Genomic DNA, 57,671 nt, shown 5'->3' with positions numbered 1-57,671 from the left:
ATCCTTGCCGGCATGCTGGTTATCCTGCGCGGGTACCGGATGGGGCACGCTTCCGTGGATGAGGTGGGGGCGGGTTGATCGCGTCTCCGTCTCGACGGTGCCTTGTTGTCGGGCGGTCGCGGGTGCGGCGAATCCTCCGCGGAGAAGCGATGAACTTCAGGTAGAGCGATGGACTACGTTCGGTACGTGCTGGTGTACGACGCGCGCTCCGAGGCCCTGATCGACTGGGCCGGCACCGGTGGCATGATGGTCGTCGCGTTCGCCTTCCTGGCGTTTCTGGTGGCCGGGCGCCGCGGATGGCTGGCGGAGTGGCCGGCGGGCCGGCTTTCGCGCGGACAGTTGACCGCGGCGTGCGGGGGCGGGTTTCTGTTCATGCTCATTCTCCTCGTGGCGACGAGCGCGAGCCGGTATCGGGACGTGAGCTCGCTGCGGGCCCGGCTGGCGTCCGGGGAATACGAGCGCGTGGAGGGGCGCGTGGAAAACTTCGTTCCCGGCGACCGCGGCGGCCACCGCGAGGAAAGCTGGACGGTGGTGAGCGGCGGGCGGACGTACCGGTACCGATATGCCCACTCGAGGGATGTACCGGGCTTTCACGCGAGCGCCGGTCCCGTTCGCGCGGGCGCCCGCGTGCGGATCGCGGATGTGGACGGCCGCATCGCGCGGCTGGAGGTTGAAGAACGCCCGCTGCACATCTCGGACTTCTGATCCGCGGGATCACCATCCATCACTCCCCCGCGCTGCCCGACCCTCCCTCGAAACCCGCGACACGCTGGCGTTGAATGCGGCGCCTCCGCATGACGAGACGATCGCCCGCGAGCGGCGGGGCTGGTCATCGCAGATCAGAATCTCTGAGGTCGAGCGCGAAGGTGACGTTCCTCCGAGGCAGCGGCGGCGGTTTTCATCCATCCGGCGGCTCCGGGCGCTGGTTGCTGGCGGAGGTGGATGGTGAACGGCAAGTTGCCCGTCCACCTCATCCCGTCCGGCTGATGACGACCCCGAAGCCTCGTCGACCGCGTTTTGGCGGCTTTCCCAACCCGTGGGCGCTGACCAGGAAAAAGCTCGTTGTCGCGATGCTGGGATGTCTGGCCTTCTGGCAGGCGTGCGGCGTGTACCGCGCCGAATACCGCGATTACGCCGACGTGTTCGTCCGGTACGAGGCCGGCGCGCTGGAGGTCTCCATGGTGGGCGAGTGGAGCGAGCTCCAGAACGGCGACAAAGTGCTTGGGAGCCCGTACTTCCTGCTCGTTCGGTACGTTGACGCTGATCGCGTGCAGGAAGCGGAGCTTCTTTCGCTCACCCTGCGCGAACGGAGCACGGGTGCGGCCGTTCCCCTGCCAGCCGCGCAGCCGGAGTTGTTGATCCCGGTTCCCCCGCCCGGCCAGTTCGGGTTCGGGCCCACCGGACAGGATCCCCTGGCCGTTCCGCCCAACCGGTACGTGGCGTTCAGGTATCACGACCTGCGGTTGAAGTACCAGACGTACGACGTTTCCGGCGTGCTCGTGCTGCGTGGGGCTGACGGGGTGTCCCGGAAGATTCCGTTCAAAGGCTCCCTCGTCCCCCAGCCCCGCAAAGAGCTGCGCAGCGCGTTCGCGGACGGGTTTCTCAGCGTATGAGCCACCTCGCTGCGCCTTTCTGCCCTCCGCGGAGTGGAAACAGGGATGAGGTGATCACGCGGGCGTTTTCCGTCATGCAGCCGGCAGGCGTGTCCATCTTGCAGATCTTCGCCGACGTGTAAAAGAGGCCAGCAGCCGGTAAGCCTTTCCGGGTGGGCGGTTTGTCGTGGCTGGTCCGTCCGGTCGCGGAAAGCGCACGATCGGGACAACTTTCGGGGTTGATGGCGTTCCGGCATCTTTGGCGGCGACGTTTTTCCTCCCCGTGTTCCCCGATTCCACATGCTCCGCAGCAGTACTCCGCCGGACAGCCGTGCGCGACGCGCCGGTCCGGCCTCTTTCCCGTACCGTCCGGCCGGGCGTGCACGCTGGTGCGCGGCGCTCGCCGCCGTGCTGGGCGTCGTGCTCCCACCCGCCGCCGCCGCCCAGACCTGTGCGCCTTCGTACCGCGATCTGACGCAGACCATGTATGCGCAGGTGATGGAGTACGGATACGGCACGCCCCGGGTGGCGGGGGCGGCCGGCTCCGAATACTGGGCGGGCCGTGTGCGGGACGGCATGACGGTGAAGGAACTCGTGTCGGTGCACGCCCACAGCGCCGACTTCCACGCCAAGTTCATCACCGGACGTGCTGCCGCCGACGTGCTGGCGCAGCTGTACCGCCACCTGCTGGCGCGCGACCCGGACGACGCGGCGCAGGGCCTGATCGCCGTGGGGCAGTCCAGCGGGTGGGACGCGGTGATCGACCAGATCATGAACAGCACCGAGTACAACACCCGGTTCGGCCTGTACAGCGTTCCCGGAGACCCGGTGACGGCGTGGGACTGCGCGCGGGCCACCCAGCTCACGGTGGCCCACAACCCGTCGTTCCGCGACGAAACGCAGGGCTCGGCCAACGTGTCGTTCACCACGCCCGCGTACGTGAGCCTGGACCAGCCCCGGTCCCTGAGCTTCTCGTATTCCAGCGGAACGGTGCGGCCCAGCGGGCTGGTGCAGATCGACATGCTCGACAACTCGGGTGACCCGCCGAGCCGCGCATCCATCCGGTTGCAGGTGAACGGCGCCTGGGTCACGCCCGAGACCTTCTACACGGTGGGAACGGGCCCCACGCGGCTGTCGGCGCGGTACGACGCGAGCTCGTACCGCAGTTCCGCCTGGCTGGTGACGGCCGTCGTGCGCAAGTACTGGACGGACGGGCGCGTGCAGGAGCAGACGGTGAACACCCGCGCGTCCATCGTGAACGAGCGGACGAGCATGTTCGGCTCCGGGTGGATGCTGAACGGCTTTCAGCGGCTGACGGACCAGGGCGACGGGGTGTTCATCACCGAGGGCGGTGTGGGGCTGTGGTTTGCCCGGACGGGCTGCGACCCGGACGGAAGCTGCCGGTACGCCACTCCCTCCGGCGACTTCACCACCGTCCGGCTGGACGGCCCCGGCAACGTCTTCCGGCGCACGTACCCGGACGGCTCCGTCGTGCGATTCTCGCGCGCCGGCGCCATGGTGGATGCGTCGGACCGCTTCGCCAACAGCACGGGGTACGGCTACGACGGGGCCGGCAGGCTCACCTCCGTCACCGATCCGGTGGGCAAGGTGACGACGCTCGGCTACACGTCGGCCGGCGTTCTGGACTGGGTGCAGGATCCCATGGGGCGCCGCTCCATCACCAACAGCACCCAGGGCACCATCTGGCGCTGGTGGCAGCCGGACGGTTCGCTTGCGCTGGACATCCACTTCGTGGATTACGACGCGCTGGGCTGGATCATCGACAGCTACTGGGCCGGCCGGACGCAGCGGGCCAACGGCGACCTGGACGTGGCGTGGCGGTTCACGTACGACGCCTTTGGACGCGTGGCCTCGGTAACGGCGCCGCGGGTGACGACCACGGACGCGGGAAGCACCCGGCCGGTGGTGGCGGTCCGTTCGCTGGAGGCCGCGGTGCTGGCGGCCCCGGGCACGGGGAGCGCCACCACGCCCGCCGCGCGCGTGCGCCCCGAGGAGGTGCGGGTGCAGACCACCGATCCCCGCGGCAACATCACGCGCGTGGCGGTGGACCCCTTTGGCGCTGCCCTCAAGATCGAGGAGCCGCTGGGGAGAACGAGCTACATCACCCGCGACCGGCACGGGCGCGTAACCCGCACCGATGAGCCGTCCGGCCACTACCTGACGTACACCTACACCGACGGCAACCTGGTGAAGGCCAAGGACAACGAGGCCGCCACCGAGGTCAACTACGAGTACGAGCCGGTGTTCCACCAGCTGACGCACGTTTCCGGATCGGGGACGACGGAGGCGTGGAACACGTACAACCCGGCCGACCCGCAGCGAAAGCTGCTCACCACCCGCTCGGGCACCGTCACGGCGCCGGTGACAAGCTTCGCGTACACCACCCGCGGGCGAGTGGAAGCCGTCACCGATCCCGAGGGCCACGGCACGTTCCTCACGTACGACCCCGTCACGGGCAACCGCGCCACGACGGCCGTCGGCACGGCGACCGGAACCTACCGGCGTACCGCGTACCGGAACTTTGACCGGTTCGGCCGCGACAGCGCCGGGGCCAGCCCCGGGGGGGAGTGGGTGCAGACGCACTACGACGTCCTCAACCGGGTTACCCGCAGCATCAGCGCGGCCGGCGGGGCGGGCACCGACACCACCACCTACAGCTATCCGACCGCGGTCGCGTACGAACTGCGGGATGCCAAGGGCCAGACCTACCGCTTCAACAGCAACGCCCTGGGATGGACCGTGAGCGAGGTGGATCCGCGCAATCAGACTACCTCGTACGGGTACGACCGGGTGGGCAACGCCACCTCGGTCACCAACCGGCGGGGGCAGGTGGTGGCCGTTGCGTACGACTCGCTCAACCGGCCGTGGGCGCGTACGGCGGACGGGGTGCAGACCACGTATTCGTACGGCGCCAACGACGCGTGGGTGCAGTCTTCCAACCCGGTGAGCACGATCCGTACGGAGCGCGACGCATCCGGGCGCCCCGCGCGGACGCTTACCACGCTGGGCGGCATCACCTACACGGCGGTGTCCCTCTTCAACCTCAAGGGCCAGCGCACCGGCATCGACGTCACGGGGCCGTGGAGCGGGGTGCGCAGCGTGCGCTATGCGTACGGCGCGACGGGGATGCTGGACAGCATCGTCGACTTTTCCGGGCGCACCACCCGCTTCTCGCACAACGACGACGGCCAGGAAACGGGCCGCGTGCTCCCGACCGGCGCCGTGGTGGAGAGCGAGTTCGGCAGCACGCACGCGGGGATCATGACGCGGGTGGACCAGCAGATCGGCCTGACCCGGGGCTACTCGCTGGACACCAACGGCCGGATCGGGAGCATTCTGCGGGAGTACCGCGACCAGTACAGCAACGTGGGGCAGATTGAGCGCACGTTCCAGTACAACACCCGCGGCTTCCTGACCGGGTTCCAGGAGTACAAGTACGCGCCCGGCGGCAGCTGCGCGGGAACCGCGCCGAACCCCGACACCGGCGCGTGCCGGCCCGTTCCGGAGAACGGCACAACGCCGGAACTGCTCGTGTCCGGCGGCTACGACTACGACAGGCTGGGCAACCGCCTGGACGGGGGCGCCGTGATCGACACCGGCAACCGTCTTACGTCCTGGAACGGGTACACGCTTACGTACGACGCGGATGGCAACCTGCTGCAGCGCAGCAAGCCGAATACGCGCACCACGACGCTGCAGTGGAACAGCCTGGGGCAGCTCACGTATGCGTCCCGCACGGGAACGGGCGGGGGCAGCGCGACGTACGCCTACGACCCGGCGGGGCGGCGGGTGCAGCGCACGGACGGCGGCGGGGGGGTGATCCGCACGCTGTACGACGGGGACGACATCCTCATGGAACTGAACGGGTCGGGCAGCCCGGTCCTGGAGTACACATACCTGCCGGGGGTGGACAACCCGCTGAGCGTGCGGTCGTGGGCGGCGGGGCAGAACGGCGCGGCGTACTATTACAGCCTGGAGCAGCCGGGGCACGTGGCGGGGCTCATCAGCACCACGGGGCAGCTGGCGAACGAGTACCTCTATGATCCGTACGGCAACCTGACCTACGCGACGGAGGGCGTGGCGCAGCCGCTGAAGTACGGCGCGCGGGAGCTGGATGCGGCGATCGGGCTGTACTATCTGCGCGCCCGGTGGTACGATCCGGACCTGGGACGTTTCGTGAGCGAGGACCCCATCGGGCTGGCCGGCGGCATCAACCCGTACGCCTACATCGGCAGCAGCCCGACGAATGGCACGGATCCCAGCGGATTGTGCCCAGAGTGCGAGGATGGCATAACCGCTACGGTGCGCGGATGCTCCTATTCGGGGTGGTCACGTGCGGATACCGGAATGTGCCAGCCCACAGACGCTCAGCAATCTCCAGAGTGGATCGCGAACTACATGGAAGCTCTTCAGTCCGCAGGGCGGGGGGCAGCAGGGGGGCGAGGCGGCGGAACTCTAGCACTGACTGTGGGCGCTACGGGTGCATTTTTCCCATTCGGGTATTCAGCCCAGGCTGGTGTAGCGTTCAACAGAAATGGAGATATGAAGATCTTCGCGACGGTTGGACCAGCCATGGGGCTCGGCTTTGCAGCAGGACCACAGCTGGCAATCAACCGCGGATCGCTGGACGATCTTACAAAGAATGTCGACGAGAGTGGTACGTTGACGCTGTCTGGATCGAGTGGCCTGCTCAGCGGTGGCGCTAGCTTTGGGGGGGAACAGGTGATTCAAGGTGTCCAACTGGGAACGAGAGGTGGGTTCGGGATTTTCCAGAGCTCTGTCTTTTTAGGAGGCGGAGTCGTGATCCCACGTGTACCGGTCGGAAGCATCGGGTGCACGCGTTCAGGCCATGGATGCTGAGAAGACCTGATGCAGATGGAAAACGTCATCTTGGGAGCTTTTTTCTTCGCGCTGTTCTTGGGGTTCTGGTGCGAGGTCAAGTGCAGGCGTCGTATGGTGCCAGGGGCGAAGAAGCTGAAGGGTGGTTTTTCGCCTAACTATGGACGACGAGAAGATTTTACGGCTGAGGGCTGGCGCTATCGTAATCTGCTGATCATCAGCCAAGTCGCCGCGGTGTGCTTCGCTCTCATGTTCTGGTTCTCGATGTAGGAGGGTTGGTACCGGCTCTCCGGGTTCGCGGTGCCGCTGGGGAGCGAAGTGGGGCGGAGGAGCCAGCGCAATCGACGCATTAGCCGACTTGGCCGGGAATTTATTCCGGCTGACTCTAACCTTGGCTTATGCAGATCATGTGCGGGCACTCCAGTTGAGCATTGTACCGGGCGAGAGAGTCAATACCCGACGCCCCACTGGCCCATTGGTGCCGAGCAAGAACACGGTCACAGTGCGGAGGCGCCCCGGCTCGAAGTAGCCGGGGCGTTCTCTTTACTCCGAGAACGTGTGAATTTCGCGTGCGGTGGACGCCGGATCACGGCTGTACTATCTGCGCGCGCGGTGGTACGATCCGGACCTGGGACGCTTCGTGAGCGAGGACCCGATCGGGCTGGCCGGCGGCATCAACCCCTACGCCTATATCGGCAGCAGCCCGACGAATGGCACGGACCCGAGCGGGTTGTGCACGCCGAGTTCGGTGAGCGGTTGGAGCGGGAATAATCCCGCTGGCGGAGGACTCCTTCCCATCGTCAGTTTCGTGGCGAGCAGGGTGGTGTGTGACTGGCGGGATCAAGAGGTCAGCATGGACGCCGCGATCGACTTCCTCGGCTGGGGAGGCGGGGGAGGACCGTGGGGAGGCGGGGGAGGATGGACTGGCGGCGGAGCCTCAACCCCGCGATCGGACGGACAGAAGGCTGCCGATGCCGTCCAGTGCATCGCGAGCGGGGCAGAAGTGGAGTACCAGATCGGTACGGTCGCGACGGCCGGAGCCAACGCCGCCTTTGCTGGTGCTGAAGCAACCGTAGACGTACTTTCCGTGAAACTCAGCGCCGACGCGGCAGGCCACTGGGACGCGAAGGTCACGTCGGGCGTCTACGGAAATTTCACGTTGCCGTTGGTGACTGTGAATTGGGGCTGGCGTAGTGAGGCGCGGCGCGGGCAGATGGGGCGTTATCGCTGGGTCGGGGGGCTTCGAATGGTTCAAGTTCCCGGTCGGCGCGAAAGCGGGTCTGCTGGGGGGAATGGGCGCGAGTGCAAATCTAGGCAAAGCCGGCGCGTGCTGGCTCAGGGCGGGCCGATAGAAATGTCCAGAGAACGACTGGTCCTCGCGGCGCGAGCAACTGGCATAGTGTCCGCCGTTCTGTACATCGCGCTTTGTGCTTTCGCAGTGTATGTAGGGCTCCACCCGAAACTCGCGGACGTGTATACGGGTCGGTACGGCGAGCCGGGATGGCAGGCGCCCATCGCGGCAATGTTCCTGCTGCTTCCGCTTTGTGCCGCGGTGCTGTGGCTGGCTCTGGATACCACGATTCCTCCCGGTTCGCGCCGACGGTGGATGGTCATGTTGGTTCTGTTCAACGTGGGCACCGCGATTGTGTTCCTGCTGACACGGCGCTCAGGGCGAAGGTAATCGTCCCCGGCCGGGTTTGAGCGCGCCACCACTAGCCCTGCAGATCCGCCGGTTCGCGTTCTACGCTTGTACCGTGAGGCCAACCATGTCCAGCCGGTGCAAGGGCCCGCCGTCTGCGTGAATGTGCTGCGATGCTGAGCAGTTGTCTGCAAGCGCTGCAACGAGAACTGCGGGGCCGTTCTGGTAACCAAGCCGCTCCCGGCCACGTACGGCCGGGAGCGGCTTGTTCTATCCAGTTCGGTACCTGCTTCTGTTTGGAACGGACAGATTACGATCCGGATCACCCGTTCAGATGAGATGGTGATCCACCTGCGAGTGGTTATTTTCATCTGCCTTCCTCCTGTGGGCGTTCTATCGTACCTGCGCCGTTACCACGGTTGGCAAATGTCAGTAGAGGCTATGCATGGAGTGGCGCCGGATGCCGATCGCTGGCGGCGGATGGCGTTGAAGCTGTTCGTGTTCGCGGTCGCCTGGTGCGGCATCGTCGGCCTGCTGACGGTGGACGACTTTCGGGACCGCTGGCTGCTTCAGGAGCAGGGGGTGCCCGCATCTGGCCGGGTGGTCCGCTACCAGCCCGATCAGCATGGATCTCTGTTGTTCGACTACGAGGTCGCGGGACGAAGGTACCGGTCCGCATCCGCGATCTCGGTGGACGGCCTGCGCCCGCTGGAGAGCTACCGTCCCGGGGAGCCGATCCCGGTGACGTACCTTTTCGCAAAGCCGGAGACCGTCATGCTGGGAACCCCGCCGGGAGGTCTGGAAGCGGAATACCTGCGCATCGTCGGCCTGATCACGCTGGTTCTGGCGGTGATCATCGCCGTGGGACCGCGAACACACCGGTTCTGATCCGGTCAGCACACGGCGTGTTTCGGAGCCGCGGAAGCCAGGGTTTTTCGTGGTGCAGGAGCGATTTTCCATTACGGTAGATGACCCGCTGACCGCCCGCCCTGTGCTCGGCGCGGCAATCGCGTTCCACCGAGGAACACCGTCGATCGCGTCTTCCGCGATACGATGGCGGCGAGACTGCACGATGAGCGACGCTGAAGGGGAGGGGCGGATGGCCGAGATCCACGCCCGTCTGCTCGGCCTGTGCGCGCGCGCGCTGGACGCGGCGCTGCCGTACGCGGAGATCTCCGCGGCGTTCCCGCCGCCTTTTCTCGATGGAGTCCCGTTCTACGATGACGTGCTGACGGACCTGCGGTACGCTGTGCAGCACGTGCCCGGCCGGGGATTCTCGCGCGAGATCGACTACGGGGAGTGGTACGCGTCGGAGATGCACCACATGCTGTATCTGGACATCCAGTTGATGCGCTCCGGCCTGAGCGCGGCGGAGATGTCGCGCATCCGCGATCCGCTGATCGAAGATCCGCGCTTCACGCCGGAGATGGCCGACGCACGTGTCGCCAAGGCGGTTGCGGCCGCGTCCTGAACCGCCCATTGTGGGGCGCAAAGGAAGTCCCGCTGTCGCCCCTCTCCATCGAGTGCTCCATCAACAGCCTCGCGATCCAGCACGGGGGATGTTGTCGAATCGTGCCGCAGTGCCGAATTTCAACCATCTGGATCGGACACGGATGAACCGACCTCTCATCTCCATTGCGGCGGCGATGCTGATCGCATCTGCTGCGTGCGCACCTGCTGCCGCTCCCGCGACGGCACCGCAGGCAGAGGCATCGGCTCAGCCGCCGCAGCCGCTGGTGTTCTTTGATTACGACCTCTCGGTCTGCGTCGTGGAGCATGGCGCGTTTCGGCAGGTTCCGATCAAGTACAACATCCGCACGGGCGACAGCACGTACAACGGGCAGTCGTTCGGGCAGGTGTTTCCGGTGAGCGGCGAGTACGCGGCGGCGACGCAATGGTACGTCGACAATGAGGTCGTTCTGTGGATGAGCACGCGGTACGTGAAGTACGGCCGCCCGCGGGAACTGGGCCCCACGGACGTGACCCGCGTGGGTGAGTTCCGCGGCGTGAGCGTGTTCGTGGAGACGGGCGTGACGGGCAGGCCGTACGTGATCTACCTGCCGGTACGGCCTACGTGCGAGTTCCATCCCTACGAGGTGACTGAACACGGCAGCGCCGTACGTGGCGGATAACGATTCCAATCGACACGGGAGAAACGGAAAGGAGAGGGGCGCCGGCACAGCGCCCCTCTCCTTTTTTCTGTCCAACGCGCCTCGCGGCTGGGCGATGGCAGTCGCGTCCCCCGACGGCGGCCGCAGTCCCTCAGCGCGGGCCGTGGCCGCCGCCCGTCACGATGATCGTCAGCCGATGCGTTCGAGGAGCGCGATCGGGAGGTGCGCGAACAGGGCGGGAACGGGCAGGGTGAGCGCGCCGTCCCGCATCTCGCCCGCGATCTCCATCCCCGTCAGCACGTCGCGGTACCGCCCGGCCAGGTGCGCCGGCAGCGGAACGCGCGTTCCCGCGTAGTCGTCCGCCCGCGGGACATCGTAGTCGCGCTCCGCGGTCAGCGTCGCGGGGAGGCGCGGCGCGACGGCGATTACGGACGCGCCGTCGCCCGTGCGCGCGAACGCGATCACGTGCTCCGCCCGCGTGCCGTCCGGCGTCAGCGGCACATAGTCGCCCCCGCCGAACACGCCGGGGAGCGCGGCGCGCAGGAGCAGCGCGCGCTGCGTCAGGTGCATCTTGATGCGCCCGTCGCGCCAGTTCTCCATCAGGTCCGCCGCCATGTCCGCGCCGTCGCCCTCCTCCTGCGCGGCCTTCAGGCGCGCCAGAAGCTCGCGGCGCAGACCGAAATCCACGGGGCGGCGGTTGTCGGGATCCACCAGGGAAAAATCCCAGATTTCCTGGCCCTGGTAAACGTCCGGCACGCCGGGGGACACCAGCTTGATGAGCGTCTGCGCCAGCGCGTTCACCATCCCCAGCCGCTCCACGACGGGCTGCAGCTTCACCAGATCCGCCACGAACGCATTGTCCTCGCCCGGGCGGAGGATGTCGGCCACGAAGTCGCGAATCCCCTGGTCGTACGCCTGGTTGGGATTGATCCAGCTGGTGTGCGTCTTGGCTTCGCGCGTGGCCTTTTCCATGTACGCCTGCACGCGGGCAACCAGATCCTGCCGCTGCTGGTCATCCACCGTGCCGAACGGCCAGGCGCCCACGATGGTCTGGTACAGCAGATATTCGTCGTTGGCGTCGGGAATGGGGCGGCCCTCCGCCCCGCGCTTGAAGCCGGCGTTGAAGCCGCGCCACCGCTCCAGGTGCTCCCCCCACAGCTCCGGGATTTCCGACAGCACGTTGATGCGCGCGCGGACGTCTTCGCTGCGCTTGGTGTCGTGCGTGCTGCTGGCCGACATGGTATGGGGCCAGCGCTCCGCCCGCTCCAGGTTGAAGGCGTGAAATTCGTCCGCCGACACGCCGTAGCGGTCCGGCTCGCCGCCCACCTCGTTGAGCGAGATCAGCCGGTTGAAGACGTAGAACGCCGTATCCTCCACCCCCTTGGCCATCACCGGCCCCGTCAGCTGCTGAAACTTCATCACGAACCGCGCGTGCTGGCGGCGGGCTTTTTCGTTCAGGCTGTCGGGCCACTTCAGCAGCAGCGTGTCGCGCAGAAAGTCGAACAGCGAGTGCGGCATGGTGCGGTTGCGCTCCTCGGCCGCGGCAACCGCCTGCTCCACCACCTTGCGGTCCCTTTCCGTCACCGCGCCGGAAAACGCGTCGATGTAGGTGCGGTACACGGGGAAGCAGGCGACCACCTCGCGCAGGGCGTCGCGCAGGCTGCCCCAGGTAAAGTCGCGGAAGCAGCGGTTGCGCTCGCTCATGCGGTCCAGAAGCGTCGTCAGCACCGTGAGTTCGCTCACCAGCGACGTGCGCAGGATCAGCCGCTTCTTTTCGTAGACCAGGTCCTCGAACGGCGTGTTCTGCCCCGTAAACGCGCGGTAGACGGCATCCATCGCCGCCTCCCTGCCGGACGCCACGAACACGCCGTTCACGCGGTTCATGAACTCGTATCCCACCGTTCCCGCCACCGGCCAGCTTTCCGGAAGCGGCTCGTCGCCGGTGAGGATCTTTTCGATCAGCACATAGAAGCGGTCACGCGCGTCCAGCCCAACCACGTGGCGCTGCAGGTCGCGAAAGTAGCCCGCGGGATCGAACAGGCCGTCCGGGTGGTCGATGCGCAGCCCGGTGACCACGCCTTCGCGAACGAGGCGCAGGATCAGTTCGTGGGTGGCGTTGAAGACGCGCGGGATCTCCGTGCGCAGCCCGGCCAGGTCGTTGATGTCAAAGAAGCGCCGGTAGTTGATCTCCTCCGCCGCGACGCGCCAGTAGGCCAGACGATAGCTCTGGTCGCGGATGAGGACGTCCAGCCGGTCGAAGGTGTGCTGCTGGCCGGGGGTGCCGTTGTACTCGGTGATGGCGGCGTCCAGCGCGGCGCGCACCGCGGACGAGCCCTGCACCAGCGCGTCCAGGCGGCGGCGCGACACCTTGCGTTCGCGCATCCGCTCGTTGATGCTCGCCTCGTCCGTGCGGGTGCGCGAGGGCAGGTTGCGCAGCGCGGTGACGATGCTTTCCAGCTCCATCCGGTCCGCGTCGTCCTCGTCCAGCCGCAGCTTCTGGTGCGCCAGTTCCAGCACGGCCGCGGTGCTGCCGGGGGCCACGGGAAACCAGGTCTCGTAGTACTCCACGCGGAACTGGCCTTCTTCGTAGACCAGCCGCAGGTCGCCGTTTTCCAGCACGCAGCCGTACTGGTCGCCCAGCACGGGCAGGAGCACGCGGCCGCGCAGGGCGGGGTTGCGCGGGTTCCAGTCGATGTCGAAGAAGCGGGCGTACGGCGACGATTCGCCGTTTTCCAGCACGCTCATCCACCAGGGATTGCGGTGGCCGCGCGCGCCCATGGCCACGCCCATGTGGTTGGGCACGATGTCGAGCAGGTGGCCCATGTCGTGCGACTTCAGCGCGGCCGACATGCGGGCAAGGTCGTGCTCGTTGCCGATTTCGCGGTTGAGCGTGGTGTGGTCGACGATGTCGTAGCCGTGCATGCTGCCGGGACGCGCCTGCAGGTACGGCGACGCGTACAGGTCCGAGACGCCCAGTTCCGCGAGGTAGGGGATGATCTCGGTGGCGTCGCGAAAGGTGAAGCCGGCGTTGAACTGAATGCGATATGTGGAGCCCGGGATGCGCGGCGTGCGATCCTGGGCGCTGGAGTCCGTCTGGCTCACGATGGTTCCCGCTGGTTGCTCGTGCGAATGCGCCCGCGAACAGGTGGGCGGAGGCGCGCGGAGCGAGGGCAAGAAGCGGGCGAACCGGGATGCAGGGAGTGGGGGGTACGGACAAGACGGGCGGAGGGCGCGGCGGTCACACCCGGGATACGGCGTCCTCGACGAACGGGGAGCGCGCGTGAGAGAGTGTTGTGCGGGAGGCGGGCGCCAGGGCGGCCCCCACCCGGGCCGGCACCACCGGCCCACCCTCCCCCGAAAAAGACCGGGGGAGGGTTGGGGCGGGCGGAGAGATCGGCGCGGGAAGCGGAGGTTGGCGGTTGGGCGAATGCCGTTGAGCGGATGAATCCGCCGCTCAAACAGCGGGACCCCCCGAACCGGCCGCTGGCGCGTCCGGTTCGGGGCTTCAACGACAAAGACGCGAGACGCACGCCGAACCTTCCGGCCGCGCCGAACGGCTCCCCCTCTCCTGCTTGCGGGAGAGGGGGCTGGGGGGAGAGGGGTGCCCGCGGCCGCACCGAACCGTCCGGGACGAGATGAAGTGCCGTTCTCCCCTCTCCGCGCTTCGATTTCAGCCGGGAGGGGCCGGGGGCATAGGCGCGAACTTAAGCCATATCGAGCCCTCTTAGCCCCGTATTTTTACATTCACGGTGGCGCAAAGCTGGCGAAATCTGGTCGAATTAGCCGTCGCGAATAAGCTTTGCAAAATAAAGTTGACGCCTATGGGGGCCGGGGGAGGGGCCCCGCCGCCGCCCCTGATTGGCCCCATCGACCCGGATTGTCACGGGTCGGCGCCCGGACGCACATTGGCCGGCCGCATCAACCGGCATCGTCTGTATCGCCCGCGCATCCGCCGGTCCTGATCCGCCATCCAGACGTCCACGGAAGAAAGAGCCGAGCCGCATGGATCCGTATCCGCAGCACCTGTCGTTTCAGCCGTTTCAGACGCCGCAGGACTCCGCGCCCGCCACGCCGGTTCCGGGCACGCCGCGCCGCAAGCCGTCGCAGTTCGTTCCCGGCTTTCTGCACGCGGCCGCCACCGCGTGGCCCGGCCAGCCCTGGCCGCTGGGCGCCACGTGGGACGGCGAGGGAATCAACTTCGCGCTGTACAGCGAGCAGGCGCTGGAGGTGGAACTGTGCCTGTTCGACCGGCCGGACGATCCCGAACCCTCGCGCACCTACCGCCTGCGGGAGCGCACGGCGTTCGTGTGGCACGGGTACGTGCCGGGCATCGGACCGGGGACGTTCTACGGCTACAAGGTCAACGGGACGTACGATCCCGGCCGCGCGCTGCGGTGCAACCCGTTCAAGCTGCTCATCGACCCGTACGCCCGTGCGCTGGCGGGAAGGGTGGACTGGAGCGCCCGCGAGCGCGGCGAGGGCATGCCCATCGCCTACCTGCTGGACCAGCCCGGCCAGGACTGGGTGCTGGACGACGAGCCGGACCACCGCGCCGTTCCCAAGGGCGTCGTCATCGACACGGACTTCGACTGGCGCGGCGACCGGCCGCCCGGAGTTCCCTGGCACAAGACGGTGATCTACGAGGCCCACGTCAAAGGCCTCACCATGCTGCACCCGGACATCCCGGAGGAGATCCGCGGCACGTACCGGGCGGTCGCGCATCCGACCATCATCCAGCATCTGAAGAGCCTGGGGATCACCGCGCTGGAACTGCTTCCCGTGCACGAGATCGTCGACGACCTGTTCCTGGTCGAGAAGGGCCTGCGCAACTACTGGGGATACAACACCATCAACTACTTCGCCCCCGCCGGGCGCTACGCCTCCGTGCGCGACTACGGCGACCAGGTGCGCGAGTTCAAGGAGATGGTGCGCACGCTGCACGAGGCGGGAATCGAGGTGATTCTGGACGTGGTGTACAACCACACGGCGGAGGGAAACCACCTGGGGCCCACGCTGTCGTTCAAGGGGATCGACAACCGCACGTACTACCGCGTGGTGCAGGAAAATCCCCGCTTCTACATGGACTACACGGGAACGGGCAACTCGCTCAACATGGTGCATCCGCAGACGCTGCAGCTGGTGATGGACAGCCTGCGCTACTGGATCACCGAGATGCACGTGGACGGATTCCGCTTCGACCTCGCCTCCACCCTCGCGCGCGAGCTTCACGAGGTGGATCGCCTGTCGTCGTTCTTTGACGTCATCCACCAGGATCCGGTGATCAGCAAGGTCAAGCTGATCGCGGAGCCGTGGGACGTGGGCGAGGGCGGCTACCAGGTGGGCAACTTTCCCGTCCTGTGGGCGGAGTGGAACGGCAAGTACCGCGACACGGTTCGCGCCTACTGGCGGGGCGACAGCGGCACGCTGGGCGAGCTCGGCTATCGCCTGACGGGAAGCAGCGACCTGTACGAGAGCGACGGCCGCAAGCCGCACGCGAGCATCAACTTCGTCACCGCGCACGACGGGTTCACGCTGCACGACCTCGTCAGCTACAACCACAAGCACAACGAGGCGAACGGGGAAGGGAACCGGGACGGGGAGAACCACAACCACAGCTACAACTTCGGCGTGGAGGGCCCCACCGACCGGCCGGATATCGTCCGCGCGCGCGAGCGGCAGAAGCGCAACTTCATGGCGACCATGCTGCTGTCCCAGGGCGTGCCCATGATTTGCCATGGGGACGAGATGGGGCGCACGCAGCACGGCAACAACAACGTCTACTGCCAGGACGGCGAAGCCAGCTGGGTGCACTGGGAGCTGGACGATCGCGACCGCGAGATGCTGGAGTTCACCCGGCGCGTGGCGCGGCTGCGGGCGGAGCACCCCACGTTCCGCCGCAGCCGCTTCTTTCGCGGGCGGGAGATCCGGGGCAGCGACGTGCGCGACATCGTCTGGTGGAGCCCGGACGGCACCGAGATGATGGACCAGGAGTGGAACGCCGGCTTCGTGCGCTGCTTCGGGATGGCGCTGGGCGGGGACGCGATGGAGGAGTGGGACGAGCGCGGGCGGCAGATCCGCGACGCCAACTTCCTGCTGCTCTTCAACGCCGACGGGGGAGAGATCGACTTTACCCTGCCGGACTTCGGCCGGTCGCGCGGGTGGTGCGTGGTGCTGGATACCGCGCGGCCGGAAATCAAGGAAAACGAGGTGTGCTTCCGCGATGGCGAAACATTCACCCTCGCGGGGCGCAGCATGGTCGTTCTGATTGAGGATGGAATCGCCAGTGAAGCAATCGAGTGACGAGCGCCTGACCTTTGGCGCCAACGTGGTCGCGGACGGGGTGAAGTTCCGCGTCTGGGCGCCGGCCAGCGAGCGGGTGGACGTGGTTCTGTACGGCCCCGACGCGGAGCGCGTGGAGCCGCTGGCGGCGGAAGAGGGCGGATGGTGGTCCGCCGTGGTCCCCGGCACGGGCGCGGGGACGCGCTACAAGTACCGGCTGGACGGCGGCGACGCCTTTCCCGATCCCGCCAGCCGCTCGCAGCCGGACGGCGTGCACGAGGCGTCGGAGGTGGTCGATCCCACGACGTTCGCGTGGACGGACGATGGCTGGAAGGGCGTGCCGTACGAGGAGCTGGTCATCTACGAGCTGCACGTGGGGACGGCGACGGAGGAGGGGACGTTCGACGCGCTGATCGGGCGGCTGGACGACATCGCCGCGCTGGGCGCCACCGCGGTGGAGCCGCTGCCGATCGCCGAGTTTCCCGGCCACCGCAACTGGGGATACGACGGCGTGTCGCTCTTCGCGCCGGAGTCGTCGTACGGCGGGGCGGACGCGTTCCGGCGCTTCGTGGACGCGGCGCACGCGCGCGGGCTGGCGGTGATTCTGGACGTGGTCTACAATCACCTGGGGCCCGAGGGCAACTACCTGTACGCCGTCACCGGCGGAAAGTACTTCACCGACCGCCACTGCACGCCGTGGGGCGACGCCATCGACTACGCGGCCCGGCCGGTGCGCGAGTTCGCCATCCAGAACGCGCTGCACTGGGCCCGCGAGTACCACGTGGACGGCCTGCGGATGGACGCCACGCACGCCATTCTGGACGATTCGCCGCTGCACGTGATCGCCGAGATGGTGCAGCGGGTGCACGCGTCGCTGCCGGAAGGGCGTCACTTCGCGTTCATGGCGGAAGACGAGCGGAACGAGAGCAGCCTGGTCCTTCCCCCGCCGGCCGGATGGGGGATCGACGGAGTGTGGGCGGACGACTTCCATCACCAGGTGCGGCGCCACACGGCGGGGGACCACGAGGCGTACTTTCAGGACTACACCGGCTCGGCGGAGGACATCGTGCGCACGCTGCTGCGCGGATGGTACTACGAGGGCCAGCGCTCGGTGAACCACGACCGGCCGCGCGGCACGCCCACGGAAGGGATGCGGCCGACCGCGTTCATCCACTGCATTCAGAACCACGACCAGGTGGGCAACCGCGCCTTGGGCGACCGGCTGACGGAAAGCGTGAGCCTGCCCGTCTACCGCGCGCTGTCGGCGCTCCTCCTTCTTTCCCCGTACACGCCGCTGCTGTGGATGGGGCAGGAGTGGGCGGCCAGCACGCCGTTTCAGTACTTCACCGACCACCCGGAAGAGCTGGGGAAGCTGGTGACGGAAGGGCGGCGCAGGGAGTTCGGCAAGTTCAGCGCGTTCGCCGATCCCCGGGTGCGCGAGCGGATTCCGGACCCGCAGGCGCCGTCCACGTTCGCCAACTCGCGGCTGCGGTGGGACGAGGCGGAGCAGATGCCGCACGCCGGCATCCGCGCCCTGTACCGCGAACTGCTGGCGCTGCGCCACACGCTGGCGCCGCTGCGCCGCCGTGATCGCGAGTCGCTGGACGCGCATGCGCTGGGCGCGCGCGCCCTTTCGCTGCGCCGCACGGGGGAAGACGGCTCCGCGGTGCTGCTGGTGGCGTCTTTTGACGAGGGCGGGATGGACGCGGACCTGCTGCACTCGCCCGCCACCTGCCCGCCGCGCGACTCCGCGTGGGTGCCGCTGCTGTCCACGGAGGAAGGCCGGTTCGGCGGGGCTGACGACGGCGAGGTGGTCTCGGTGGGCGCGGACGGGCGCATCCGGATGCGCGGGGCCGGGGCGGTGGTGCTGGTGGCGGAAAAGACGGGGAATAGGGAATAGGGAATAGGGAATAGGAAGGGCAGGGGATGCGATCGGAGGCGCGGGTTCGGGTTCGCCGGGCCGCACCGAGTCGTGTCATCCTGAGTTGGTGTTGCGTATCCGCCGGGAGGCGTCATTCTGAGGAAGAGAGCGGCGAGCGGGATTCTCCCCGGCGCCGCCCTCCTGCGCGATCGAAGAATCCCGCTCCGCAGCATCAGCGCAGCGTGGCCGAGAACGCGCGCCGAAGCCTCGGTCGCGGGACGAACGACAGCGCGGCCCGGAGACTGATCTCCGGGTCGCGCTGCGTTACCTGACTTCCCGGCCGGCCCTGTCTGGTGAACCAGCGGCACCGCCGCCGCCCCGCGCTCCGCCACCGGGTTGCGTACGTCCTTCCCGCCTTCCGCAACAGCGCCCTGACCCGGCCACGACCGCTGAATGTCAACCGCTTGCGTCGGCCTTCGCGTAGTCTATCTTGTAACCTCGAAGTGGACAAAGCGGAATAAGCGGTCGGAAAATAGACACAGGCCAGTTCTTCGCCCGCCGCGATCTGGAGCGGCATCCTCAGCAATGCGTTGCTTCATGCCAAAGCAGTCGCTTACCGAGCAGGAGACCTGCAGCCTCTTCATCATCCCCGCGTTGGAGGCTGCGGGGTGGGACCTGTACTCACAGGTGCGAGCGGAGGTGCGGCTGACTCAGGGTAGAGTTCTGGTGGGGGGTGGGCCGGTGCGCAGGGGAGGCGATCTGCGCGCGGACTACGTGCTCTGCTACCGCCCGAACGTCCCTGTGGCCGTCATTGAAGCCAAGCGGAGCGGCCGGTCGGCGGCGCTGGGAATCCAGCAGGCGCTGCGCTACGCGGAGTTGCTGGAGGTTCCGTTCGTTTTCAGCAGCAGCGGGGAATCCTTCGTTTTCCACGATCGCACCGGGTTGGCCGCGGCCATGGAGACCGAACTGTCCCTGGACGAGTTTCCCTCGCCCGACGAGCTGTGGGCGCGGTACTGCGCGTGGAAGGGCTTGGAGGGGGAAGGCGCGCGGCTGGTGCTGCAGCCGTACCACGCGGAAGCCGGCGGCAAGGCACTGCGCTACTACCAGGTCGCGGCGGTCACCCGGGCACTGCGGGCGATTGGGCGGGGACAGCGGCGCGTGCTTCTGGTGATGGCCACCGGGACGGGAAAGACGTACACGGCCTTTCAGATCATCTGGAAGCTGTGGAAGTCACGGGCTCGGAAACGAATTCTCTTCCTGGTGGACCGCGACGCGCTCGCCACGCAGACCCGGAACAAGGACTTCGCCCCGTTCGGCCGCGCGATGACGCGCATCGAGAATCGCAAGGTGGAGCCGCAGTACGAGATCTTTGTGGCGCTGTACCAATCCGTCACCGGCGCGGGAGGCCGGGCCGACCTGTACCGGGATTTTTCTCCGGATTTCTTCGACCTCGTCGTCATCGACGAGTGCCACCGGGGAAGCGCCGCTGAAGATTCGGCGTGGCGCGAAGTGCTGGACTACTTCGGCTCCGCAACGCACCTGGGGCTCACCGCCACGCCCAAGGAAACCGCGGAGGTATCCAACCACGACTACTTCGGCGAGCCGGTCTACACCTACTCGCTCCGCCAGGGAATCGAAGACGGATTTCTGGCGCCCTACAAGGTAATCCGGATCGATCTGGACAAGGACCTTACCGGTTGGCGCCCGGAAGCCGGTCAGACGGACAAGCACGGAACCGCCATCAGCGACCGCGTCTACGGCCAGACCGATTTTGACCGAACGCTGGTGCTGGAGCAGCGCACGCGGCTGGTCGCCCGAAAGGTGACGGAGTACCTCAAGGCCACAGACCGGTACGCCAAGACCATCGTGTTCTGCGAAAACGTGAACCACGCCGAGCGGATGCGGCAGGCGCTGGTGAACGAGAACGCGGACCTCGTAGCGGAGGACCGCCGCTACGTGATGCGGATAACCGGAGATGAGCGCGAGGGAAAGGCGGAACTGGAGAACTTCGCCAATCCCGAGGAACGCTACCCGGTGATCGCCACCACGTCGGAGCTGATGACGACGGGGATCGACGCGCCCACCTGCAGGGTGCTGGTGCTGGATCAGCGCATTCAGTCCATCACCAAGTTCAAGCAGGTGATCGGGCGGGGAACCCGGATCAGCGAGGAGCACGGCAAGTACTGGTTCACGATTCTCGACTTCAAACGCGTTACGGAGCTGTTCGCCGATCCGGCGTTCGATGGGGACCCCGTCGTGATCTACGAGCCCGGTCCCGGCGACGCGCCCGTGCCTCCAGACACGGATCAGGATCAGGACGCGGAGCAGGAGTACGGCGACGAGGCGTTCACCGGTACGACGGGACGGTACGTGGTGTCCGACGTGGCGGTAACGGTGGTTGCCGAGCGGGTGCAGTACTACGGCCCAGGCGGATCTCTGATCACCGAGTCACTGCGGGAGCACACGCGACGCCGTGTCCGCGAGTCATTTGCTTCAGACGGCCACTTTCAGCGCGTGTGGCTGGATGCGCCCTCCAAGGGCGGCATTCTGCGCGATCTGGAGGCGCGGGGTGTTCTGCTGCACGCGCTCGGCGATGAACTGGGGCACGAGTTCGACCTGTTTGACCTGATCCGCCACGTGACGTTCGACCAGCCCCCACGCACCCGCAGCGCGCGCGCGGAGCGGGTGCGCACATCCGGCGCACTGTCCGGCTTTGGCCCGCGGGAGCGCCTGGTGCTGGAGGCGCTGCTGGACAAGTACGCCGCGGAAGGCGTCGAAAGCCTGGAGCAGATCGACGTGCTGCGCGTGCAGCCGTTTACCGCGCTGGGGACGGTAGTGGAGATCATCCACGTCTTCGGCGGGACCGAGAACTACCTGGCCGCCGTGCGGAAGCTGGAGGAGTTCCTCTACGCGCCCGCAGCCTGAGGGCGGCCCCATGCACGAATCACCAACGTTTTGCCCGTGAGCCTGTCGACCACCATCAAGTCCATCCAGGACGTCATGCGTAAGGACGTGGGCGTCGATGGAGACGCCCAGCGCCTTGGGCAGCTCGGATGGATGCTGTTCCTCAAGATCTTCGATGACCGGGACCAGGAGCGCGAACTGCTGGACGCCGGCTACGTTTCTCCCATCCCGCGCGACCTCCGCTGGTGCACCTGGGCGGCCAACCCTGAGGGAATCACGGGGGACGCGCTGCTCGAGTTCGTCAACGGTGTTCTGTTTCCAACGCTCAAGGCGCTGCCGCCCTCCCCGCGCGCTGGCGATGCATCCGATGTCGTTCGCGGCGTATTCGAAGACGCCTACAACTACATGAAGAGCGGAACGCTGCTCCGGCAGGTGGTGAACCGGATCAACGGCATCGACTTCAACCGCTCGCACGACCGGCACCTCTTCAACGACCTGTACGAACAGATCCTGCGCGACCTGCAGAGCGCAGGCAACGCGGGCGAGTACTACACGCCGCGTGCGGTCACGCAGTTCATGGTGGAGATGGCGGATCCCCGCCTGGGCGAGAAAATCATGGATCCGGCTTGCGGGACGGGTGGATTCCTGGTGAACGCGCTGGAGTACGTCCGTGGCCGGGAGGTCAGGACGGTCGAGCAGGAGGCGCAGCTTCAGCGATCCCTGTTTGGCGTGGAGCCGCTTCCGCACCTGCTCTGCACCACCAACCTCCTCCTGCACGGAATGGACGTGCCGGCGCAGGTCCGCCGCGACAACACGCTCCGCATTCCGCTGAGTGAGCGGACGGCCAGGGACCGGGTGGAGGTCATCGTCACTAACCCTCCCTTCGGCGGTGAGGAGGAGCACGGGATCGAGGACAGCTTTCCGGCAAAGTTCCGCACGCGCGAAACGGCGGACCTGTTCCTGGTCCTGATCATTCACCTGCTCCAGAAGGATACCGGCCGGGCCGCCGTGGTGCTGCCGGACGGGTTTCTTTTCGGCGAAGGGATCAAGACGCGGATCAAGGAAAAGCTGCTGGAAGAGTGCAACCTGCACACGATTGTGCGGCTGCCCAAGGGTGTGTTCGCGCCGTATACCAGCATCCACACAAACCTTCTTTTTTTCGCTAAGGGAAAGAAGACCGAAGAGGTCTGGTTCTACGAGCATCCGTACCCCGCCGGCCAGAAGAGCTACAGCAAGACGCGCCCAATCCGCAGCGAGGAGTTCGACGCGGAACGGGCATGGTGGAATGCACGGCAGGAGAATGAGCACGCATGGCGGGTTCCGGTGGAGGAGATTCGCCGGCGCAATTACAACCTCGACATCAAAAATCCAAACGCCGCTGTTGAGGAGTACCGCGATCCGGAAGAACTCTTGGCCGAATACCGCCAGATTCTCGGAGAGGTGCAGGAAGCCCGGGAAGCTTTGAAGCGCGAACTCGCTACCGCCCTGGAACCGAACGCCGTTACCGAAGCCGCGGCATGAAGCCTGAGACTCTCCTCGAGCATTTCGATGTGATTGCTGATGCGCCTAACGGCGTACAGAGGCTGCGCGAGTTGATTCTGCGACTTGGAATTCGCGGCCTGCTGGTCCCGCAGAACCCCGATGAAGATGCAGCCACTGTGCTTCTGGAAACTCTAAAAGCACAGCATGCAAACGTCTCGCGCAAGGGAGCGTCGCGACAAGCGGCTTCATCGCTACATCCAGAAGAGCAGCCTTACCTACTTCCGCCGGGATGGCTCTGGACGCGCCTCTCCACCGTCGGGGCAATTGTGGGTGGGGGTACTCCACCTACCCACGTTGAGGTGAACTGGGCTGAGCCAGGCGTGCCATGGCTTACACCCGCAGATCTGAATGGGTTACGGGGCAAGTACGTGTACAAGGGGCGGCGGGATATATCGGCAGCAGGGCTCGAGCATAGTTCCGCTCAACTGCTCCCGGCTGGCACGGTCCTGCTCTCGAGTCGCGCCCCGATCGGATATGTGGCCATCGCAGGAAATCCGCTCGCAACCAATCAGGGCTTCAAATCGTGTGTGCCATTCATTCCCGGGATGAGCGAGTATATCTACCGCTTTCTCCAAGCAGTAGCCCCTGATCTGGATCGTAATGCATCCGGCACAACATTCCGTGAAATATCGGGAAAGTCGGTGGGTGGGTTGTTATTCCCACTCCCTCCCCTCGACGAGCAGGCAAGAATCATTGCAAAGATCGACAGACTGATGCTTATGTGTGACGAACTTGATCGTCACAAAAAAGGAGCCTCTGCGAAGCAGAGTCAACTCAATCGGGCGGCGATGCACCAGCTCGGGAGCGTTCGATCAAGCTGCGCAACCGCACCGTCCGTAAAACCGCCCGGAGTCATACAGAGCCTGGATCTTGTGGTCGCTACACCGGAAAGTGTATCAGGGCTGCGAATGGCGATCACCCAACTCGCCATCATGGGAAAGCTGATCCCGCAAAGTGATGAGGATGGAACGGCTGATCAACTCTTGTTGGAAGTCTCAAACGAGAAGAAGAAGCTTTGTGCTGAGAGCGTGATTCGTGCTCCTTCAGCGCCGGCGCCCCTGACCGCTGACATTCCGTTCGCCATTCCTGACACTTGGAAATGGGTGCGATTGCATGAAATCGTGGCTGCAATCACCGATGGCGACCACCAGCCACCTCCGCTAGCACCAAGCGGGGTTCCCTTCCTGGTGATTGGAAACGTACGAACCGGTGCGTTGGACTTTTCACGAACACGGTTCGTGCCTCAGGTCTACTATGACCGCTTGGCGCCCATACGCAAACCCGCGTCAGGCGACTTGCTTTATACTGTCACAGGATCCTACGGAATCCCAATTCTGGTTCAGGATAGTCGTATATTCTGTGTTCAGCGACATATTGCCATCTTGAAAACCCTCAAGTGCATGGATTCTGAGTACCTCCACCTTCTTCTACGCAGTTCCCTTGTAGCGGACCAGGCAAAGAATCGCGCAACCGGTATCGCACAGAAGACCGTTAGCCTGGAAGCCTTGCGGTCGTTCGTCGTACCCGTTCCCCCACGTAAAGAACAGCGCCGAATCGTCGATAGGGTCAGTGATCTGATGCTTCTATGCGACCGTTGTGAAGATAAGCTTGTGAGTGCTGGAGAACACGCGGATGCGGTTGCCCGGGCTGCCCTTCTGCAGTATGCAGTTCCGATCGTAAGCGGCGGGCATAGATGGGGCATCTCCGTTTGATCCGCTCTCGTTCTTCCCTCAGTTCGGCGCCGCCGCGCCCGGGCCGGCGTGCGGCTCCTCCGTGGGCGGCGTGCCCTCGCCGGCGGCCACGCCGTCGTCGGTGGGCGCGGTGATGGGGCGGCGGAGCGCGGCGCGGGCCGAGTAGTATCCGCACATCCCGTGAACCGCCCCGCCCGGCGGCGTGGACGCCGAGCACAGGTACAGCCCGTCCACCGGCGTGGCGTACGGATTCCGCCGCAGCGCGGGGCGGAAGAACACCTGCCGCAGCGTCATGGCCCCCGCGCTGATGTCGCCGCCCACCAGGTTGGGGTTGTGCCGCTCCAGGTCCGCCGGCCGCATTACGCTCCGCGCGGCCACCACGTCGCGGAACCCGGGCGCGAACCGCTCGATCTGGTCCTCGATCGCGCGCGTCATGTCCACGTCGCTGCCGAACGGCACGTGGCAGTACGCCCACGCAATGTGCCCGCCCGCCGGCGCCCTCGTCCGGTCGAACAGCGTCGGCTGCACGACGAGGACGAACGGCTTTTCCGGGACGCGCCCCTTGAGCGGCGCATGCTCCGATGCGGCGACCTCTTCCATCGTCCCGCCCAGGTGGACGGTCGCCGCGCGCCGGCATTCCGGATTGCGCCACGGGATGGGCTCCTTGAGCGCCCAATCCATCTTGAACGATCCCGCGCCGTACTTGTAGCGCTCCAGCGCCGCGCGGTACCTGGATGGCAGCCGGTGCCCGGCGATGCGCAGCACCTGCCGCGGCGTAAGATCCAGCAGAATCAGCGGGGTGCCGCGCAGTTCGTCGATGTTGTCCACCGGCGCGCCGGTGATGATCTCGCCGCCCAGCGAGCGCAGGTACGAGGCGAGCGCCCCCGCGATGTTGCGCGATCCGCCGCGCGCGATGGGCCAGCCGACTGCGTGCCCCGCGGCGGCGAGCGTCAGCCCGAACGCGGCGGTCGGCGACTCCGTCAGCGGCACCATGGAGTGCGCCGCGTTCCCCGCGAACAGGGCGCGCGCCTGGTGTCCGCGAAAGTGCCGCTTCGCCATCCCGTACGCCGACTGCAGCCCGGACAGTCCGAAGCGGGCCAGGAGGAACGGGTGATCGGGAAAGTCGAGCGGACCCAGCACGTCTTCCGCCAGCACCAGCCATCGGTCCACCCACGGCCGGAACAGCTTGCGCCACGCCTTCGCATCAACGCCGAGCGTCGCGCCGGTTTCCTCCATCGATCGCTCCAGCACCGCCACGCTCCCGTCGTCAAACGGATGGGCGAGGCACGCGGGGGAGTGGACCCACTCCAGCCCGTGCTCTTCCAGCGGCAGCGTGCGAAAGAAGGGCGACGACACCCCCAGCGGATGCACGGTGGAGCAGACGTCGTGCATGTAGCCGGGCAGCGTCAGCTCCTCCGTGCGCATCCCCCCGCCGATCACGTCCGCCTGCTCGCGCACGACGACGGACCGCCCCGCCCGCGCGAGCGCGATCGCCGCGGACAGCCCGTTGGGCCCCGATCCCACCACCACGGCGTCCGGTCTGGCCATCCGCTCCCCCTGAAGTTGATCCGTCCGGCTGATCCCGCCACGCGGGCCGGGCACGAGGCATACCACGCGCCGCCACGCGAATCCGTTCCGCCAATCCGCCGCGTATGTGGATAACGGACAACGGCCTGTGACGGACGTTTCGCGCGCGGGCGGGAACCTTGCACGCACGTTGGGCGTTACAGGCATGCCCGCTCCGGAACGCGGCGCGGCACCATCGCAGCGAGGTACCCGATGCTGATCAAGAAGCCCGAGATCCCGTCGTCCGAAATTACGCCCGAGCCGCTGTACCTGAACCGCCGCCAGTTCATTGGCGCGGCGGCGGGCGCGGTGGCGGCGGCGTCCGTGCCCACCGCGCTCATGGCGTGCGCGCCGGGGGAGGACGAGCAGGCCGACAAGCCCAACTCGTACGAAGACATCACCACGTACAACAACTTCTACGAGTTCGGAACGGACAAGAGCGATCCCGCCCGCAACGCGCCGCGCACGCTGCGCACCACGCCGTGGACGGTGGAGATCGGCGGGCTGTGCGACCGCCCCGGCCGCTACGCCTTCAACGACCTGGTGCGCGCCAATCGCGTCATCGACCGCACGTACCGCATGCGCTGCGTGGAAGCGTGGTCGATGGTCATCCCCTGGCGCGGCATTCAGTTGCGCGACGTGATCAACCAGGCGCGGCCGCGTCCCGGCGCGCGCTTCGTGGAGTTCACCACGCTGCACGACCCCGCGCAGATGCCCGGGCAGCGGCGCGAGGTGCTGGACTGGCCCTACCTGGAGGGGCTGCGGATGGACGAGGCGATGCACCCGCTCTCCATGCTGGCCACGGGAATCTACGGCCGCCCGCTTCCCGCCCAGAACGGCGCGCCGCTGCGCCTCGTCGTTCCGTGGAAGTACGGGTTCAAGAACATCAAGTCCATCGTGCGCATCCGCTTTGTGGACCGGCAGCCGCGCAACACGTGGCAGATCTCGGCGCCCGGGGAGTACGGCTTCTACGCCAACGTGAATCCGCAGGTGGACCACCCGCGGTGGTCGCAGGCGCGCGAGCGGCGCATTGGCGAGTGGCGCCGCCGGCCCACGCTGATGTTCAACGGCTACAGCGAAGTGGCCAGCCTGTACAGCGGGCTGGACCTGCGCCGGAACTTCTGACGATGGCGGCTCCCGCACCCTGGCAGCTGCAGGCCGGCCGGTGGATCCGGCCGGCGGCGTGGATCGGCGGACTGGTTCCGCTGGCGCTCATGATCCTGGCCGGCTTCACCACCGGGCTGAGCGCCGACCCCATCCGCGAGGTCACGCACCGCACCGGGTGGGCGGCGCTGCTCATGCTGATGCTGTCGCTGGCCGTCACCCCCGTCCGCACGCTGACGAAATGGAACTGGCTGGTGCCGGCGCGGCGCACGCTGGGGCTGTGCGCGTACCTGTACGCCGTTCTGCACTTTGCCACCTACATGGTGGACCAGGACTTTTCGTGGGGGTACATTGTCGACGACATCGTGGAGCATCCCTATGTGACGGTGGGGTTTGCGGCGCTGGTGATTTTGACGCCGCTGGCGCTCACGAGTACCAGGGGGATGATTCGCCGGCTGGGCAAGAGGTGGCAGAAGCTGCACCGGCTGGTGTATGTTGCGGCGGGGCTGGGGGTGCTTCACTTCCTCTGGCTGGTCAAGAAGGACCTTCGCGAGCCGCTGATCTTTGCGGCCGCCTTTGCCGTGCTGATGCTGTTTCGCGTGCTCCCCATCGGGAAGTCCGGAAAGCAGAAGCGGCCGCCCGCGCGCAAGTCTCCGTCGCCGGAGCGGTCCGTGGCCGGCGGCTGAGAGCGGCGGCGCGGCGGGCGGGTCCGGCACCCTGAGACAGGAGATGGGAGATGGATGGCATGGCCCTGATGATCGTGATGTGCACGCTGATCCTTACCACCGGGGGCGTGCTGGTCCTGCGGCCGATCTCCAAGCGTCTGGGGGTGTTTCTGGACGCCATGACGGAAGCCAAGCTGCGCGCCACGCCCGAGGTGGAGCTCACCCGCATCCGCGAGGTGCTTTCCAGCATCGACGGGCGGCTGGACCAGATCGAGGAGCGGCAGGATTTTGCCGAGGCGCTGATCACCACCGATCCCAAGCTGCTCACCGGCGCCCCCATGCGGCCCGAGCGCAACTGATTGGCGGGTTGAGTGGATGTGGATGGATGACGAAAAAGGCCGCCCCGGACGTGGGGCGGCCTTTTTCGCGGCTCACAGCGCGGGCCCTCACCCCGCGTGCTGCGCACGACGACCCTCTCCCACGAACAGATGTGGGAGAGGGAGCACACGGCAACGGCGGATTGGCGGGGACGACGATGGTCGGCGCGCGGCCCCAGGCCCCTCAGGCCCCTCCCCGTGCAAACTGCCGCACGGAGAGGGGAGAACTGCACGGCGGTGCGTTCTGGATGGTGCCGATGCGCAGATGGGGCCCCCTCCCCCCAGCCTCCTCCACCCGCTCCGCGGGAGAGGGGGAGCCGTTCGGCGCACGGGGAGATTTCGGTTCGCGTCCCTGATCCCCAACGCAGTTGACGCCCCGATCGTGGACGCGTCAGCGGCCACGAGTCGGGGGTTCCCGCTGTTGGAGCGGCGGATTCATTCGCTCCACGTATTCGCTCACACTCGGCGCTGGGCGATCCACACCAAACCATCCGCCCGCCAACAACCCTCCCCCAGTCCGTTTTGGGGGAGGGTGGGCCGGTGGTGCCGGCCCGGGTGGGGGCCGCCCTGACGTCCGCGCTTCACACGACAGTGGAAGCTGGCAACGCACAAACGCCGGCCGGCATCGCTGCCGTCCGGCGTTTTCGTTCATCCACCCCCATGCTGCTGATCAGCGGGTGCGGCGCTCCAGGAGGCGTTTTTCGCGTTCCACCTTGATGCGGCGGCGGGCGTCGCGCGGGCGCTCGCCGGGATACAGGATGCTGATGTCCACGCCGCCCATCAGCGCGAACCCGCCGATGCGCAGGATGGGCGCGCCGGGCGGCGGCGGCACGTCCGACTGGTACCGCTGCCCGAACCCGCCCATGAACGCAAATCCGTTCATGTCGATGTGCACGCCCGGCGGAACGATCAGTTCCACCCCGCCCATCACGGCAAACACGGTGATTTCCGTTACGCCGGGGGCGAAGCGCGCCTCGCGCATATCCAGCTCCACCCCGCCCATGACGGCGACCACGTGCGTGGCGAGGGCAGGCGACCAGGCCCCCCGCCGCTCCGTGCCGCTCATCACGCCGATGATCAGCTGGTGCTCCGGGTTGTATCCACCCGTGGCGGGAAGCGGCGCGGTGGTAGTGACGTACGCCGTGTCCTGCTGCGCGACGGGAAGATCGGCGACCAGCGCCCGCAGTTCCTCCACGCTCGCGGCCGCGTGCGCCCGGTCCAGCCGTTGCTCCAGCCCCTCGTCGGAGAGGTTGTCGACGGAGTAGTGCTGGCAGAGCTCCAGAATGATCTGCTGGCGGGTCCGCTCCAGCGGCACGGGGACGGATTGGGACTGGGCCATCGGCAGCACCACGTGCGGGGGCGTCCGCGCGCCGGGCGCGGCGGCGGACAAGAGTTTGGAACGTAGGCACGGCGCCGCGAGCGAGCAAGCGGAGTGCGCCTGCCCGCCCGCGGACGGTGTGCCGGAACGTGCTTCGGGCGATGGTACGCACCCGCGCGCCTGCGGGATTCATGCAACCCGGCGTGGTGCCGCTCCGCCCGGCGTTCCCCGTGCGGATTGTGCGGGGAAGGGGAGAACAGCGGTCTGGTGTGCTCCGGAGAGTTTGGCGCGGCGGCGGGCACCCCTCTCCCCCCGGCCCCCTCTCCCGCAAGCGGGAGAGGGGGAGACCTCAGCGCCGCGGCGGAGCGCGGCACGGTCGCGAGGCTTCGTGCTGTTGAAGCCCCGAACCGGACGCGCCAGCGGCCGGTGTCGGGGCTTTGCGCCCTTCGAGCGGCGGATTCATCCGCTCCAACGCGATCCGCTCGCGCGCCGGTTTCCGCGTTCCGCGCAAGACCACCCGCCCCGAACAACCCTCCCCAATTTTTGGGGGGGAGGGTTGGCCGGTGGTGCCGGCCCGGGTGGGGGCCGCCCGAAGTCCGCTCACCCCAGGCGGTCGCGCAGCCACTCGCCCGCGTAGTCGATGGCCTGCGGCGGGAGCAGATGCCCCGCGTTCCACCAGCGCAGCTCCTTGGGCTCGCCCGCAGCCGCGAACAGCCGCTCCGCCTGCTCCGGCCGCACCGTGCGGTCCTGGCGCCCGTGCACCATCAGCAGCGGGCGGCCGCTGAGCTTGCGCACCGCGCGCACGGGATCCGCCACCGCCCGCGCGATCCCCGCCAGCGGCGTCCCCCCGGGCAGGTCGCCCCCCGCGGCAAGGACGACGGCGCGGATGGAGGCATCGTCCGCCGCCGTCATCACCGACAGAAAGGAGCCCAGCGAGTACCCGGCGATGGCCAGGCACCCCGCGTCCACCTCCGGCCGCGCGGCCAGGTAGCGCGTCGCCAGCTTCGCCTCCCGCAGCGCCTGCTTCCACAATCCCACCAAAGCGAGCGGATTGCGTGCGGCCTGCGCCTGCAGCGGGTCCGCGCGGGTGCCGTGCAGCGGCAGATCGATGGCCAGCGACGCCAGCCCGTGGCGCAGCAGCGACCCGCCCACGCCCTCGGCCATGTGCTCCTTGCGCGACGAATAGCCGTGCAGCAGCAGCACCCCCGGCGCCGGCCGCGCATCGCGCGGCAGCAGCAGGATGGCGGGGATGGGGTCGCCGCCGGCGTGAAACTCCAGCACCAGGCGCCGCCCGCCCGGCACCTCGCGATCGGAGTGCGTCGTTTGATGGATCTGCTTTCTCATCCCCGCGAGCGGCGGCAAGATCACTGCCGCCGCGGGGCGCAGCGCGGACCCGATTGCCGCTCCGTCGGGTACTCGGCTATTCTGTGCGTCCGAACTCCGGCACTCCCGAACCGCGCAACGCATGCGATCCGTCCTTCGCGCCGCCGTCGTCCCGCTCGCCGTGCTCCTGGGCACCGGCGGCTGCGGCAACAGTCCGCTCGCGCCCGGCCTGTATACGCTGCAGGGCGTGTGGTCCGGCCGCGGCTATCCGTACGAGCTGTCGCTGGATCTGGATCAGGACGCGGACAACGGCGTGCGCGGCGAGGGCGAACTGCGCGGCCTCACCACGCGCCGCTCCGCCGCGGACAGCACGCGGCTGGACACCATCGTCGCCACGCGCGCGCCGGTCAGCATTCGCGGAAAGTGGGATTATCCCAGCTTCACCCTTACGCTGGGCGCGGACGAGTACGCCGACATCCGCATGGCCGGCCGCTTCGCCACCGCCGACAGCGTGGCGGTGACGCTCACCGGTTCCGGATTCAGCAGCACCGCCATCACGCTGGTGCGCACGGACCGCTGACCATCCGCGGGGCCGATCGTTCCGCGCCAGCGGCGGCGCGGGGCGGCGTGTCAGTTTCTGTCCATCGACCGTCGTTCGCCTCACAACTCCCGTCATCCATGCGACTTCGTACCTCTCTGACCGTCGCCGCCGGGTGTGCGGTGCTGGGCGCGGCTCCGGCGCGCGCGCAGGACCCCACGTACGCGGTGCGCACCGCCGCGCCCCCGGGGCTCAACCGCGCCGACGCGCAGGCCACCACGCTGCGGCACCTGCAGAACTTGGTGCGCCTGGACACCCAGAACCCGCCGGCGCGCGAACTGGCCGTGGCCATGTACTTCGACTCCGTCCTGGCCACGGTGCCGGGGGTGGAGCGGCGCGTGCTGCGCATTCCGGAAGACAGCATGCGCGCCAACTTCGTCGCGCGGCTGCGGGCGACGCATCCGCGCGGCAAGCCGGTGCTGGTGATGGGCCACATGGACGTCGTGGGGGCCGACACGACCAAGTGGGACACGGATCCGTTCGTCCCCACCTTTCGCGACGGCTACCTGTACGGCCGCGGCGTCATCGACGACAAGGGGATGCTGGCCGCCACGCTGACGGCGCTGGTGCAGCTTGCGCAGCAGCGCGACCGCCTGGACCGCGACATCATCTTTTTCGCCACCGCGGGTGAAGAGGGCGGGCCGCCGGTGGGGGTGGACTGGGTGATGGAGCACCACCGCGACCTGGTGGGCGACGCGGAGTTCGCGCTCAACGAGGGCGGGCGCGTGCGGGTGGAGAACGGCGCCATCCGCACCGTCAACATCCAGACGACGGAAAAGGTGTACTACAACGTCGTCGCCACCGCCACGGGAACCAGCGGCCACGGCTCCGTGCCGCTGCCGGACAATCCGCTGGCCGCGCTGGCCCGCGCGGTGAACCGCGTGCACGAGTGGCGCGCGCCGGTGCGGCTGATCGAGACGACACGCCTGTACTTTCAGCGCCTCGCCACCATCGAGGCGAACCCGGAGATGCGCCCCGCAATGGAGCAGCTGACGGCGCCGGGCGCGTCACAGACGCAGATCGACGCGGCGGCCGCGGTGCTTTCGCGTGATCCGCTGCACAACGCCATTCTGCGCACCGGCACGTCGCTCACCATCCTGGACGGCGGGTTCCGGGCGAACGTGATTCCGTCGGAGGGCAAGGCGACGTTCAACGTGCGCATCGTGCCGGGCGAGGACATCACCGAGATCGTGCGGATGATGAACCAGGCCGGCGGCGAGCCCAACGTGACCTTCGCGCTCGAGGGCGATCCTACGCCCGCGCCGCCACCGTCGCCCGTCACCACGGAGCTGTACCAGGCGATGGAGTCTGCCGCGCGCACGATGGCGCCGAACGCGACGGTGATCCCGTTCATGTCCACGGGTGCCACGGACGGGGCGGTGCTGCGCGCGGCCAACATCCCCACGTACGGCATTCTCCCCATGCCGCTGCCGCTGGAGGATGAACTGCGGATGCACGGCGACAACGAGCGCGTTCCCGTTCCCGCGCTGGGCTGGGCGACGGAGTACCTGTACCGCGTGCTGCGCCAGGTCGCGACCTGAGCCGCCATCCCGCGTGATCGCTCCACCCTCGAACGCCCGGTGCATCCCGCACCGGGCGTTCGTCGTTTCAGACAAATGCTTCTGTCGATGGCGGACGGGGATTCCTTGCTCCGGCCGCCCGCCGCCGCACGTCTCTGGCGGATGATGAACGGCGATCCCGCCTCGAGTGTTCCGATGATGAACGACCGCCACCCATCCAAGGCGTTCGACAACGCGTGAGATCATCCACGCGGCAGGCCCTCAATCATCCGCTACGAGTCGGCCGCCAACGGATTTGCAGCCCTCGCCGTACTTCGCCCAAAGGCAGAATAGGTGCGATAACAACCATTTAAGGGCGTATTTCTTGCGCATCGTACAAGGAGTCCGGCGTTGCGCCTTCGGTGGATTGCGGAAGGACGCACCGGAAAACGCGTTATGTCCTCACCTCCACTCCCAGAGCCTGGTCATGGGACGGCTTCTGCACGCACGCGCACAGTCTCAATTTGCGCCACGCTGTAGTGAATCCGTGCGGGACTTCTGTCCCGTGCGCCAACCGTCCCCATTTATCTAGCATTGCGGCCGCATCCCATTGGGGATGCGGCCGTTTGTGTCGGCGTGCACAAGGCGTCGCCGGCTCCCTCACCCCCCGTTCGTGGAGGACACCATGCGTACCAAGCTGAAGCTGAACCTCGATCAACTGAACGTCGACACGTTCACCACAGAGATCGAGAAGCGCGCGTCGGGAACGGTGTTCGGCGAGCAGTGCACCTGCTACACCAACTGCAGCTGCCCCGGCTGCCCCACCTGCGATGCATCGTGTAACGGCACCTGCGGCGCCACGTGCAACGCCACGTGCGGTGGATCGTGCGATTACAGCTGCGGCGGCACCTGCGACTTCTACTGCGGCGGAACGGTGAACGACGCCACCTGCAACAACTACGGCACCTGCGACCCCGGGCGCGTCTGCTACATCGTGCCCTGATCGGCGGCCACGAGATCCCGTAGCCTGATGAAGTACGCGAGCCCCGGCCGATGCTGGCCGGGGCTCGTCTGTCGCGGGGTGCTCGTGGCGGAAGCGGTCCGGAGCCATGGCCGGCTGGCAGGTGCAGCGCCGGGGGCGGGGGGGAACCATCCGGGCGGTCGGGTGGTTTCATGCGCGGGTCCCGGCCGCGGCAGCGCGGCGCGTACTCCACTTCCAGTCAGATGGACAACATGAAAAAAACTTTTGCGATCATCGCCGCGGCGGCCGCCCTGGCCGGAGCGCAGCAGGCTTCCGCACAGAGCGTGATTCCGCTTTCGTTCGAGGCGCGCCTGGACGCGGGTGTCCCCACCGGCGACGCGGGCGAGTTCTACAACACCGGCGTGGGCTTCGGGCTGCGGGCCTCGCTGGACCTGGCGCCCAACTTCGCGGTGTACGGCGGCTACTCGCGCTTCACCTTTGACGCGGACGACGAGGGGCTGACGGACGCCGAGGCCGAGCTGGAGGGTTTTGAGGTCGGCGGGCGCGTGGGGCTGGGCACCGGCGGCGCGGTCGCGGCGCCCTACGTGCTGCTCGGCGCGCTCTTTCAGGATGAGCAGACCGGGCTGGAGGCCGGCCTGGGCGCCGACTACCCCGTGAGCTGGAACCTGTCGGTCACGCCCGAGGTGCGGTACCGCACCATCGACGAGTTCAACTACCTCACCCTGGGCATCGGCGCGCGCGTCCACTTCTAGACACCCGCATGCTGAAATGACACCGGGTCCCGCCCTCGACGGCGGGGCCCGGTTCGTTTTCTCCCCGGTGGAAGTTACCGGATCGTTACGCGCGTGGTCCCAGCTTTGCCACGGCGCGTACAAACCACGCGGATGAACATCCCGCATCTTCACGGAACGGTTGGCCCGTGCTCCGCGCGCGGGATGGCGGACAGGCTGCATGCAGAATCTGGATACGAACGCGCGCCCCGGACGGTGCGGCGCGAACCGGTGCGTGCGCTCGCGGGAAGAGCGCCGTCGCGGCGGGAGGACTTCGTGAGCGGAGTGCGCGACGCCGTGCGCGGGCACCGCGGCATCTTTCCGGCGCTGGTGCGGTTCGCGGCGCGACGGTGGCGCATTCTGCTGGCCCTGTTCGCGGGGGTGCTGCTTCCGCTGCTGGGCTTCGGCATGCTGGCCAACGATGTCATGGAGCACGAGGGATTGTTCTGGGACGCGCCGATTCTGCACTTTGTGCACGATCAGTCCACGCCCGCGCTCGACCGCTTCATGCTCTTCATGAGCGCCATCGGGTATGCGTGGGGCGTGGTGCCGGCGGTTCCGGTGCTGTTCATCATTCTCATGGCGTACAGGCGGCGCGGCGATGCGCTCTTCTTTGCCCTGGCCGTTGGCGGCGCGGGGTTGATGAACCGCGGCGCCAAGCTCTTTTTCCGCCGCACACGGCCCGCGCTGTGGACGTCCATCGCGCCGGAAACGTCGTTCAGCTTTCCCAGCGGGCACGCGATGGGGTCGATGGCGCTGGCCGCCGCCGTGGTGGCGCTGCTGTGGCCCACGCGGTGGCGGTGGCCGGCCATCGTCGTCGGCGGGGCGTTCACCTTTCTGGTGGGGCTGTCGCGCGTGTACCTTGGGGTGCACTATCCATCGGACGTGCTGGCGGGGTGGTCGGCGTCGCTGGCGTGGGTGGTGGGGGTGAGTTTCGTGGCGTACGGACGCGCCGCCAAGCCGCGCCCGTCCGCCACGCCCACCGCGGAGCTGCGCAACCAGCAGGTCGCCAGCTGAGGCTCCCAGGGCGGCCCCCACCCGGGCTCGTACTACTCGCCCACCCTCCCCCAAAAAAGACTGGGGGAGGGTTGGGGGCGGGCGGATGGGTCGGTGCGTGGACCGAAAGACCATCGTGTGAGCGGGTTGCGTTGAGGGAGCGCTGTTGAGCGAGTGCCGTTGAGTTGGTTGCGTGAGCGGGGTTGCGTTGAGCGAATGAATCCGCCGCTCCAACAGCGGGAACCCCCGACTCGCGGCCGCTGTCGCGTCCACGATCGGGGCTTCAACTGCGTTATGGAACGGCGTGCACGAGCCGAAGCCCGTCTCCGCGCCGAACGGCTCCCCCTCTCCCGCGGAGCGGGTGGAGGGGGTTGGGGGGAGGGGGCCCTCTCCGGCCGCACAGAAATCCCCGGAGCACACGAATCTATCGTTCTCCCCTCTCCGTGCGGCAGTTTGCACGGGGAGGGGCAGGGGGAGGGGCCCCCGCGGATGCACGCCGCCCGTCCAAAGTCTCGCCCAATCGTCTCCATCCCCATCTCCATCTGCATCCGCTGACGTTTGTCCCCTCCCTCCTCCACGCTGGCGCCTGACGCCGATCCGCGCCGCTGGCGCGCGCTGGTTCTGCTCGCGATGGCGGAACTGCTGGGGATGTCGCTGTGGTTCAGCGCGAGCGCCGTGTCGCCGCGGCTGCAGGCGCTCTGGCAGCTGAGCGATTCGCAGGCGGGGTGGCTCACCGGCGCGGTGCAGCTGGGCTTCGTGGCGGGCACGGCCATCGCCGCGCTGCTGAACCTGGCGGACCTCATCCCCAGCCGCGTCTACTTCGCCGTTTCCGCGCTGCTGGCGGCGGCGGCCAACGCGGCGCTCACCCTTGCCGACGGATACGGGCAGGCGGTGGCGCTCCGCTTCGCCACGGGAATGCTGCTGGCCGGCGTGTATCCCCCGGCGATGAAGATGGTGTCCACCTGGTTCCGCTCGGCCCGCGGGCTGGCCATCGGCACCGTGGTGGGCGCACTGACGGTGGGCAAGGCGACGCCGTACCTGCTGCGCGCCTTTCCGTCGCTGGACTGGCGGCAGGTGGTGCTGGCCGCGTCCGCGGGGGCCGTCGTCTCGGCGCTGCTGGTGGCGGCGACGTACCGCGACGGGCCGTATCCGTTCGCGCGGCGGCGGTTTTCGTGGGGGCTGCTGCGCGACGTGGCGCGCAACCGGCCGGCGCGGCTGGCCATTGCGGGCTATCTGGGCCACATGTGGGAGCTGTACGCCATGTGGACGTTCATCAGCCTGTTCTTTGTGGATGTGTTCGCGGCGCACGGGCACGGCGGGGCGGAGGCGCGGGCGGGGTTGATGGGATTCGCGGTGATCGCGGCGGGCGGGATGGGCTCGGTGCTCGCGGGTGCCTGGGCGGACCGGCTGGGGCGCGCCCGCGTGACCATCTGGGCGATGGCGGCCAGCGGCGCCTGCGCCCTCGCGATCGGGTGGATGATGCGCGCGCCGGTGTGGCTGGTGGTGGCCGTGGCGCTGTTGTGGGGCTTCGCGGTCGTGGCGGATAGTGCGCAGTTCAGCGCCATCGTGACGGAGGTGGCGCCGGAGCACGCCGTGGGCACCGCGCTGACGCTGCAGACCGCGCTGGGTTTTCTTCTGACCTCCGTTTCCATCGCCGCCGTGCCGCACCTGCGCGCGGCGGGGGGATGGCCGCTCGCGTTCGGCCTGCTGGCCGCCGGACCCGCGCTGGGCATCATCGCCATGCGCATGCTGCCCTCCGCCGCACCCCGCTGACGCTGCTCTGAAGACGGATGACCCAGGCAATCGGAGAGCATTCGGGTCCGTACACGACCGGATGGATCGGTGATCGCGCCCACATCGATCCGGACGACGAAAACGTGGACGTCTGGGTGGAGTTCGAATCCGGGGAATCCTACATCGCCACGTTCTTTACGCTGAAGAACCTGGCTACGCTGATGGCCCGATACCGCGAATCGGGTGAGTGCGCGAGCGGGCTTTACGTATGGGGTTCGGACATGATCGTGGTGGAGCGGCTCACGGATGACGTCATCGAGCGGACGATTGCAGACCTGCTGAAGAGCGGCGAGTTCACCGGCGCATTCTCGTATTGCGAGCCGCGGGTGTACGAGGACGGGTGAGAGTGTCTGCCTTCTCTCCTTGTCATCGATCAACGTGCACGACTCGCCTGGTTCGGAGCATTGAGACGAGCGATCTGCTTGAGGAGCTTTCGGCATGGTTCCAGGCCCAGTTCGTCCTGAGGTCGGCAAAATCACAGAGCCGGAACCCAGGCATCGCAATGAATAAATGGCTGGAGCGCGTGATCGGTTGGGATACGTTTCTCGAGGTCGTGATCATACTCGTGGGCATCATCATCGGTGTGGGGATGGTGATCGCCAGGGCATTCGGGTAGCCCGAATCGAGCCGCCCACGATGACCAGAACGGGGGTTGTGCGGTGAATCTTCAAGACAGCGGCTCCGCTGACCTTCTGCCGTCGCTCGTGCGTGAGAAGGGAGGCGCCCGGAGCATCGCCCCGACCGCGATGGTGATCGCGATGACATTGATCGGGGCGATGGCGGGGGTACTCCTGGGCTATCTGATCGTCACGTTCGCCTTCTGGATTGGCCACAGCGGCACGACGGGCAGCGAGTATCCCGGCTACTCGCACCCCGGCATTGCATCGCTGCTCGCGCTGTCCGGCGGGTTGCCGCTGGGCGCGGTGCTGACGCCCATCGTTTACCATCGACGCCTGCGCGGGACCGAGTTGAACCGCTGGTGGCTGCTGCTGCCGGTCGCCACGCTGCTGGGCGGCATGATGGGCGCGTTCGGCGGGCTGGGTGGTGCCGCGGCGGGAGGCGGATTCGCGTTATGGGGGTGCGCCGCGTGGATCGGCTCCCGCGCCGCGGCTCGTCCGCATGTCCCACGGCTGCCGTGAAAGGGTTCGCGCGGCTCTCTCGCCTCCGGGTCGCCGAGCGGGCGGATTGCTGCGTCACTCCTGAAATTGATACAGAAAAGCCCGCCAGAACGTCTGGCGGGCTTCGTCGTGCGGCGGATGCGGCGGAGTCAGATGGCGGCGGTGCGGGCCTCGCGTTCGGCGATCAGGCGCTGCACCTCGGCCAGCACCTGCTTGGGCTCGGCGGGCTTGGCCAGGTACGCGTCGCACCCGGCCTCGGCCGCGCGCTGGCGGTCTTCGGCCATGGCGTGCGCGGTCAGCGCCATCACGGGGATGGACGCGGTCACAGGGTCCGCCTTGAGCATGCGCGTGGCCTGGTGCCCGTCGATGATGGGGATGGAGATGTCCATCAGCACCACGTCGGGAAGCGTGTCGCGCACCAGCTGCACGCCGGACTGTCCATCGCCGGCTTCCAGGACCTCGTACCCGTAGTGCTCCAGGATGGTACGATAGATCATCCTGTTGTCCAGGTTGTCTTCGATGATGACGACGGTAGCGCGCGTCTGCGCTGCGGACATGACCGGCTCCTGCGGGTGGGCCGCCCGGGGGCGGTGCAACGGGACGTGAATCTGCCGGAAACCGCGGGTTCGCACAACCGTCCGGGGCGTCCGCGGGCGTGTGGAGCCCGGCCGGGAGCAGACGGAGGTGAAGGTCCTCCTGCATGATGGCCAGCGTGTAACTCCTTGCGCCGCAAAAAGTTCCTTTGATGTGTCCGCGCGCGCTCGCCGCGAGGCATCAGCTTGGGGAGCGTGCGCCCCCTCATCCCGTGCGCCCGGGTCATGCGCGATCGAAGGACCGGCCGTGCGCCGGAAAACGTCGGGTGTCCCACGGTAGTGCTCGCGCGGAAAGTAGATCCTTCGTCGGCGCCAACGGCCGGCGCGGCGGAAAGTGCGTCCGGCGCCTCCTCAGGATGACATGTTGTTGTCCCGCGGCTACTTGCAATCCAGACCATGTCATCCTGAGGGAGCGTGTGCGGCCCTCTCCGTCACGCCGGATCCTGCGCGACCGAAGGATCTACTATCCGCCGAGCCAACGTCGCGACACGCACGTCCGTTCTCGCGGGGAGAGCAGATTCTTCGGCGCCGCCACGATTCGGCCCGGCGGAAAGCGTTCGCCGCGCGCGTCCGGGCTGGCGGCGGGTTCTGCATCAACCGAGATTCGAAGCTTCTCCGCCCGTCACGGACGGCCGTCGGCGGCGGAGGCGGTGGATCAACGGATTTCACGACATCGGAGCACGGATGCGCAAGAGCGTACGATGGGGAGCCCCGCTGGCACTGGCGCTGGCGGCCGGCTGCGCGCCCGCGGGAATGCAGGCCGGCGCGGCGGGCGCGGGCACGGGCGAGGCGGCCATCAGCGGCGACATGCTGCTGCGCGACATCCGCGAGCTGTCCTCGGACCGCTTCCAGGGACGCGCGGTGGGCACGGCGGGCGAGGACAGCACGATCGCGTACCTCAGCCGCCGCTTCCGCGAAATCGGCCTGGCGCCGGGGATGCCGGACGGCTCGTACGTGCAGCAGGTGCCGCTCATCGGCACCACGTCGCGGCTGGAGGCCCGCGCCGCCGTCAACGGCACCACGATGGAGTTGCGGCAGCTGGAAGACATCGTCGCGTGGTCGCAGCGCCCCGATTCGCTGGTTTCCGTCAATGCCGCGGAGATGGTGTTCGTGGGATACGGCGTGGTGGCGCCCGAGCTGGGATGGGACGACTTCAAGGGCGTAGACGTGCGCGGCAAGACGGTGGTGATGCTCATCGGCGACCCGCCCGTCCCCGACCCGGCAGACACCACGCGCCTGGATCCCAGCGTCTTTCGCGGCCCGGCGATGACGTATTACGGACGGTGGACGTACAAGTACGAGACGGCGGCGGAGCGCGGCGCGGCGGCGGTGCTGCTGGTTCACCAGACCGGGCCGGCGGGCTACCCGTGGTCCACCATCCAGAGCAACGTGCGCGAGCGCTTTGACGTGGCCGGCGCGCCCGCGCACGTGCCGGTGGAGGGATGGATTCAACTGGAGACCGCGCGCCGCATCTTTGCCGCGGGCGGCCACGACTTCGCCGCGCTGGAGCGGACGGCGCGGACGCGCGGCTTCCGCCCGGTGCCGCTGGGCGGGACGGCGACGTTCCGTGCCCGCAACGCCGTCCGTCGGATCAACTCGCGCAACGTGGTGGGCCGGCTGCCGGGGAGCGATCCGTCCGTGGCGGATGAAGCGGTGCTGTTTTCCGCGCACTGGGACAGCTTCGGGCTCGGCCGCGTGATCAACGGCGACAGCATCTACAACGGCGCGCTGGATGATGCGTCCGGCGTGGCGTGGCTGATTTCCACCGGGCAGGCGTATCGCTCGCTTCCCACGGCGCCGCGCCGGACGCTCGTCTTCGTGGCGTTCACGGCGGAAGAGCAGGGACTGCTGGGCGCCCGCTACTACGCGCAGCATCCCGTGGTCCCGCTGGCGAAGACGCTGGCGGACATCAACATGGACGCCATGAACCCGTGGGGGCGCACCCGGTCGCTGGTGAGCCTGGGCTACGGGCAGAGCTCGCTGGAAACGCTGCTGGCCACGGAAGCCGCGCGCGACAGCCGCCGCGTGGTGCCTGATCCGGAGCCGGAGAAGGGATACTTCTATCGCGCGGACCACCTGGAACTGGCGCGGGGCGGCGTTCCGTCGCTCTCCTTCCTGTTTCCGGGGACGGACTACCTGAACCAGCCAGCGGACTACGCCGAGCGGGTGCGCGGCGCCTACATCCGCGACGACTACCACAAGCCGACGGACGAGGTGAAGGCCGACTGGGACATGGCCGGCATCGTGGACGACACGCGCCTCACCTACCGCGTGGGGCTGGCGGTGGCGAACGGCGCGGAGTGGCCCACGTGGAGCACCGGCTCGGAGTTCCGCGCCAAGCGCGAGCAGTCGCTGGGCGGCGGGTCTCGGTAACTGCATCTCACGCGGAGGCCGCGGGGGGCGCGGAGGTCGCGGGGAACAGAAGAAGAAGGGCCTCACACAGAGCCGCAGAGACACAGAGGAACAGACAAGGAGAGGAGCCCATCCATCAGGCTCCTCTCCTTTTTCTCTCTTCTCTGCGTCTCTGCGGCTCTGTGTGAGACGTCCCTGGCGAGCTTTCAGACCGCGCGCTGCCCCGCGTACCACTCCACCGTACGCCGCAGCCCCTCGCGAAACGGCATGTGCGCCTCAAAGCCGAAGAGCTCGCGCGCGCGGCTGGTGTCCAGCGAGCGGCGCGGCTGCCCGTCCGGCTGCGTGGGATCGTACGCCAAGCGCCCCTGGTAGCCCACAGACTCGGCGATCTGCGCGGCCAGGTCGCGGATGGTGATCTCTTCGCCCACACCCAGGTTCACCGGCTCGGCACCGTCATAGTGCTCCGACGCCAACACGACGGCGCGCGCGCATTCGTCCACGTACAGAAACTCGCGCGACGCGTTGCCCGTGCCCCACATCCGCACCTCCGGCGCGCCGCCGTCCCGCGCCTCCAGCATGCGCCGGATGAGCGCGGGAATCACGTGGCTGCTGCGCTCGTCAAAGTTGTCGCGCGGGCCGTACAGGTTCACCGGCAGCAGGTAGATGCCGTTCATCCCGTACTGCTGCCGGTACGCCTGCAGCTGAACGAGGAGCGCCTTCTTGGCCACCCCGTACGGCGCGTTGGTTTCCTCCGGATACCCCTCCCACAGGTTCTCTTCGCGAAACGGCACGGGCGTGATCTTGGGATAGGCGCAGATCGTTCCCATCTGCACGAACTTCTGCACGCCCGTGCGCCGCGCTTCTTCGATCATGAGAATGCCCATGATCGCGTTGGCGTAGAAGAAGCGGCCCGGGTTTTCGCGGTTGGCGCCGATGCCGCCCACTTCCGCGGCCAGATGGATGACCATCTCCGGGCGCGCGGTCTCGTACAGCCGCCGCACCGCTTCGTCGGTGGTCAGGTCGAACTCGGCGCGGCGGGGGACGAACACGTCCGCGTGCAGCGCGCGCAGCCGGTCCACCACGTGCGAGCCCAGAAAGCCGCCGCCGCCGGTGACCACCACCCGCCGCCCGCGCCAGAACTCCGGCGTGGCCTGGCGCTCGTACGGCGCGCCGGCCGGGTGGGCCGCGGAAACGGCTGCCTGGGATGATTCGGGGGTCATGCGGTCCGGGGGCGGATGAAAACGTCTGGTCGCGGGCTCCGCGAGTATACCCGAACCGTGCCGCCGCTGCAACGCGGGCCGGCGCGGGGCAGACAAATTCAGCGCGGGCGCTATATTGCAGCGCTCCGCGGACGCACCTGTCCGCCGCACCCGGAGCGGGCCGCCGCGGCCCGTTCCGTTCCCGCCGGCAATCCATCCCCGCCGCGGCTCGCAGACACCCTGCAGGACCTATGGAACAGATCATCCGGGGCGCCGTGGACCGCGGCGCCAGCGACATCCACATCCGCGGCGGCGACGTGATCCGCGCCCGTATCGGCGGCAAGCTGCTTCCGCTCACCAAGCAGAAGCTGTCACCGGAGCAGGCGCGCGCCTTCGTGCTCACCATCATCGCGCCCAGCCTGCGCGAGCGCGTGGACGTCATTCAGGACCACGACTGCTCGTGGGGCATCAACGGAGTGGGGCGCTTTCGCGTGAACGTCATGCGGCAGCGCGGCAGCTTCGTCATCGTCCTGCGCGTGATTCCGTACAAGATCCCCACCCTGGACGAACTCGGCCTGCCGCCCGTGGCGAAGAAGATCGCGCTTGCCGAGCGGGGGCTGGTGCTGGTGACGGGGGTGACGGGAAGTGGAAAGAGCAGCACCATGGCGGGGATGATCCAGCACCAGAACCAGCACGAGCACCGCCACATCGTCACGCTGGAGGACCCCATCGAGTTTCTGCACAGCGACAACCTGTGCGCCATCAGCCAGCGCGAGATAGGCTCCGACACCGACAGCTTTCACCGCGGGCTGCGGGCGGCGCTGCGGCAGGACCCGGACGTCATCCAGATCGGCGAGATGCGCGATTCGGAAACGATCGACATCGCGCTCAAGGCGGCGGAAACCGGGCACCTGGTCATCAGCACGGTGCATACGAAAGACGCCACCAACACGGTTGCGCGTCTGATCTCCGCCTTTCCGCCGGAAGAGCAGGAGACGGTGCGCTATCGTCTGGCGGATGCGCTGCATGCGGTGGTCTCGCAGCGGCTGCTGGCCCGCAAGGACCGCAAGGGACGCGCGCTGGCGGCGGAGGTGATGGTAATGACCAGCACCATCCGCGACTGCGTCATCGATCCCGACAAGACGTCGGAGATCCGCGACCACATCGCCGCGGGGCGGGATACGTACGGGATGCAGACGTTTGACCAGCACCTGGCGGACCTGGTGGCGTCTGGCGCGGTGGACTTCGGCGTGGCGCGCGCGGCGGCCACCAACCCGGGCGACTTCGACCTCAAGGCGCGCCTCGGTGAGTCCGCGGCTCCATCCGGCGGATCAGGGGCGATGGACGGCTTCATGGCCGGCGGCACGTTCTGATCGCGAATCCCGGCCTTTGCTCGGCGGAGAGTGTGTAAACTGCCTTCACGCGGAGGTCGCGGGGGTTCGCGGAGGTACGCGGGGGAACAGATGAGGGGGGCGATGAGGCGGCCGCGGGTTGGGCCGCCTCTGTCGTATTCGGGTTTGTGGCAGCAGAGCCCGGGACTTCGTACCTGGCACCTGATCCTGGGCACTTCCTTTTCTGGGTCCATCTACCCATGCCGCCCCGCATCTGACTCGCGATCATGTAGCACCAACTCGCGAGCCTCATCGTGCTCCCGATCCCGGACGACCCACAGACGCGCCCACGCTGCCGATATGAACGAGTCCCGCGCTGAACACGCCCTCTCCGTCGCCGAGCGGATCGAGCAGGAGTTCATGGCCCGGCTCACCACCTTCATGCGCACCTCGGTGCCGCTGGAGGAAATGGCCCGCGTGCAGGCCGAGCACGACCTGCGCAGCGGCATCATCCGCCCCGCGCGCCGCGCCGGCATGATCGCCGCGCACCGCGAGCGCCGCGCCGCCTGAGCTTTTTCATCGATCGAGCGACGCCCGGCGGGCCGTCCACGGCGGACGGCTTGCCGGGCGTTCGGCTGCGTGGCATCTTGGGCGGCCACCCAAGGAGGATGTGCATGACGGAACCCAAGCGCACCAGCGACCCAGACGGCCGCTTCAGCATCGTACTCCCCGCCGGCTGGTCCGCCGAGCCGGACGAGGACCAGGGCGGGCTCGAGGTCTGGCTCGAAGACGGCATCGGCACTCTGCACCTGATCTCCTTCGAGGGCGACGAGGACTCCGCCGATCCGGCCGAGGAACTCTACGCTTTTCTGGAAGAGGACGGCGTGGAGATCGAGGAGGACGATGTCGAGGACCTGGACATCGAAGAGGGCGAACTCTCCATCTGCGAGTACGAGTCGTCGGATGAAGAGGACGACGAAGAGCCGGAGACCACCTTCTGGATGCAGGGCGTCGCCACGGCGCCGGGCGTTCTGGTGTTCGCCACGTACATCTGCCCCGCCGGCGAGCAGGAAGCCGAGCGCGAGATCGTGCGCAAGGCGCTGGGCACGCTGCGCCTGATGGCGGCCGAGTAGATCCTGAAATCAACCGCAAGGAGTTGTTCGATGTCGCTACAGCAGGGAGACCGGGCCCCGGACGTGACGCTGGTGTCCAGCGAGCTGTCGCCGCTTTCGCTTTCCGCCGAGTGGGCCAAGGGCACCGTGGTGCTGCTGTTCTTTCCGCTGGCGTTCACCAGCACGTGCACGGAAGAGATGTGCGCCATGCGTGACGACATCGGCTCGTACAGCGGGCTCAACGCGCGCGTGATCGCCACCAGCGTCGACAGCCCGTTCGTGCTGGACCGCTTCAAGAAGGATCTGGGCGCCGACTACCAGTTCGCCTCGGACTTCAACCGAGAGGCGGCCCGGGCGTTCGGGGTGCTGCGCGAGGCGCCGCTGGGGCCGGGGCTGCTGAACGCGTCGGACCGCGCGGCGTTCGTCATCAACCAGGACGGAACGATCCGTTACGCTTGGCACAGCACCAACCCCAGCCTGCTCCCCCCGTTCGACGAGATCAAGCAGGCGCTCGCGCAGAACTGAGTCGGCCCCCACCGGGCTCGTACTACTCGCCCACCTCCCCCAAAAAAGACTGGGGGAGGTTGGGTGGCGGATGGATTGGCGTGAGTGGCGGGATCTGGCTCCGCGCGAAGTCTGTGAGCGAATGAATCCGCCGCTCAACCAGCGGGAAGCCCCGACTCATGGCCGCTGTCGCGTCCACGATCGGGGCTTCAACTGCATTTGGGGATACACGTCAGGGGCGGCGGCCTCAGTCCGCGCAGGCGGACATCTATCGTTCGAGGCGCGGTTTCAACCGCCGGACGTAAGCCGCCGCCCCTCGTACCCGTTCGCCGGGATGCGCGGGATCAGCGCGATGCGTGCGAACCGCCGCGCACGGCCGTCACCTCGTAGTGCCGCATCTCGGCGATGTCGTTGAAGAACGGACGTACGGCGGCAAAGAACGTCCCGAACTCCGGGCTCTTCCGGAACCCCTGCATGTGTCCCTCCGCCGAATCCCATTCGATCCGCAGGATGTACGACGCGGGCTCCTCCACGCAGCGCGCGAGTTCGTGGCCCAGGCAGTGGGAAGACGCCGCAAGCGCCTGCTGCGCCTGTCCATAGCCGGCCTCGAACGCGTCCCGCCTCTCCGCGGGAATGGTGTAGCGGATGTATTCCACGATCATGCGGATCCTCTTCAGTTGAAGGCGAGCTGCCCTGCGGAACGGGCAATCTCGCCACGCACGATTCGCCGCGACAGAACGCACCGCGAGGTAACCGCACCCTCCATCCGCCGATGAACATCCATCAAACCGCCGATCCCGTTCACTTCACCTGCCCGGTGGAGCTCACCATCGCCATGATCGGGGGCAAGTGGAAGCCGCTGCTGCTGTGGGAACTGCGCGGCGAGCCCCGCCGCTTCAACGCGCTGCAGGCGGCCATGCCCGGCATAACGCACAAGGTGCTCGCGCAGCAGCTTCGCGGCCTGGAGCGCGACGGCTTCATCACGCGCACAGAACGAGAGGGCGAGGTGCGGCACGTGGAATACGCGCTGAGCACCTTTGGCGGCACGCTGCGCCCCGTGCTGAACGCCATGGCGGACTGGGCCAAGACGCACCACGCCCAGGTCGGCGCTACCCTCGACTCCGGACCGCTCGACGCGCGCTGAACCCTGAGCCCAAGCCGAACGGCTCCCCCTCTCCCGCGGAGCGGGTGGAGGGGGCTGGGGGGAGGGGGCCCTCTCCGAACGCGCCTCAACCCGGCCATTCACGCTGAGTTGCCGTTCTCCGCAATCGAGCAGGGATGGACGTCGGTCATCAAAAGAAACACCCGCCGATCCCCGACGCACAACGAGGGCGGCACCGGGATCAGTGCCGCCCTCGTTCATCCCCCCGAAGCGCCGTTCAGCGGGTGGATTCCAGGATCCCGCGCATCTCGTCCGGCGAGAAGTGGTAGGCCTCGTTGCAGAAATGGCAGACCACCTCCGTATACGGCTTTTCCTCTTCCTGAATGATGTGCTCGATCTCCACCGGGCCCAGGCTGGCGATGGCGGACTCGAACCGGCCGCGCGAGCACTCGCACTTGAACCCGATCGGGTACTTGTCGCCAAAGGTGTAGCCCTCGGGAAAGAGCCGGTCCAGCATCTGCTCCGGCGAAATCCCCTCGCGCAGCAGCGCCGTGGGATGCGGCAGCGCGGCGGCCCGCTGCTCGATCTCGGCGATCTCCTCGTCCGACAGGCCGGGAAGAAGCTGGATCAGGTAGCCGCCGGCGGCCTCCACCGACAGGTCCGGCCGCACGAACACGCCGATGCCCACGCCGGACGGCGTCTGCTCGCTCTTGGCCATGTAGTACGCCAGGTCCTCGCCGATTTCGCCGGAAATCAGCTCCACCATCCCCTGGTAGGTGTCCTTCATCCCCAGGTCCTTGGTGACGGCGAGGTAGCCGTCTGTGCCCACCACGCCGGCCACGTTCAGCTTGCCGTTGACGCTGTCGGCGTGCACGTGCGGGTTGCCCACCAGCCCGCGCACCTCGCCGCGCCCGTTGGCGGTCACCAGAATGCGGCGCACCGGGCCGTTGCCGCGCACGTCCACGGTCAGCAGCTGGTCTTCTTCCTTGAGCGAGGCGGCGCCCAGCAGCAGCGCGCCCATGGCCGTGCGGCCCAGCGCCGCGGTCACGGCGGGATAGGTGTCGTGCCGGCGCTGCAGTTCGCTCACCAGGCCGGTGGCGTTCAGCGCAAAGGCGCGCACGCGGTCGTCGAGCGCCGTGGCGCGCACCAGATAGTCGTTCGTCATCCATGCCTCCCCAAACAGGAGCCGCGGCCAATGGGGGCCGCGGCGCAACGCGCTTGCATACAACAATTTGGCCCGCGGGTTCCCCGGTTTCGCCCGGTCCGCGCGGCGGATTCCCGTCCGCCGCGGCCGCCGTCCGGCGGGAAGTGGCCGCGGGGAGATGAAACCCGCCCCGTCCGCGCGCCGTACCCGGCTGGCCCCGCCGAACGCACCTCCATCCAACCCGTTTCCTTTGATGATGATTGCACGCATGCGCTCCGTCCGCCGGCTCGCGCTCGCCGCGCTGGTGGCCGTTCCGCCCGCCGCGCCCGCGCTGCTGCGCGCCCAGTCCCCCGCGCCGGCATCCGCCTCCGCGCAGGTGGTGGTGGACCCGTCGCTCGCCGCCATCGATTCGGCGCTGGCGGCCACGTACCCCGCCGGCGGGCCCGGCGCGTCGGTGATTGTGGAGCGCGGCGGACGGGTGCTGCTGCGCAAGGCGTACGGCATGGCCGACGTGGAACTCGGCGTGCCGCTGCAGCCGGAGCACGTGCTGCGCATCGGCTCCATCACCAAGCAGTTCACCGCCGTCGCCGCGCTCATGCTGGTGGACGAGGGAAAGCTGTCGCTGGATGACGACGTCACCGAGTTCATCCCCGACTACCCCACGCAGGGCCGCCGCATCACCGTGGAGCACCTGCTGACGCACACGTCCGGCATCCGCAGCTACACGGACATCCCCGAGTGGCGGCCCACGCTGCGCAACGACCTGTCGCCCACGGAGCTGATCTCCGTCTTTCGCGGCCAGCCAGTGGACTTTGCGCCGGGCCAGGACTGGCGGTACAACAACTCGGGATACGTGCTGCTGGGCGCCATCATCGAAAAGATCAGCGGCCAGAGCTACGCCGACTTCCTGAGGACGCGCATCTTTGAGCCGCTGGGGATGCGCGGCACGCGGGTGGAGACGCAGACGGCGGTGATTCCCGGGCGGGTGCGCGGCTACGCGACCACGGACGGGCGCGTGCTGCAGAACGCCATGTACATGAGTTCCACGCATCCGTACGCCGCGGGCGCCATCCTTTCCACCACCGACGACCTGCTGCGCTGGGGCCACGCGGTCGCGGAAGGGCGCTTGTTGAAGCCGGAAACGTGGCGGCGCGCCCACACGGCGTACGCGCTGCCCGGCGGGCGTTCGTCGGGGTACGGCTACGGCTGGTTCGTCAGCACGCTGGCGGGGCAGCCCACGGTGGAGCACGGCGGCGACATCAACGGATTCAGCAGCCACGGGATGTGGATGCCCTCCGAGCGGCTGCTGGTCTATGTGCTGAGCAACGCCGAGCGTGATTTCGCCAACCCCGAAACGTTCTCCACCCGCATCGCCGAGCGGGTGCTGGGGCGCGAATTCATTACGCCAGCCATCGCCGTGGCGCCGTCCGCGCTGGATGCGTACACGGGCGTGTACCGCGTGGGCGACGCGGACCGGCGCATCGTTACGCGCGACGGCGGCCGGCTGTACGTGCAGCGCGGGCGCGGCGCCAAGGTGGAACTGCGCCCCGTGGCGCGCGACCAGTTCGTGAGCGTGAACACCGGCGCGCGCTTCACCTTCGTGCGCGAGGGCGGCCGGGTGACGGGCGTGCGCCTGCGCCCCCGCATCGGGCCGGAAGACGGGGTTTCGCCGCGGACGGATGAGCGGGTGGAGGATGCGGCGGCGCCCCCGGCGGCCGGTTCGGTCGTGGTTCCCGCGGCGGTGCTGGACGCGTACGCCGGCCGGTACCAGCTCACCCCGGAACTGGTGCTCACCATCCGCCGCGACGGGGACGTGCTCAAGGCGCAGGCGACCGGCCAGCGCGAGATCACGCTGGGGGCGGTGACGCAGACCCGGTTCACCGCGCAGGATCTGAACGCGACGATCGATTTCGAGCGCGACGCGGCGGGTGCGGTGACGCGGCTGATCCTGAACCAGAACGGGCGCGCCGGCCCGGCGCCCCGTCTGCCATAGTCCAGACGGGTCCGTCCCGGTCGCGATCGGATGAAACAAGGGGGAGAGCACCGCGCGGTGCTCTCCCCCGTTTCTTCTGTGGATCACCATCCGGATGGTCTTGAGAACGTTGTCCGCACCCCTTGTCCGGTGATTCCGAGGATGAATGTTGTTGCGGGGACGCCAGTTACCACACCCAGCCATGTCATCCTGAGGGAGCGTACGCCGGCCTCTCTGTCACGCCGAGGTCATGCGCGACCGAAGGATCTACCGTCCCGCCGAGCCAACGTCGCGACACGCACGCCTGTTCTCGCGGGGAGAGCAGATCCTTCGTCGGCGCCAAGGTTCGGCGGGTCGGCGGCATCATCCGGCGCCTCCTCAGGATGACGCCTTTGTGAACGCCTGTTCACGAATGGGATCTCCAAGCGGTGAGATTCCCCTGCGATCAACCCCAGCACACGCGGACGCTACCGGTCCGGCCCGCCGAACGCGCGCAGGCCGCGCAGCTCTGCGCGGTCCAGCAGGCGCTGCAGAACCTTGAGCGCCCCCGCCAGTTCCACCGCGGTGCGCCCTTCGGCCTCGCGCTCCACCAGCGCGTGCACCTCCGCGCGCAGCAGCGCGAACTCGCGCCGCAGGTGGTCCGCCGTCCACCCCAGGCGGCGGCGCTGCTCCCCGTGCCGCTCGGAGATTACCCGCTGGATGCTGGTGCCGTCCTGCATCAGCTCCGGATCGCCGTGCCCCTCATCCAGAATGATGAGCATCTTGCCGGTTTCCAGCAGAAAGGTGGCGACGTGGTCCTCCAGCTGCACGCGGTTCATCTCCCGCGCGTGCGGCAGCGCCGGATCGCCGCGCAGGCGCTCGCCGAAGCGCCGGCTGAGCGCGTCGGCGCCGCGGGCCAGCAGGTGCCCGATCTCCGCCAGCCCCGTGATCTCCGGCGACCCCGAGAACCACACATCACCCGGCGCTTCGTCGGCGCCACTGGTCGGCGCGGCCGCGCCCGCCGCGCCGCCCTGCAGCTCCGCCTGCGCATGCACCCCTTCCGGCGTGGGCAGCCAGAGCACGAAGCGGCTTCCCTCGCCCAGCACGCTCTGCACGGTGAGGTCGCCACCCATCAGCCGCGCGAACCGCCGGCTGATGGTCAGCCCCAGCCCGGTGCCGCCCGTGCGCCGCGTGTGCCCGCCATCCACCTGCGAAAACGGCTCGAAGATGCGCTCCAGCTCGCCGGCCGGAATGCCGCGGCCCGTGTCCTCCACCTCCACCGCCAGCCACGGCCCCGGCCCGGCCAGCGCGCTCTCCGCCGGGGCCTCGCGCACGGCGCAGCGGATGGTGACCCGCCCGCCCTCGTCCGTAAAGCGAACCGCGTTGGAAAGCAGGTTTACCGCCACCTGCCGCACCCGGTCCTCGTCGCCCACGTACATCTCCTCGCCCGCGGAGACCGATTCGTCGTGCAGCTGCACGCCCCGGGACTGCGCCAGCGGGGAGATCATCCCCACCGCCGCCGCGGTCGTGCCCAGCAGGAGCGTGGCCTCGTGCGCCACTTCCATCTCCCCCGCCTCGGCCTTGGACAGATCCAGGATGTCGCTCACCAGCCCCAGCAGGTGCTGCCCGCTGGCCCGCACCCGCCCCACGTACTCCGCCTGCTGCGCGTTCAGGTCGCCGGCCACCCCCGCCTGCAGCAGGTCGATGTAGCCCACCACCGCGTTGATGGGGGTGCGGATCTCGTGGCTCATCTGCGCCAGAAACTGGCTCTTGGCGCGGTTGGCGTAGTCCGCCTCGGCGCGGGCGCGCCCCGCCTCGTCGTACAGGGTCAGGCGCAGCTGATCCGCGGCCTTCTGCTCCGTCACGTCCTGCATGGCCCCCACCATGCGCGACGCCGCGCCCTCCCGCGGCCGGGCCACGTGCCCGCGGTCCAGCACGTCGGCGTAGCCGCCGTCCGCGCGCAGAAAGCGGTACTCCGCGCTCCACGTGTCCGCGCCGCGGTCGATGGCGGCGTGGATTCCCTCGGCGACCTTGTCCCGGTCGTCCGGGTGAATGTGCTCCAGCCACCACCCCCCGGAGGTCTCGCCGTCGGATGGATGATGTCCGAAGCGCTCCCCCAGCGCGGGGTTCCAGCGGATGCAGTCCGCCTGAAGGTCCCAATCCCAGATCACGTCCGCCGTGGCGCGCGAGGCCAGCTGGTACCGCTCGTCGGATGCGCGCAGGGCCTCGGCGGAGCGCTCGCGCTCATCCACGATGTGGTACTGCGTGGCGATCCCCTCCACGCGCCCGCCGGCGTTCAGCAGCGGCTTGTAGACGATGTCGATCCGGTGCTCCTCCGCGATCCCGTCGCCGTCGCCGTCCCACGCCGCGGTCACCCCGGAGCCGGACCATTCCCGGCCGCTGGCGTACACCTGGTCCAGCAGGTCGAAGTAGCCCTGCCCGTCCACCTCGGGATACACCTCGCGAAAGGGGCGGCCCACCATTTCCCGCCCGGCGGCGCGCTCGCGGTACTGCTCGCTGGCCGCGACAAAGCGGTGATCGGGCCCCTCCAGCACCGCCACCGCGCCCGGAAACTGCGCCACCACCCGCGCCAGCCGTTCGCGTTCCTGCTCGCGGATGGCATCGGCGCGCACCTTTTCCGTCACGTCCGTGATGATGGCGGTGATCCCCGACACCGAGCCGTCCGCGCCGCGCAGCGGGTGGTAGATGAAGTCCACGAAGCGCTCCTCCACCGTCCCCATCCACTCATCCCGCAGCTCCAGCGGAACGGCGGTGCCGATGAACGGCTCGCCCGTGGCGCGCACCTGGTCAAGCAGGCCGATGAAGCCCTGCTCCACCACCTCCGGCAGCGCGTCGGCCACGCGCCTGCCCACCACCCGCCGCCCGCCCACCATGCGGATGTAGCCCGGATTGGCGGATTCAAAGACGTGCTCCGGCCCGCGCACCACCGCGACGGCCACCGGTGCCTGCTCAAAGACCTCACGCAGCCGTGCACGCTCGCTTTCCGACGCCGCGCGTGCATCCTCGAGCGCCGCGTTCAGCCGCTCCAGCTGCTCGGCGGCCTCGCGGGCCTCTTCCACCTGCGCCTCCAGTTCGGCGGCCTGGGCCTGCATCTCCTCGCCCTGGTCCTCCACCTGGCGGATGCGGCGGCGCAGCTCGATCTCGCGCTCGGCGGAGCGGGCCAGCTGCACCATGACCTCCACCTCGGTGTCGGTCCACGCGCGGGGTACGAAGTCGATGGCGCAGAAGGAGCCCAGCACCATTCCGTCGGCGCCGCGGATAGGCACGCCCAGGTACGCGGCCACGCCCAGCGTCTCCACCGTGGGGATGCGGGCGTACTCGGGGCGGGCGCGGGTGTCGGGGATGACGAGCGGGCCGTTGTTCTGGATGGCGAGGTGGCAGAAGGTGGGGCCGCGGATTTCCCGCTCCTGCGCGAGCGGGTCGGGAAATCCCACGCAGGAGAGGTAGAAGTCGCGCGTTTCGTCCACCAGGCTGATGAAGGTGGCGGGCGAATGCACCAGCACCGACGCCAGCCGCGTCAGGCGGTCGAAGGCTTCCTCGGCGGCGGCGTCCAGCAGGCCGCTTTCGCGCAGGGCGGACAGGCGAGCGGGATCGTTCACCCCGGGCGCGTGCGCGGGGTCGTCATCCGGCGGAATCGTGACGGTCAAGCGGCCACCTTGGTTGCATCCGCCGGGCGGGAGGGCGACGGAGGGCGTTTCTGGAACGGGCGGAACACAGAGGCGGCGCACGCGTGAATGCGCCGCCGTCTTTCCGGATTCCCGCGCGGACAGGCCGGGGTTGAGGCGGGCGTTCCTGGCTCTGGCTCGCCGGAATGCGACAACCGAGCCACGCTGGACAAAGCCTGCCCGGGGACGCCGCAAACGCTGCGTGCGCAAGCTAACGGTTTGAAGGCGAATCGCCTACGACTTCTTCCACTCGGGCCAGCAACCCTGGATGCGGGGTGGTGCTCCGCCGCCCGCGCCTCCCTCCCTCATCTGTTCCCCCGCGCACCCCCGCCACCTCCGCGTCCCCCCGCGTCAGGGCAGTTTGCGGGGCACGGCGCCGAACGGCACTGCGCGGCACGCCGTTGATCCGCCGCAGGGGTCGTGTTGAGCGAGAGGAGAAGCTGATCCACTGAAGCTGATCCACCGGCTGATCGATCAGCAGCACTCAGAGCGAGATTCGTGAACGGGTATTCATATTGATGGATATCCGTCCGCCGGCGCTCATGCCGTTCATCGACCGTGATCGCGGATGACGGTCGACTGATGAAAGTCTGCCCAGAACAGATGCGGATTGTTCCGGCGCCCATCCGACGTCCTCCGTGTGGTTCCTGCGTTCGCGGCGCCTGCCCGCGGGGGTGCGTGCCAGCGTTGATTCAGGAGTGTGGCGCGGGCCATGCACTGCGACGCGGTCCCCAACCTGAACGCCGCGTTCTCGCGGAGGACGCCGGGACGGGATTACGCGAACAGCGGAAAAAGCCATGACAAACGACCACGATCATTCGCCCATCGAACGCACGCACCACGCGCACGAGCCCAGCCATGGGGACGAGCTGGGCGAAGCCGCAGGCGGTGTCAGCGGCGTGCTGGCCGGCGCGGCCATCGGCTCGGTGGGCGGACCGGTGGGCACCCTCATCGGCGGCATCGCCGGCGCGGTGGGCGGATGGTGGGCGGGACGCTCGGTAAGCGAGGCGGCCGCGCACTACACGGAAGACGACGACAAGTACTTCCGCGGCCACCATGAGGCCGACACGGTGCGTCCGCGCGACCTGAGCTACGACCACGCGCGCACCGGGTATGCGGCGGGTCACATTGCCGGGCACAACCCCGACTACAAGGGGCGCGAGTGGAACGACGTGTCCACCGACATCCGCCGCGGCTGGAAGGATGACGAGCACGGCGCGTGGGACCGCGTGGAAAGCTCGGTTCGCCACGGCTGGGAGCGCGCCAAGGACACCGCGGGACACGCGGCGGAGACGGCGGGCGACAAGATCGAGCACGCCACCGACCATGTCGGCGGCCCCGTGGAGCGCGCCGGCGACCGCATCGAGAACCGCACCGACCGCCTGGGCTGAGGCCGGCCGGGGCATCCGCCGCGCCTCGACTCTGAGGCGGGGCAGAGGTCCGGGGACGACGCGAGGATGAAAGCGGGGGAGCACCGAACGGTGCTCCCCCGCTTTCTTGTCAGCAGAACCGAGTCGATCCGCGTCCAGCGCCGCCGCAGCCGGCGGATGCGACGGTGTCCTCGTCTGCGCACGTGGGATTGATCGAGCCCGAAGCGGGGATTTGCAGGACCGACAGGACGGCGCGGGTCCCGGGCGGCGCGCAGTATTGCCCCGATCTTGCGTAACTGATACCGGAAAGCCGTCCGGTGTGGCCCGCGGGGCCCGCCGCGGCGCGCACGCCTCTACTCGCCAGGGAGTTGCCTGTGACGCTGATCACCTGCAGGGAATGTGGCGGAACGCTGTCCGATACGTCGCCGGCCTGCCCGCACTGCGGCGCGCCGGCATTGCACGCCGCCCGCGGCCACGGCGTCATCGGCAAGATCTACATCGTCTGCTGCTACCTGGCCGCGGCACTGTTCACGTTCAGCGCGCTGCTCTTTCTGCTGCTGCCGCTCACGAGCGAGCCCAGCATCCGCGACACGGCGGAACCCGGAATGATCCTGGTGGGCTTCGTTCCCATCATCTTGCTCACGATTGCCTGTGCGCGGGGCGTGCAGCGCTTTCGCCGCTGGGGATGGTGGCTCGCGACCGGCATCTCCGCGCTGGTGGTGCTCTCGTGCCTCGCCGTCATGGTGATGCCGTCTCAGGGCGGGGCGGGGACGGATCCGGCGCAGGTGCGGACGGGCGGGCTCTTCTTCGTACTCCTGCACGCCCCTTTCCTGCTCTACTTCTGGAGCCGCCGCCGCGACTTCGTCTGACACGCCGCGCGAGGCTGATGGGGCACGGGCGCAAACGCGCGGGGGAGCACCGGCTGGTGCTCCCCCGCTTTGTTTTCAGAGCCGGCAGACGGCGCTCGATCCGCCGTTATGCCCTCTTCTGGTCTCTACTGCCTCCGCGCGCGCGCGCCGAATCCTGGCGTCGATCAGGGGGTGACGCCGCATTCGCAGAGGTTGGCCGAGTAGTAGCACTTCGCGCAGAAGCTTACGCCCGTGCGGCACGAATGCGTGTGGGGATACTGGGTGTCGTTCGCCCGTACGGTTCCGGTGTCCTCGCGTTCGTCCCCGACGTCGAACGAGTCGATTGCGAGCTTCTCCATGTCCAGCTTCAGCTTGTTCATGGGCGGTCCTTTCGCGAGAGTGGCAAGCGGGAACTACGCTGTGTTAAACTACGTCGTGAAATGTATGTGTAGGCAGCGTGGAAAGCAAGCTTGGTGAATGCTGGCAGGCCATGTACGACTTCGGGGAGCACTGGAAGGTGCTCCCTGCTTTGTTGTCCCCTGCCGGGCCGCTTTCAATCCCCCGAGACGGACTCCCCCGCCAGCCTCGCGAATGATCTCCGCGGAGGGCAGATAGACCTCGCCGCCGCGCTCGCGGAACTCGGCGGACAGGCTGGCATCCCCGCCTCAATCTCCTTCTGCCTCGCCGCGCAGTCCCGCACGCCCTGCGAGATCTTCATACTGCAGAACTTGGGGCCGCACATGCTGCAGAAGTGCGCGATCCTGGCGCCATCCGCCATCAGTGTCTCGTCGTGGTAGCTCCGCGCCGGCACGGGGTCCAGCGCCACGTTGAACGGGTCGCGGAAATCGGAGTCGAGCTGTCCGACGAATATGTACGACCCGAGCCGGGAAAGGGAACGTCCATGCTGGATGAAGCTCAAGAACTCGCGCTGATTCGCTCCGTCCTCTTGGAAACCTTCCCCGAGCAGAGCCGGCGTGTGGGAAAGACGAACCTGAACGACATCGTCGAGCGTCGTGGGCAGGTGCGGATCGTCCCCATTTCCGGGGACAGGCTGGACTGGACGGAAGCGCTCATCCTGCTCGCCAACGGCGCCGTCCTTCTCAGCCAGTGGGCGGCCCTTCGGGGCAGGGCAGATTGGCACATCCACATCGCGCGGGTGGAACACGTCAGGCAGTCTGTCCAGATCGGCACCGTGAACGGCGGGGGCGAAGTCAACGTTACGGGGATCGATTTCCAGGTCCCTCCGGACATCGCCGGCAAGCTCGACCCCGCCACCATCAACCGGCTGATCTCGTCGTTCCTCGCTCACATGGATGCAACGGATGCGCAAGAGAGCGACTCCGGTTCGCATGCATAAGCCAGTGTCGAGGATCGTGGCTGCCGTGCGGGCGAGTTGGGCCACCATCTGGCTCTTCGTCATTCCTAAGGAGCTGTGGGGGCTGCTGTGCGTATGGCCAACAATATCGCTCGCCGTGGCGAGCCATGTCTGGCTGCCCAGCGGCCCGGGAAAGCGGCTGATCGTTCTCGCGGGGCTGTGGGACCTCGTAATGGGGTTCTGGCTGATGGTTTCGGCGATGAAGGTGCAACGGGACGCGCTGGCCGCGATCCTGGTGAACCTGCGGGATTGCACGTATACGCCGATCGGCTGGGACCGCATTCTCCGCGAAGGCGACGCGGCCAGGATCGACGAGCGAAGCCTGATGAGCTTCATGAACCGGCTGGGCCTGCCGTACGAACACAAGAAGGGTGTACGGTTCTTTCGCGTGGGCATCGGCAGATCCGGCGGGATGCCGGGGGGCCTGGGTGTGTTCAACATCCCGTTCGTCGGGGCCGTCGTCCTGGTCCGCGACGATCCGAAAGAAGCCGGCGTGGAGGATCGCTTCTGCCTGT

46 protein-coding genes (2 of these 46 running past the window's edge) are annotated in these 57,671 nt (G+C 67.9%); 36 read left to right on the top strand and 10 right to left on the bottom strand.

Annotated elements, in window-relative coordinates:
• From HNQ61_RS12445 to HNQ61_RS12405, 9 genes are all read left to right on the top strand, one after another.
• Positions 1-78, top strand: the 3' end of a protein-coding gene (locus tag HNQ61_RS12445) for a hypothetical protein (protein WP_170033338.1). 189 nt of this gene lie to the left of the window's left edge; the window shows 78 of its 267 coding nt (coding positions 190-267); its start codon lies off the left edge, out of view; it ends in the stop codon at positions 76-78.
• Positions 79-168: 90 nt separating this feature from the next.
• Positions 169-705 (top strand): hypothetical protein, encoded by a 537-nt coding sequence (locus HNQ61_RS12440; RefSeq protein ID WP_170033336.1) that lies wholly within the window; start codon positions 169-171, stop codon positions 703-705.
• A 161-nt stretch (positions 706-866) separates the two neighbouring features.
• Entirely contained in the window at positions 867-1,613 is a 747-nt protein-coding gene (locus tag HNQ61_RS12435) for a hypothetical protein (RefSeq protein ID WP_170033334.1), read from the top strand.
• Positions 1,614-1,892: 279 nt separating this feature from the next.
• Positions 1,893-6,473, top strand: coding sequence for an RHS repeat-associated core domain-containing protein (locus HNQ61_RS12430; RefSeq protein WP_170033332.1), 4,581 nt, complete (start codon positions 1,893-1,895; stop codon positions 6,471-6,473).
• 9 nt (positions 6,474-6,482) lie between these two features.
• On the top strand, positions 6,483-6,722 hold the full coding sequence (locus HNQ61_RS12425) for a hypothetical protein (RefSeq protein ID WP_183685663.1): 240 nt from the start codon (positions 6,483-6,485) through the stop codon (positions 6,720-6,722).
• A gap of 304 nt (positions 6,723-7,026) precedes the next feature.
• Positions 7,027-8,133 (top strand): RHS repeat-associated core domain-containing protein, encoded by a 1,107-nt coding sequence (locus HNQ61_RS12420; protein WP_205761326.1) that lies wholly within the window; start codon positions 7,027-7,029, stop codon positions 8,131-8,133.
• 438 nt (positions 8,134-8,571) lie between these two features.
• On the top strand, positions 8,572-8,979 hold the full coding sequence (locus HNQ61_RS12415) for a DUF3592 domain-containing protein (RefSeq protein ID WP_170033328.1): 408 nt from the start codon (positions 8,572-8,574) through the stop codon (positions 8,977-8,979).
• Between the two features lie 184 nt (positions 8,980-9,163).
• The gene (locus tag HNQ61_RS12410) at positions 9,164-9,562 is read left to right on the top strand and encodes a hypothetical protein (protein ID WP_170033326.1); all 399 of its coding nucleotides are present in this window, start codon (positions 9,164-9,166) and stop codon (positions 9,560-9,562) included.
• Between the two features lie 142 nt (positions 9,563-9,704).
• The gene (locus HNQ61_RS12405) at positions 9,705-10,223 is read left to right on the top strand and encodes a hypothetical protein (protein WP_170033324.1); all 519 of its coding nucleotides are present in this window, start codon (positions 9,705-9,707) and stop codon (positions 10,221-10,223) included.
• Between the two features lie 168 nt (positions 10,224-10,391).
• Here HNQ61_RS12405 and treY read toward each other — a convergent pair whose 3' ends face one another.
• On the bottom strand, positions 10,392-13,304 hold the full coding sequence (gene treY, locus HNQ61_RS12400) for a malto-oligosyltrehalose synthase (RefSeq protein WP_170033322.1): 2,913 nt from the start codon (positions 13,302-13,304) through the stop codon (positions 10,392-10,394).
• 900 nt (positions 13,305-14,204) lie between these two features.
• Between treY and glgX the strand changes: the two genes are divergently transcribed.
• The 5 genes from glgX to HNQ61_RS12375 all read left to right on the top strand — a co-directional run bounded on the left by glgX (position 14,205) and on the right by HNQ61_RS12375 (position 24,500).
• The gene (gene glgX, locus HNQ61_RS12395; protein WP_170033320.1) at positions 14,205-16,502 is read left to right on the top strand and encodes a glycogen debranching protein GlgX; all 2,298 of its coding nucleotides are present in this window, start codon (positions 14,205-14,207) and stop codon (positions 16,500-16,502) included.
• Complete coding sequence (treZ, locus tag HNQ61_RS12390; protein WP_205761322.1) at positions 16,486-18,381, top strand: malto-oligosyltrehalose trehalohydrolase; 1,896 nt, start codon at positions 16,486-16,488, stop codon at positions 18,379-18,381. Before glgX ends, treZ begins: the two co-directional genes overlap by 17 nt.
• Positions 18,382-18,939: 558 nt before the next feature.
• Positions 18,940-21,267 (top strand): EcoAI/FtnUII family type I restriction enzme subunit R, encoded by a 2,328-nt coding sequence (hsdR, locus tag HNQ61_RS12385; protein ID WP_170033315.1) that lies wholly within the window; start codon positions 18,940-18,942, stop codon positions 21,265-21,267.
• A gap of 36 nt (positions 21,268-21,303) precedes the next feature.
• Entirely contained in the window at positions 21,304-22,767 is a 1,464-nt protein-coding gene (locus HNQ61_RS12380) for an N-6 DNA methylase (protein WP_170033313.1), read from the top strand.
• Complete coding sequence (locus HNQ61_RS12375; RefSeq protein WP_170033311.1) at positions 22,764-24,500, top strand: restriction endonuclease subunit S; 1,737 nt, start codon at positions 22,764-22,766, stop codon at positions 24,498-24,500. Before HNQ61_RS12380 ends, HNQ61_RS12375 begins: the two co-directional genes overlap by 4 nt.
• A gap of 18 nt (positions 24,501-24,518) precedes the next feature.
• On the opposite strand, the gene HNQ61_RS12370 is transcribed toward HNQ61_RS12375, so the two are convergent.
• Positions 24,519-26,027: a phytoene desaturase family protein gene (locus tag HNQ61_RS12370; RefSeq protein WP_170033309.1), complete on the bottom strand. Its 1,509-nt coding sequence runs from the start codon at positions 26,025-26,027 to the stop codon at positions 24,519-24,521.
• 231 nt (positions 26,028-26,258) lie between these two features.
• Here HNQ61_RS12370 and msrP point away from each other — a divergent pair, with 231 nt between their 5' ends.
• The 3 genes from msrP to HNQ61_RS12355 are packed head-to-tail and all read left to right on the top strand — an operon-like array spanning position 26,259 to position 28,173.
• Positions 26,259-27,170: a protein-methionine-sulfoxide reductase catalytic subunit MsrP gene (gene msrP, locus HNQ61_RS12365; protein ID WP_170033307.1), complete on the top strand. Its 912-nt coding sequence runs from the start codon at positions 26,259-26,261 to the stop codon at positions 27,168-27,170.
• 2 nt (positions 27,171-27,172) lie between these two features.
• Complete coding sequence (locus tag HNQ61_RS12360) at positions 27,173-27,835, top strand: protein-methionine-sulfoxide reductase heme-binding subunit MsrQ (protein WP_170033305.1); 663 nt, start codon at positions 27,173-27,175, stop codon at positions 27,833-27,835.
• A gap of 50 nt (positions 27,836-27,885) precedes the next feature.
• On the top strand, positions 27,886-28,173 hold the full coding sequence (locus tag HNQ61_RS12355; RefSeq protein ID WP_170033303.1) for a hypothetical protein: 288 nt from the start codon (positions 27,886-27,888) through the stop codon (positions 28,171-28,173).
• Between the two features lie 688 nt (positions 28,174-28,861).
• On the opposite strand, the gene HNQ61_RS12350 is transcribed toward HNQ61_RS12355, so the two are convergent.
• Positions 28,862-29,581, bottom strand: coding sequence for a DUF1707 SHOCT-like domain-containing protein (locus HNQ61_RS12350; RefSeq protein ID WP_183685665.1), 720 nt, complete (start codon positions 29,579-29,581; stop codon positions 28,862-28,864).
• A gap of 528 nt (positions 29,582-30,109) precedes the next feature.
• Complete coding sequence (locus HNQ61_RS12345) at positions 30,110-30,853, bottom strand: alpha/beta hydrolase family protein (RefSeq protein ID WP_170033299.1); 744 nt, start codon at positions 30,851-30,853, stop codon at positions 30,110-30,112.
• A 121-nt stretch (positions 30,854-30,974) separates the two neighbouring features.
• On the opposite strand from HNQ61_RS12345, the gene HNQ61_RS12340 reads away from it, so the two are divergent.
• From HNQ61_RS12340 to HNQ61_RS12305, 8 genes are all read left to right on the top strand, one after another.
• Complete coding sequence (locus tag HNQ61_RS12340; protein WP_170033297.1) at positions 30,975-31,412, top strand: hypothetical protein; 438 nt, start codon at positions 30,975-30,977, stop codon at positions 31,410-31,412.
• 98 nt (positions 31,413-31,510) lie between these two features.
• Entirely contained in the window at positions 31,511-32,971 is a 1,461-nt protein-coding gene (locus HNQ61_RS12335; protein WP_170033295.1) for a M20/M25/M40 family metallo-hydrolase, read from the top strand.
• Positions 32,972-33,614: 643 nt separating this feature from the next.
• A complete protein-coding gene (locus HNQ61_RS12330; protein WP_170033293.1) occupies positions 33,615-33,932 on the top strand; it encodes a hypothetical protein in 318 nt (105 codons plus the stop codon).
• A gap of 230 nt (positions 33,933-34,162) precedes the next feature.
• On the top strand, positions 34,163-34,663 hold the full coding sequence (locus HNQ61_RS12325; protein ID WP_170033291.1) for an outer membrane beta-barrel protein: 501 nt from the start codon (positions 34,163-34,165) through the stop codon (positions 34,661-34,663).
• Between the two features lie 234 nt (positions 34,664-34,897).
• Complete coding sequence (locus HNQ61_RS12320; protein ID WP_170033289.1) at positions 34,898-35,698, top strand: phosphatase PAP2 family protein; 801 nt, start codon at positions 34,898-34,900, stop codon at positions 35,696-35,698.
• Positions 35,699-36,235: 537 nt separating this feature from the next.
• Positions 36,236-37,450 (top strand): MFS transporter, encoded by a 1,215-nt coding sequence (locus HNQ61_RS12315; RefSeq protein ID WP_205761320.1) that lies wholly within the window; start codon positions 36,236-36,238, stop codon positions 37,448-37,450.
• Positions 37,451-37,467: 17 nt separating this feature from the next.
• A complete protein-coding gene (locus HNQ61_RS12310) occupies positions 37,468-37,815 on the top strand; it encodes a hypothetical protein (protein ID WP_170033287.1) in 348 nt (115 codons plus the stop codon).
• A gap of 432 nt (positions 37,816-38,247) precedes the next feature.
• Positions 38,248-38,610: a hypothetical protein gene (locus HNQ61_RS12305; protein ID WP_170033285.1), complete on the top strand. Its 363-nt coding sequence runs from the start codon at positions 38,248-38,250 to the stop codon at positions 38,608-38,610.
• Between the two features lie 128 nt (positions 38,611-38,738).
• On the opposite strand, the gene HNQ61_RS12300 is transcribed toward HNQ61_RS12305, so the two are convergent.
• Complete coding sequence (locus tag HNQ61_RS12300; protein ID WP_170033283.1) at positions 38,739-39,146, bottom strand: response regulator; 408 nt, start codon at positions 39,144-39,146, stop codon at positions 38,739-38,741.
• 720 nt (positions 39,147-39,866) lie between these two features.
• On the opposite strand from HNQ61_RS12300, the gene HNQ61_RS12295 reads away from it, so the two are divergent.
• Complete coding sequence (locus HNQ61_RS12295) at positions 39,867-41,555, top strand: M28 family peptidase (protein WP_170033281.1); 1,689 nt, start codon at positions 39,867-39,869, stop codon at positions 41,553-41,555.
• A gap of 185 nt (positions 41,556-41,740) precedes the next feature.
• Here HNQ61_RS12295 and HNQ61_RS12290 read toward each other — a convergent pair whose 3' ends face one another.
• Positions 41,741-42,754 carry a GDP-L-fucose synthase family protein gene (locus HNQ61_RS12290; protein WP_170033279.1) on the bottom strand — a complete coding sequence of 338 codons (1,014 nt, stop codon included), beginning with the start codon at positions 42,752-42,754 and terminating at the stop codon, positions 41,741-41,743.
• A gap of 230 nt (positions 42,755-42,984) precedes the next feature.
• On the opposite strand from HNQ61_RS12290, the gene HNQ61_RS12285 reads away from it, so the two are divergent.
• From HNQ61_RS12285 to HNQ61_RS12270, 4 genes are all read left to right on the top strand, one after another.
• Positions 42,985-44,106 (top strand): type IV pilus twitching motility protein PilT, encoded by a 1,122-nt coding sequence (locus HNQ61_RS12285; RefSeq protein WP_170033276.1) that lies wholly within the window; start codon positions 42,985-42,987, stop codon positions 44,104-44,106.
• 318 nt (positions 44,107-44,424) lie between these two features.
• Entirely contained in the window at positions 44,425-44,634 is a 210-nt protein-coding gene (locus tag HNQ61_RS12280) for a hypothetical protein (protein WP_170033274.1), read from the top strand.
• A 104-nt stretch (positions 44,635-44,738) separates the two neighbouring features.
• Positions 44,739-45,197 carry a hypothetical protein gene (locus HNQ61_RS12275; protein WP_170033272.1) on the top strand — a complete coding sequence of 153 codons (459 nt, stop codon included), beginning with the start codon at positions 44,739-44,741 and terminating at the stop codon, positions 45,195-45,197.
• Between the two features lie 30 nt (positions 45,198-45,227).
• A complete protein-coding gene (locus HNQ61_RS12270; RefSeq protein WP_170033270.1) occupies positions 45,228-45,701 on the top strand; it encodes a redoxin domain-containing protein in 474 nt (157 codons plus the stop codon).
• 323 nt (positions 45,702-46,024) lie between these two features.
• On the opposite strand, the gene HNQ61_RS12265 is transcribed toward HNQ61_RS12270, so the two are convergent.
• Positions 46,025-46,342, bottom strand: a complete 318-nt coding sequence (locus tag HNQ61_RS12265) for an antibiotic biosynthesis monooxygenase family protein (protein WP_170033268.1) — start codon at positions 46,340-46,342, stop codon at positions 46,025-46,027.
• Positions 46,343-46,452: 110 nt separating this feature from the next.
• Between HNQ61_RS12265 and HNQ61_RS12260 the strand changes: the two genes are divergently transcribed.
• The gene (locus HNQ61_RS12260; protein WP_170033266.1) at positions 46,453-46,824 is read left to right on the top strand and encodes a winged helix-turn-helix transcriptional regulator; all 372 of its coding nucleotides are present in this window, start codon (positions 46,453-46,455) and stop codon (positions 46,822-46,824) included.
• Between the two features lie 235 nt (positions 46,825-47,059).
• Here the strand turns inward: HNQ61_RS12260 and hslO are convergent, their stop codons facing one another.
• Positions 47,060-47,947: an Hsp33 family molecular chaperone HslO gene (gene hslO, locus HNQ61_RS12255; RefSeq protein WP_170033264.1), complete on the bottom strand. Its 888-nt coding sequence runs from the start codon at positions 47,945-47,947 to the stop codon at positions 47,060-47,062.
• Positions 47,948-48,179: 232 nt separating this feature from the next.
• Here hslO and HNQ61_RS12250 point away from each other — a divergent pair, with 232 nt between their 5' ends.
• Positions 48,180-49,919: a serine hydrolase gene (locus tag HNQ61_RS12250; protein ID WP_170033262.1), complete on the top strand. Its 1,740-nt coding sequence runs from the start codon at positions 48,180-48,182 to the stop codon at positions 49,917-49,919.
• A 446-nt stretch (positions 49,920-50,365) separates the two neighbouring features.
• Here HNQ61_RS12250 and HNQ61_RS12245 read toward each other — a convergent pair whose 3' ends face one another.
• Positions 50,366-53,545 carry an ATP-binding protein gene (locus HNQ61_RS12245; protein WP_170033260.1) on the bottom strand — a complete coding sequence of 1,060 codons (3,180 nt, stop codon included), beginning with the start codon at positions 53,543-53,545 and terminating at the stop codon, positions 50,366-50,368.
• An 815-nt stretch (positions 53,546-54,360) separates the two neighbouring features.
• On the opposite strand from HNQ61_RS12245, the gene HNQ61_RS12240 reads away from it, so the two are divergent.
• Both HNQ61_RS12240 and HNQ61_RS12235 read left to right on the top strand, forming a co-directional pair.
• Complete coding sequence (locus HNQ61_RS12240; protein WP_170033258.1) at positions 54,361-54,954, top strand: hypothetical protein; 594 nt, start codon at positions 54,361-54,363, stop codon at positions 54,952-54,954.
• 353 nt (positions 54,955-55,307) lie between these two features.
• Positions 55,308-55,802 carry a hypothetical protein gene (locus HNQ61_RS12235; protein WP_170033256.1) on the top strand — a complete coding sequence of 165 codons (495 nt, stop codon included), beginning with the start codon at positions 55,308-55,310 and terminating at the stop codon, positions 55,800-55,802.
• A 164-nt stretch (positions 55,803-55,966) separates the two neighbouring features.
• On the opposite strand, the gene HNQ61_RS12230 is transcribed toward HNQ61_RS12235, so the two are convergent.
• Positions 55,967-56,161 (bottom strand): hypothetical protein, encoded by a 195-nt coding sequence (locus tag HNQ61_RS12230; RefSeq protein WP_170033253.1) that lies wholly within the window; start codon positions 56,159-56,161, stop codon positions 55,967-55,969.
• Between the two features lie 521 nt (positions 56,162-56,682).
• On the opposite strand from HNQ61_RS12230, the gene HNQ61_RS12225 reads away from it, so the two are divergent.
• Together HNQ61_RS12225 and HNQ61_RS12220 are read left to right on the top strand one after the other, a co-directional pair.
• Positions 56,683-57,138 (top strand): hypothetical protein, encoded by a 456-nt coding sequence (locus HNQ61_RS12225; RefSeq protein ID WP_170033251.1) that lies wholly within the window; start codon positions 56,683-56,685, stop codon positions 57,136-57,138.
• Between the two features lie 4 nt (positions 57,139-57,142).
• Positions 57,143-57,671 carry the beginning of a hypothetical protein gene (locus tag HNQ61_RS12220; RefSeq protein WP_170033249.1) on the top strand. 680 nt of this gene lie beyond the right edge of the window, so 529 of the gene's 1,209 nt are visible here — the first part of the coding sequence; its start codon is at positions 57,143-57,145; the stop codon falls past the right edge of the window.

Source organism: Longimicrobium terrae, assembly GCF_014202995.1.
GTDB lineage: Bacteria > Gemmatimonadota > Gemmatimonadetes > Longimicrobiales > Longimicrobiaceae > Longimicrobium > Longimicrobium terrae.
The sequence above is the reverse complement of the archived record's forward strand: the minus strand, read 5'-3'. Positions and strand labels throughout refer to the sequence as shown.

Bases quoted from the DNA above. Each gene is read 5' to 3' on its own strand.
- HNQ61_RS12285 (WP_170033276.1), top strand. From the start codon at position 42,985: ATGGAACAGATCATCCGGGGCGCCGTGGACCGCGGCGCCAGCGACATC.
- HNQ61_RS12225 (WP_170033251.1), top strand. From the start codon at position 56,683: ATGCTGGATGAAGCTCAAGAACTCGCGCTGATTCGCTCCGTCCTCTTG.
- hslO (WP_170033264.1), bottom strand. From the start codon at position 47,947: ATGACGAACGACTATCTGGTGCGCGCCACGGCGCTCGACGACCGCGTG.
- HNQ61_RS12295 (WP_170033281.1), top strand. From the start codon at position 39,867: ATGCGCAAGAGCGTACGATGGGGAGCCCCGCTGGCACTGGCGCTGGCG.
- HNQ61_RS12240 (WP_170033258.1), top strand. From the start codon at position 54,361: ATGACAAACGACCACGATCATTCGCCCATCGAACGCACGCACCACGCG.
- HNQ61_RS12355 (WP_170033303.1), top strand. From the start codon at position 27,886: ATGGATGGCATGGCCCTGATGATCGTGATGTGCACGCTGATCCTTACC.
- HNQ61_RS12370 (WP_170033309.1), bottom strand. From the start codon at position 26,027: ATGGCCAGACCGGACGCCGTGGTGGTGGGATCGGGGCCCAACGGGCTG.
- HNQ61_RS12415 (WP_170033328.1), top strand. From the start codon at position 8,572: ATGGCGTTGAAGCTGTTCGTGTTCGCGGTCGCCTGGTGCGGCATCGTC.
- HNQ61_RS12325 (WP_170033291.1), top strand. From the start codon at position 34,163: ATGAAAAAAACTTTTGCGATCATCGCCGCGGCGGCCGCCCTGGCCGGA.
- msrP (WP_170033307.1), top strand. From the start codon at position 26,259: ATGCTGATCAAGAAGCCCGAGATCCCGTCGTCCGAAATTACGCCCGAG.
- HNQ61_RS12340 (WP_170033297.1), top strand. From the start codon at position 30,975: ATGCGATCCGTCCTTCGCGCCGCCGTCGTCCCGCTCGCCGTGCTCCTG.
- HNQ61_RS12405 (WP_170033324.1), top strand. From the start codon at position 9,705: ATGAACCGACCTCTCATCTCCATTGCGGCGGCGATGCTGATCGCATCT.
- HNQ61_RS12375 (WP_170033311.1), top strand. From the start codon at position 22,764: ATGAAGCCTGAGACTCTCCTCGAGCATTTCGATGTGATTGCTGATGCG.
- HNQ61_RS12410 (WP_170033326.1), top strand. From the start codon at position 9,164: ATGAGCGACGCTGAAGGGGAGGGGCGGATGGCCGAGATCCACGCCCGT.
- HNQ61_RS12335 (WP_170033295.1), top strand. From the start codon at position 31,511: ATGCGACTTCGTACCTCTCTGACCGTCGCCGCCGGGTGTGCGGTGCTG.
- HNQ61_RS12280 (WP_170033274.1), top strand. From the start codon at position 44,425: ATGAACGAGTCCCGCGCTGAACACGCCCTCTCCGTCGCCGAGCGGATC.
- HNQ61_RS12300 (WP_170033283.1), bottom strand. From the start codon at position 39,146: ATGTCCGCAGCGCAGACGCGCGCTACCGTCGTCATCATCGAAGACAAC.
- HNQ61_RS12360 (WP_170033305.1), top strand. From the start codon at position 27,173: ATGGCGGCTCCCGCACCCTGGCAGCTGCAGGCCGGCCGGTGGATCCGG.
- HNQ61_RS12270 (WP_170033270.1), top strand. From the start codon at position 45,228: ATGTCGCTACAGCAGGGAGACCGGGCCCCGGACGTGACGCTGGTGTCC.
- hsdR (WP_170033315.1), top strand. From the start codon at position 18,940: ATGCCAAAGCAGTCGCTTACCGAGCAGGAGACCTGCAGCCTCTTCATC.
- HNQ61_RS12305 (WP_170033285.1), top strand. From the start codon at position 38,248: ATGGCGGGGGTACTCCTGGGCTATCTGATCGTCACGTTCGCCTTCTGG.
- HNQ61_RS12230 (WP_170033253.1), bottom strand. From the start codon at position 56,161: ATGAACAAGCTGAAGCTGGACATGGAGAAGCTCGCAATCGACTCGTTC.
- HNQ61_RS12275 (WP_170033272.1), top strand. From the start codon at position 44,739: ATGACGGAACCCAAGCGCACCAGCGACCCAGACGGCCGCTTCAGCATC.
- HNQ61_RS12310 (WP_170033287.1), top strand. From the start codon at position 37,468: ATGACCCAGGCAATCGGAGAGCATTCGGGTCCGTACACGACCGGATGG.
- glgX (WP_170033320.1), top strand. From the start codon at position 14,205: ATGGATCCGTATCCGCAGCACCTGTCGTTTCAGCCGTTTCAGACGCCG.
- HNQ61_RS12290 (WP_170033279.1), bottom strand. From the start codon at position 42,754: ATGACCCCCGAATCATCCCAGGCAGCCGTTTCCGCGGCCCACCCGGCC.
- HNQ61_RS12345 (WP_170033299.1), bottom strand. From the start codon at position 30,853: ATGAGAAAGCAGATCCATCAAACGACGCACTCCGATCGCGAGGTGCCG.
- HNQ61_RS12440 (WP_170033336.1), top strand. From the start codon at position 169: ATGGACTACGTTCGGTACGTGCTGGTGTACGACGCGCGCTCCGAGGCC.
- HNQ61_RS12265 (WP_170033268.1), bottom strand. From the start codon at position 46,342: ATGATCGTGGAATACATCCGCTACACCATTCCCGCGGAGAGGCGGGAC.
- HNQ61_RS12425 (WP_183685663.1), top strand. From the start codon at position 6,483: ATGCAGATGGAAAACGTCATCTTGGGAGCTTTTTTCTTCGCGCTGTTC.
- HNQ61_RS12250 (WP_170033262.1), top strand. From the start codon at position 48,180: ATGATGATTGCACGCATGCGCTCCGTCCGCCGGCTCGCGCTCGCCGCG.
- HNQ61_RS12260 (WP_170033266.1), top strand. From the start codon at position 46,453: ATGAACATCCATCAAACCGCCGATCCCGTTCACTTCACCTGCCCGGTG.
- HNQ61_RS12330 (WP_170033293.1), top strand. From the start codon at position 33,615: ATGCGTACCAAGCTGAAGCTGAACCTCGATCAACTGAACGTCGACACG.
- HNQ61_RS12430 (WP_170033332.1), top strand. From the start codon at position 1,893: ATGCTCCGCAGCAGTACTCCGCCGGACAGCCGTGCGCGACGCGCCGGT.